A 57,671-nucleotide genomic window follows, 5' to 3' on the forward strand; every position below is an offset into this window, starting at 1 on the left:
GGGTTTCCGAGACTTTCAATCATGCAATATGTATTAGCTTTCCATTGTCGAACTCATACGCCGTGGTTGCTGTGTCCCGATAAAAATGGAGGCAAGCACCAGCATCATCCCCACTCCATGCATCCACGTAAATGCTTCGTTCAAGAATAAGACAGCCACGAGAGCAGCACTGATCGGCATCATTCCTGTGAACAAGCCAGCTTTGGAAGCCTCCACCTTCTCCACTCCCTTGTACCAGAGAAAGAAGGATAAGACGCTGGCGGTAAACGCATAGTACACGAGAAGCCACCATACATTTGCAGGTACGGCACTCCAATCAAACCGCAAGCTTTCCCAAATCGCAAACGGAAGAAACAAGACAAAGCTGATGACGTTAATCGCAGCTGTCATTTGGAAAGGTGTAATTTTTCCAGACAGTCTTTTGGCGAAAATCGTGAAGAGCGCTTCGCTGACGACTGCAAAAAATACGAGCAGATTCCCAATCATGCTGATCCAGTTTTGCTCTATACCGCTTCCTGTGAACGTAATGAAGCCAATGCCACCGACTGAGAGACCGATCACCACTAAACTGTTGGGGTGTAATTTTTCCTTGAGAATCCAGAACGAAAACAAAGCGATGCAGGCAGGTACCGTACTCGTAATGATTCCGGCTGAAGTAGCTGTCGTCCACTGAACACCGTACAGCATGCAAATACTAAACAGAAACACGCCGAAAAACGACTGCCAGAATAACACCTTGCCTTCCTCACGGCTCCATGACGTTTTCCATTCCCCACGCACAGCAAGCAGCTGCAACAGGATGACAATCGCGAGCAAAAAGCGAAGCTCCGAGAACAAAAACACAGGAACATGGGAAACAATTTCTTTACCGATGGAGATGTTGCTTCCTACCAAAGCCATAGCCACGGCTAACTGAATGTAAGCTAACAGCATGACGACTCGCTTCTCCCTTCATCCTCCTACTCTTCTCTACATCTGGCCAAACTGCTTTCGATTAACCTGCGTTTTGCCATTCCTTTTGAGAGGACGGGATCTTTTTTGTCTTTTTCTCTGCTGCCCCCACCAGCCATGTACCAAACGGCAGTTTTCCCAGCCCATATGATATGGCAAAAGAAAGAATGGCGCACAAGACGAATGCTACCACACTTCCCCACACGCCCGTGTGAAAAAGCTGAAGCTCTCGCAAACCCTTCATCAAGTATGTCAAGATCAGCGCATGAATCAAATAAGCGCCATACGAATATTTCCCAAGGAGCCCCAGCCAATGTGTCCATTTTGATTGCTTTTTGCTCATCCATAGGCAGAGACCGTACACAGCCAGCAAACAAGCCATCGTATAGAGGAACATGGACGGTTTCAATGACGTCGCGACATTTAAATCAATCTTACCTTCCCCTGAATAACGGAAAAGTTCATAACCAATGACTGCGTACAGGACACCAACCGAAACGATGATCCATTGCCAGTATTTTTTCAGGATGGCACGAAATGCAGGCAGCGTGAAGGCGACCAAGCCACCAAACAAAAAGTAATAGAAATAATAGAACGCATTTCGATCGCGGTACTTGATGAAATATGTATCCAACCAATTCATATCGAACCGAAAAGGGTGCGCCGGGATGTACCGCGCTGAAAACCACATGAGGCCCCCATAAATCAATCCGGTGAAACCAAGAGCGACAACGAGACGGAAGCGACTTGTCACGAATCTGCGGAAAAGTTCAAATACTCTTTGCCAAAAAGGATACAAAAGGTAGAACTGAAAAATCATCACGACGAACCACAGATGATACGAGGAAGTCCCTGTCAGGAAATTTTTGCTTACATTCCAGACGAACGCTGCTCCCTCACCCAAGGGCTTCTCCATCAAGTACAGATAAACCACCGACCATATTCCATACGGAACCAAAATCTCCGTGATCCGTTTACGCGTGAAGGAAATATAGTTCACTTTTTCGGAGTAGTTGTAAAACAAAACAAGACCCGTGATGAAAATGAATGCTGGTACCGCGAATTTTAGCAAATGAAACAACATTCCGTAGACAATCGACACCTGCTCTGTCAGTCCCGGCTCACGGATATACACACCAATGACATGCTGATAAACCACAGCCAAGAATGCAAAGGCCCGGATCAGATCCAACTCACCAATTCGTTCTTTTCGAGCCATAAACAAATACCAGATCCTTCCTGTTTTTCGAAAAAAAGTGCTACCTCCCATCTTACCGACCAAAAGTCAGTCTGGCAAGCTCAAATCATAAAAGACTGATACCCTTTTGTACTGGTATCAGTCACGAATATCCTCCTGGATCCGAAGATAGATCCGCTAGACTTCGAATCGGCCAAATAAGACTTTGTACCCCACGTGAATACAGTACTAGATGCGGAGATTCCACTAGTGGAATCGACAAATTCTCGGTCATCGAATTTTCATGAATATGAAAGGCTGTCTCCTGTAACTGCCATGGCTCGTGCACCACATCCGCATACATCATTTGCTGCGTTCTGTTACACCGGCAAAAAAGCGTGTATCGCTCCGTCAGCCAATGCGTCAGCGTTCCCTCTTTGGCGAAAAATTTATCAGCGAGGGGCTCGTAGCTGCCTACGAACGAGGGGGATTGAGGAAGACCGACTATACGGCGAGAGGTAAAATCAATCCGATCCCCTTGCCGATGAAAAGCCATCTGGGCCCGAAAATAAGGCAGCCGGTACCAATACTTTGCAATCTTGATCACTAGAGGATTTGACGCATCCAGCGAAAGAAAGTACACGCCTGTCTTCCCTTTCGCCTTCACATACGTCCGGACATTGATTTCAGGGAAGGTCGTCGTAAATGGTACGGATGGCATCCGACGCAAACGCACGCCGCTCAGCAAAAACGGGATAATACTGATCCATGCCTTGCCATCGTAAGTATCGAGCTCAAGTCCTGCTGGAATCAGCGCTTTGATAGACGTTGGGGAAATCGCCCAATGTAAAAAAAGAAGATGCTCCCACGTCTGTGTCATGGTCCATCCGTTATACTGTGCAGCCGAATTGATTTGGATGATCCTCTGTTCGATACGAATCCCTCCATTCGTACGTCAATCAAGCTGTTTAACTGGAAGAGGATGAATGATAGGCAAGGGGTACTTTCGTCACTTTGCTCGTCATCTCATCGAGTGAGACGAGATCCGCAGATGTTACTTCACGAATAGACGTTTTCCCCAGAGCGAGGATTGCAATTTCCATCTCATCCACAAACGAAAGAAAAAAGTTGGCCAAGTATTTCGTGGCTGAATCTGGATCGAATTTGTTTTTCAAGCTCCCCGGATAATTGGTCAGCTCAGTCGGCGGTTCCCACGGGATTGCTTTTGTCACCTGATCATGAGTCATCGCCCACAGAACAGCCGTCCCCATAAAAATGCCGTCTGCTCCTAAAGCCATAGCTTTCAAACACTCACCCGGGGTCGTATAACCGCCTCCCGACAATAAGGTGATCCGGTCTTTCACACCTTTTTTCTTCAAATATCGCACGGCCCGGGTCAACGCATAGATCGTCGGCAAACCGAAATCATCCTCCAGGATTGGAGGTCCTCCTTTTGTTCCCGCCTGTCCGCCATCAATACTGATAAAATCTACGCCGGCTTGGATCGCAATCTCCAGGTCTTTTTCAAGAACGGCACTCGCACAGATTTTGACACCAATCGGAACACCATCTGTTATCGTACGCAACTTGTCTACGAGCTTCTTGAGATCCTCCGGATTCGATACTTCCGGTTGCCGCGAAGGAATGACAATCATTTCTTCATTCTGAACTCCCATGATTTCAGCAGCTCTTCCCTGGATATATTCAGCGGGGATAAAGCTCGCGGCAGCTGCAGTTGCCCCCTGCCCAAAATGGATTTCGATGGCATCCGCCTGTCGCAAAATTTCCGGCTCCTTTCCCCACTTTCCCGAGTTGTATTGGATCACCAGATGTTTGGCGAATTTCCTTTCTTCCGGCAATAACGGGCCTTCACCCGTATTCGTCAAAGTCCCCACTGCGGCCGTTCCTTTTGCAATCGCGATTTTCACATCGGCACTCACACCGATACCGTACCCCATGCCCCCTACCATGAGCGGAATGTCCAAAGTTAACGGCTTTTTTGCCATGGGTCCAATCGTGATTTGCATATCCACTTCTGTATCCTCGCTCGAAGGCAGCACAGCCAGCTGAGCGGGAGAAAATATCAAGCTATCGAAGTTCAAGAACTTGCGTGGACTCCCGAAAGGACGTTCGATGGCTTGGCCAGTAGCTGCTCGCAAGCTGTTCTCCAAGACGTATCGTGGACTGACTTTGGTCATTGCGGAGACCATCTCAAAAATATTTTCCGGATAGCGGTCTGACATGAGGCGCTTCATAAACCTGGCGAGCACCCACTGGGTAAGAGGTCGAAAAAGACAGATCAAGAGCAGTCCCAACACGATGAGTGCAGCCATCGATCCTACAAAGGAGCCGATCAAAAACGGAATCCAGTTGCCAGTCATCCTCTTTCTCCTTCCTACTGTCAGAGCGCTGCTGTATGTTACGAGGCTTGTGAGATAGGAAAATTTTGCCCCAATCATGTCACTTTTATCCTGTTTTCCCTCCTGTTACTGAAGGTACAAAAAAACGCCCAGATTACCTGGACGTTTTCGAACAAAGCCATTTCCACAAATAAAAATAACAGGATGTCAGCATAAGCACGACAGCAATAGTCATGATAGTGTCAAATTGCATGAGATCCTCCTTTTCGTTTCAAGGGTACAAATTTGCCGTATGTCAAACAGCGCCAAAGCCATTCTGCCGGACCAAACTGATAGTTGGCGAGCCACCAGCGACTCACGAAGATTTGCGCAATGAAGATCACCAAGCTAAATACCAATCCGATAGCCACCCCAGGCGTCCCGTACAAATGTCCAACACGCACAACCACTACTGCAATGATGGTTTGGCTCAAATAGTTGCTTAATGCCATTCTGCCTACCGGTTCCAAATGCTCCAGCACGCGCTTGCTGCTCTCTTTCCGATAAAGAAGCAGGAGTGACGTAATGTAAAAAGCGCTCAGGGAAAGGCCGCTCCAGGTAACGAATGTCTGAACGGCAATCGAGATCGAGGCTGGAAATGAAACGATACCGAATTGAATAAGCGGAATCATCGGTACTAGCACAGCACTTAAGCCTAGTGCAATCCACCATACACGGCGAATGACCGGAATAAATTCTTCCGTTCTCTCAAATACTCCCCGCTTGGCTGCCAGAAATCCGAATAAAAAGAGAGGCAGAACGGATAGGATGACAAAAAACTCAAGGGAGAGAACTACCGGAATTTCGTAAGCAACCCGGAATAGCAACCACTCGATGAGCGACCCATTGGTATAAGCATCGATTGCTTTTTGAACAAGCGGTGATTCATCTGGTACAGGAACGAAGCTCTCAGGAACGGTTAGCATAAGAGCGTACAGGGCCTGCACACCGATCAAAAGCGTCCACGCCCATCTTTTGATCGTCTTTTCTTGCCTGTGGTAAAACAGCAACAGAAGAAAACCAGCTAGGGCGTACGTATGAAGAATGTCTCCATACCAGAGGAAAACAAGATGTGCCATCCCCACAATCAGCAGCACCAATAATCTGCGAGTAAACAGACTTTGATAAGGCAGCTGTTTGCTCTCGGCACGATGCATAAACAGAAAAAAGCCTACCCCAAACAAAAACGAGAAGATGGTGTAAAACTTCGTCTGTACAAACATGTTAAACAAAAGCCGTATCCAACCATCCATTTCCGAATGGGTATTGACCATCCCTGCATCTGGTAAAAACAAGAGCGGATACATAAATGACGGCATGTTCACCAGCAAGATCCCAAAGAGGGCAAAGCCTCTAATCCCATCTAGCTGTCGAATGCGCTCACCTTCCGCAACAGGTGCTACTTTCACGTACTGAACCTCCTCAACGACCCTTTCGGCTTTAACACTTTTAATACGAATGAACCTCGATAAAAGTAACAAAATGCTTCCTCCACGACAAGAGAGCTTCGCGAAAACGAAGCCCTCTCGTGCGTACTGCCTTATTTTGATGGGGAAGTCGTTGGTCCTGTTCTTGTACGGTTTGTCCTTTTACGAAAATCGAGCAGAACACCGACAAAACCAGCGAATAACGCTGGCATGATCCACCCGGCCCCTTCCTTGTAAAACGGAAGAACACCCAAGATATCGTTCCAGCTCTTATTAAAAAACGTAAGGTTCATCAAGTCCACGACACCAAAAACCGTTACAACTGCGACAGTCGTCATATACACAGACGAATGCTCAGGTATCCAGCGCTCAAGCAGTGCCAACAAAATGAGCACGATAGCAATTGGGTAAATAGCGCCCAGGATTGGAACAGATACACTTAAAATCTCCGATAGTCCCAAGTTTGCGACCCCCATGCTCAGGACACAGAGAATCACTGCCCATTTTCTGTACGACAAACGGCTGAATCGTCCATGAAAGTATTGGCTGCAAGAAGTTACGAGTCCAATCGATACACAGAGGCAAGCGACGGTAAAGATGACACCAAGAATCAGCGTACCGCTTGTCCCAAAAAGCTGCCTCATAATAGCAGTCAGAAGCAACCCGCCATTCTCCGGCCTTCCTAAAGAGGCACCGGATGAACCCAGCAATCCCAAAATGACATAAATAAATGTCAGTAGTATACCTGCTCCGAGACCTGCTTTGATCATATTCGCCGACAGTTGCTTTTTGTCTTCGATTCCCTTACTCCGCAGCGTGTTGGCGATCACAATACCAAATACGAGTGCTGCCAAAGCATCCATCGTTAAATACCCGTCCAGAAAACCTTGCACAACCGGACTAGTAGCATAATTTCCTGCTGGTATCCCCGTTGGACCCAGTGGTGTGAATAAGCTTTTGATGTAGATCAATGCAATCATGGTCAACAGTGCAGGAGTCAGTATTTTCCCAAAGCGATCAATCAATTTGGAAGGAGTAAGACTAAACCAAAAGACAATGCCAAAAAATACGATCGTATAGAGGAAAAGACTCCAGGTAGAATCAGCGGCTTGTGCCGGCAAAAATGGCGCCATCCCCATCTCGTACGCGAGACTGCCTGCACGCGGGATCGCAAGTGCGGGTCCAATCGACACATAAATCAAAATAGGAAAAATAAGAGCAAAGCTAGGATGAACACGACTTGCCAATTGGTAAAAGCTCCCTGCTTTTGCGATGGCGATCACCCCAAGGATGGGAAGACCGACAGCAGATAACACAAAGCCTACAATCGACAGCCAAACATGGGTTCCAGCCTCTTGACCAAGATAGGGTGGAAAAATAAGGTTGCCCGCACCAAAAAACATCGAAAACAGCATAAAACTGACCAGCAGCATTTCTTTCTTAGACAAAGTTATCATCGACGTGTATATTACCTCCCACCTTATTGAGAGGCATTCTATCAACTTTTGCGTTCCTTCGCTAGTAGCAGCGTCATAGTTGTAATTGCAAGATCATTATCATTATTCCCACGATAATTAGAAATAGCAAAACAAAGGAAACCACCTGTCCATATCTTACCATTTGAACATCGACAAGTGGTTTTCCTCTTATCGTTTTCTCATGGAGACAATTCGTTTGTAAAAGGACTGATCCTCCAGTTTTTGAAAGAGAGAAAGGGATGGTCGGAAGTTGGCTTCAATAATCCACGCTTTGCCATCCACATCAATCCCTAAGTCCAAACCGATCTCACGAAGTGTCGGATAGGCTCTTCCCAATCGACGAGCGGCCGCTGCAGCTACCATGCGGATTTCACTCAAGAGATGCGGGCCAGCTTCTATATCCGACAGCTTGATTGCCGTACGAACAGGCAACACTTTTCCGCGACTGCGAGCTACATTTGTTACAACAAAGCCCGGACCTGCAAGCTTTGCACACCACCCTGTTATGACCCAAGACTCTTTCCGGTTTCTTCGCTGGATCATGACACGTACATCAAAAGGCTTGCCGTTGATTCTACCGAGTGGGATACGTGGCTGGAGTAGGTATGTTTTTGGTCGAAACAACGATTCCACGTATCTGATCGTGGCTTCCTTCCCAGTCACGAGACGCCGATGACTCCCACTATGCACCGAATACTTCTCTTCTCCTCGCGCCGTTACTTGAATAATTCCTGCCCCACCCCCGCCTCCCGAAGGCTTCAGCATCACGTGTGTAAATGCTTCTGCATACTGCCATAGCTCTTCAGGAGAATACACGCGGGTTTTGGGCAAATGCTCCTGCAAAAATTCGTCTTTGACCAAGTGCTGATGCTTACCCCATTTTCCTACGTTTGGCGGTTTTATGGCAGTGTCTCTCCATTCTTTATCAGATAATGCTCCTCTATTTTCGTGATACCATTCCGTTCGTCCACAAACACGACCTTCGGAACGAGCTGTTCGATCTCGGATTCATCGTACATGCCCATACTCAAAATAATGACCAGATCTCCTGACGAGAATAGATGGGCAGGTGGACCGTTCAGACAGATGACATTAGTCTATGTGCTACGTATTGTCCATGAAACCACCGGCGAAAGGAAATCTGGTTAGGGGATATGATACGCTGCCTGCAAGTCGACTCCATAGGTGCGGCATAATTGACTGAGTTCTTCAGTCAGATTCGGATGGAATGGAATACCATTTTCCATGCGTTGTTGCTTTTTTCGGCTCTCGATCTCCCCTGGTATGAAAATTTCGGATACGCCTTCTTTCGTCGGCACGCTTTTCACCTCACGGATGTACGCATCCATATTGGCGCAAAAATCGGCTAATGGCATAAATCGCTCAATATCCACCGTCAAGAATAGATGTCCGACGTTTTGAGGATCGTTCCCGTTGTCATACAAGCTCTTTACATGTGGTCCCGTTGCTGCACCCGTTAGCAGCCCACACATAATATCGATGAACATCGCCAATCCGTACCCCTTTGCTCCCCCGATCGGCAAAAGTGAACCTAGCAAAGCTTGTTTGGGATCAGTCGTTTCTCCTCCATTACGATCGATGGCCCAATCAGCAGGAATGGATTCCCCCTTTTTATCGGCCAAGGCGATTTTTCCCCTGGCAGCGACACTCGTGGCCATATCTAACAAAAAGGAGGGCTCTTCCCCTGCAGGTATTCCCACAGCAATTGGATTCGTTCCGAAAAAAGGGCGAATCCCTCCAGTTGGTGCCATCGCTTCAGGAGCATTGGAGAGGACAAGAAGAATCATTCCTTCTGCTATCGCCCGTTCGGCATAGTATGAACAGGATCCAAAGTGGTTGGAATGACGTACACCAACTACCCCGATTCCCATTTGCCTCGACAGCTTGATCGCTTCTTCCAATACCGCAACCCCAACTACCGCACCCAGCTGGTTTTTGCCATCTACCAGAGCTGTTGCTCCCTCCTGTTTCCATACCACTGGTTCCTCGTTCAATTCGATCAAGCCTGCTTCAATTCGTTGGATATAAATCGGCAACCTCTCCAAACCATGAGACTCAATGCCTCGCAAATCAGCATGGACGAGAGATTCGGCGACAAGCCTTGCATACTCGCATCTGGCACCTGCCTGTACAAGCACTTCTGATACGACTTGCTCCAGACGCTTCCATAACAACATAAAAAGGAGCTCCCAGAATTGGGGCTCCTTTTTTGCGATATTCCTATTCGTAACTAGCCAGTATCGTAATGATCTGATCCTGCATCTTGGTAAACAGCTCTTCATCCTCGACATACCCATTAAACAGTATCGAAACGATGAGCTTCTCTCCGCCTTTGGTCGTGATATAGCCCGACAGCGTGTTCACACCTGTCATCGAGCCTGTTTTCGCATGAAGATTATTCGCGGCGGGTGTTTCTTTCAAGCGGTTTTTCAGTGTACCATCAATGGCCGCTATGGGTAAAGATGCTTCATAAGTGGCAAATGTCGATTCCTTGGTCATCCCCTCAAGTACGGATGCGATCTGACGGGCAGAAATAAGGTTGTAGCGCGTCAATCCTGATCCATCCATCATGTCAAAGGTGGTATTCCCGCCGAGCGAAGATACAGCTTCCAGAACGACCTCTGCACCAGTGGCAGCGCTGCCTTTCCCTTTCTTTGCGGCTCCGAGCGTCTTGAGGAGCATTTCAGCGTAGTAATTGTCACTGCGCTTGTTGAGGTACGCAACGATGTCCTTCAGCGGCAGTGACTCAAATTGTGTCCATTTCACTGCTGCTTGAGGAACTTCCTCGAGCATCACCTCACTTTTTGGAGCAAACGCAATTCCTTGCTGTTCCAATGTTTCCTTCAAGACGGTCCCCACGTACTTGGCTGGGTCTTCCACTGGTACGCGCTCGTAATCCCCTTCGTGATCAAGCGGGAGGTTCCCTGACAGCCTGATTGTATTTGTTCCACGGTCTCGCAGGATCGCAAACGTATTTTCTTCCCCTTTTTGTACGGTCTTGGCTTCATTGATCACTTGCACATACGCTGTCTTGGGAAGCAGGTTGATTTCCACCGGTTCACCAGCATCGTTAGCGGGCTTGAATTCGATCATGACCGTCCCACGATTTATAGCAAGAGCCCCAATCGTCGGGTTGTAATAGTAGCTCTCATCATCCCATGCCCAGCCGAGGCCAAGCCGTTGTTGGTCAAAGTAACTTTCATCCATCACGAGATTCCCGTTGATACTCGTGATTCCTTGTTGCTTGAGCCATCCTGCTATTTTTTCAATCGACACACCTTCCTGCACCTGAAGCGCATTCTCCGTATGCAGGGTAGGGTCACCGTATCCTTTCATATACAGATTGCCTTGTTGTACGCCCGTAGAGTTGATCGGTGCATCTCCATACAATTCCGTTTTGAATACGTAATCCGAACCAAGCTGGTTCAACGCTGTAGCAGTCGTCAGCAGCTTCAGATTCGAAGCTGGGGTAAGCAATGTGTCTGCATCCCGCTCGTATAATACGGGATCTCCTGTTGAATCCAACGATTTGATCAGGATTCCAGCCGTTACACCTGCTGCTTCTGGTGTATCGAGGATGGGATCGATCAAAGCAGAGAGTGGGTACGTCTTTTTCTCTGGTGGGCTGAATCCTTCTGGTGCTGCGATATCAGGGTAGGTGGTTAACAAAATTCCGATTCGATCCTGTAGCTCCCTCGCATACTTCGACTTATAGATGCCGTTGATCAAAATCGAAAAGGCCAGCTTATGACCATTTTTTGCCGTTACATAACCCGAAATAGTGTTAACTCCGCTTAACGAACCTGTCTTTGCTACCAAATTCTTTTCCGCACTTGTTCCTTTCATCCGGTTTTTCAATGTACCGTCCACTCCTGCGATTGGGAGTGATTTTTCCAGTTCCGTTCGATATTCTTGCTCCTGCAAAAAGATGAGGGTTTCGATCATCTGTTCTGGAGTGATCATATTAAATCTCGATAACCCCGAGCCATCGACCTGCCGGAAGCCTGACTCAATGCCAGCGCGCTTCATCATGTCTGCTACCGCTTCACTCCCCGCCTCAAAGCTGCCCTCGCTTTTCTGGGTGACGCCCAGCGTCTTTACAAGCATCTCCGCATAGAAGTTGTCACTATCTTTGTTGAGCTCCACCGTGATCTCACTCAACGGTTTGGACAAATGGGTATAGAGTGGCACTCCGCTTTTCAGCACTGTTTTTTTCACGTCTGTCTTTGGATGTAAGGCAATCCCTTGTTTTATCAACTGATCCTTCCATAGATCGCCCACATAAAAAGCCGGGTCTTCCATCGTGACATCTTCATCATAAGGAGCTGCTTGAATCCCGATTGTACCGGATACGATAATTTCATTTTTTCCACGCGGTCGCTCGACAAGCACGTTGCTCTCCTTGCCCTCTGTTGTTTTCAACTGGTTTGTGACTGTTATGTAAGTGGTAGCCGGATTCATGGTCAGGACGGGGGCATCGTTCACCGTTTTTCCGGGGGTTGCCGTTAGGGTCGTAAAGTTTTTATTTACGGCTAATCCGCTTACCTGAGCGCTGTACCCATATGGTTCGTCATCCCACATCCAGCTCGTGCCCAATCTGGTCTCATCGAAATAGCTGTCATCGAGAAGCAGGTTTCCATTGATTCGTTTGATCCCCATATCTTTGATGGCTTTTGCGATTTGTTGCAAATCGTCTGGCGTCAGGCTAGGGTCTCCATAACCTTTTAAAATCAGATCTCCTTGCAAAATGCCACCGTTATTTACCTTTCCTGAGATAAACACCTCGGTCTTCCACTGATAATCCGGCCCCAGTTTATCCAGGCCCGCGACTGTTGTAAACAGCTTCATGTTGGAAGCAGGGATAAAATTCCGCTCGGCATTGTGCTTATATAAGTACTTTTTGTCGGTTAGATCGTAGACTGCGATTCCAGCGTACATCCCCTTGCTATTCTCATCATTTTTCAAATCGGCAAGGAATTTTTCGATGCTGAGGGCTAGAGGACTGGAAGAAACGGACTCTTCCTTGGCTAGCGCAGGCGAAGCTGCTACTTGCAAAAAGAGTGCCAACACGAAAAACCACATACCGACACGTCGAAAAGCAAATAAATAGTTCATGATAACCTCCTTGTCATAGTCTGGGCGATTTCAACCAACAAATCACAGTACGCCATCATGATAGCACGTATTCTATTTATTCGGAATATTACCATTATACTAAAAGTCTACAGGCATGAATGATTCCGATTCCGTTCATACTACCTTCAAGACTTGTTTCGTTTGGAGGAAATGGTTTCATGTTCTATCGATTGCTGCTCTGTCTGTCACTTCTCTGCGCCTTTTCATTCCCCGTTCATGCCCAAACCGACATGGGGCGTGTACAAGTAGATCCCTCACCCTATCCTTCTCTTGCGGAGCTCGTAAAAAAATCTGACTTGATCGTCATCGCCTGGGTAGACAGTGCCCATCGGGCGTATCCAACGGGACGCACCATTCCCCAAGGCAAGATCATGAACTACACACAAAGCCTCCAGGTAAAAACAGCCATAAAAGGCTCGTCATCCAGACTATTAACGGTGATTAGCACTGGCGTAGAGCCGCTTCCCGATGCCTCCAGTCCACTCAACCTACAATATCCTGGGCCGCTGTCGGAAGGGAATTACTTATTGTTTTTACGAAAAGTGCGCGGATCACAGCTGTACAGTACAGCAGGTCTCTGGCAAGGCGTTTACCCCATCTATCAAGGAAAGACGATTGCCCTGACCAACGCTGGCTTTACTGAGCTGAACCAGCTGTCACAAGAAGAAGCTGTCCGAAAAATAACAGCCATATCCCGCTAAAGCCACAACAAAAAACCGCTCTAGTAAATGAGCGGTTTTTTGACGCTTCCATTATGTGCTGTTAGTTGCGCATCACGTAGATGAAAATCACCATAGACACAGCACAAGCGAGTACGCTGAGAATAAAACCCCAGATCACCCATTTGCTATTCGTCTTGTTTATGTGTTTGTCGTCCATGGAAACTTCTCCTTACTCTCACATTCACCTTCTATTATAAGGTGGTTTGACAGGAAAGGGAAACGGTTAATGTAGCGAAAACTGTTAGAGACCTGCTCTCGTAAGATGGCGAATCCCCAGCGTACAGCCACTCGTCACAAATAGTACACACATGACTGCAAACGTCCCCAGCTCTCCTAGCGATAAACTCTCTTGACTGAGCACGCCCATGCCAATCGTTAAAATCGACAGAGGAAAAAACATCCCGAGCCCAGACACATACAAGCCCAACCCTACAAAAACAGAGCACACACTAATGCCGACAGGTACAGCAAAGCTCTGTATCCGCGTGGAAAGCCATAGTTGGAAGGCGATGATGGTGAACGAAGCCAGCCAGCCTCGCATAATCCATCCGAACACTTCCGGAGGAAACGAAAAATGCGCGTGTAGTCCAGCGATGAAACCCGCGCAAATATACAGCACGAGGAAGAAAAGCTGCACAGCAAACAGGAGAACGCCAACCACCAGCAGCTTCGCGAAAAAAATCGTTGGAGTAGCTACCGGCGCTGTCAGTATCACGTTCCAGTTACGGTTTACATGCTCCAGTCTGCACACGAACGAACAGCAGATCGCGATGAGAATGGGCAAGAAAAATTCTCCGTAGAACAAGCTCACCTGCGTCCACAGGCTATACCAGCCATTTTGCAGGATCGCTTGGTTCATCCAGTAATTGCCGAAGCCGATCAGCGTACTGAAAACAGGAAGCACAAGCAAAACGAGCCAAATACGAGAACGCCGCAGTTTTACCCATTCTGCTCCCAAACATCTGAGTAGCATAAAAAGTCCTCCCTATACGTCTTGCCGGGATACGTGAATGCTCCCAGCAAGGTAGAATGCGATGCCCATGACTACGACGATGATCGGCAAATGAACGCCGATTTCACGTGTAGTAAACAGCATGGTTTCGTTCACGTACTGATACGTAACGGGCGAAAAGTCTACATAGTACGACCAGATGAAAGGGCGTCCGACTTGTGGCGGAAACAAGCTCGCTGTCATGCCAATGAAGCCCCCGATCATCCCGAGGCATAGGCTAAATGCCTGATTTTTGATGGCGAGAGAGATCCATTGTTGCAGAGCAATCACCACGAGATTCGTAAGCGTAGTCCCTGCTACAAAGCGGAGTAATATACCAATCGGGACTGGCTCTGCTAAACCAAAGCCAATGCCAAATGCCACGATCGCCAATGCCTCTAGAATGACGGCACCCCCCATCAAAACAGCCGCAGAGACGAATTTTGCCGCATAAACCGCTTTTCGACTGACAGAAGTAGCCATCAGCAGCTTCCATGTACGTCCTTTGTGTTCCATATCACAAATCCGTGAAACAATGACAGCTGAACCGATCGGCAAAAACAATCCGTTCATCGCTGTAATCGTGACCAGTATAGCGCTCCACGTCGCGGCATCTGGATTTTTTGTCATGGAGATACTGACAGCCATAAACCCCCATGCCATTTCGATACTCAAAAGAATGGCGAGCATGAGAAACAAACGCTTATGTCGAATTTTATAAAACTCCATCCAAAGCGTTCTCATTACAAGCTCCCCTCCTTGCCTGTAAGGGAGAGGAAAATGCTCTCCAAGCTTCTTTTGTGCTCTTCAATGCGATAAACATCAATGCCCGCCATAATCAGCGCCCGGTTTGTCTGCGCTACCTCTCTATCCCCCATGCCTTCCATGACCAGGAAGCCATCTTGGAGACTTGGAGAAAGCTCCATACCTTGAAGAACTCTTCTCGCTTTTTCATTGTCCTGCGTTTTCATCCACACATGAGGCTGACTATTCCGTTGCAACTGCTCCATACTCCCTTGAAACAGCAGTTTCCCCCCGTGAATAATGCCGATAGACGTAGCCACTTGCTCGATTTCCGAGAGCAAATGGCTGGAGAGCAAGACGGTCATTCCATACTGGTGTGGCAACGATTGAATCAATTCCCGAATTTCACCGATTCCCGCAGGATCCAGACCATTTGTCGGTTCATCGAGGATGACGAGCTTTGGAAAATGCAGCAAAGCCATGGCAATTCCCAATCGCTGCTTCATCCCGAGAGAATACTGATCTACCTTTTTGTTCTTTTGTTTTTCCAAACGGACGATTTGCAAGGCTTTCTCTACATGTTGGTCCGGGACATCTCGCAGCCGCTGCATGACGCGCATATTTTCCAGGCCGGTAAGATGACCGTAATAGGAAGGAGCCTCGATCAAGGAACCCGTCTGACTCAAAATCTCAATTCTGTTCCTGCTAAAATCCTTCCCGAATACGGACACACTCCCTTCAGTCGGCTTGACTAATCCTAGCAGCATTTTAAGTGTCGTAGATTTTCCTGCACCATTTGGACCGAGGAAGCCATAGACCTCCCCTTCTCCTACCGCAAGATTCACCCGTTGAACGGAATAGACCCCTCCATAGCGTTTTGAAAGGTTTTCCGTTTGAATCACAGTATTCATCTTTTCTCGCTCCTATCTGTTGGTCTCTCCTACGAAATCATAGAGTTCCAACCCGTCGATAAGCTGACAGGAACCTTACGACAACCTTAAATTGACTCCGAATGGGGTAGAACACACAAATCGAGCGAGTATAATGAATACGGGTGATTCAATATGGAAGAGTGGAAACAGAAAAAAGTGCTCATCGTGGAAGATGAGCTTGAAATCAGAAATATGATCGATGGATTTTTGCGTAAGGAAGGATTCTCTCGTATTTTTCATGCGGGTAGTTGTAAAGAGGCGTTAGTGATTTGCGCTTCGGACAAGCCTGATGTCGCGATCCTGGATGTCATGCTGCCTGATGGAGATGGATTTGGACTTTTGACTTCGATCCGTCGCTTCTCGCAAATCCCGGTCATTTTTCTTTCAGCTAGAGGGGAAGATGAAGATCGGTTGCTCGGACTTGGCCTGGGGGCTGACGACTATATTGTGAAGCCATTTTTACCGCGCGAGCTCGTTCTTCGTCTCTTGGTCATTTTACGACGCGTTTACGCTCCTCCCCAAATCGATCGTCTGCCCGTTTTCCAGCTTGGTGACAGTACGATCGATCTGGAGGCGGCAATCGTGACGAGAGATCACCACGAATACACTTTGACAGCCAAGGAACACGCACTCTTGCGAAAACTCTATGAAAATCGGGGACGAATCGTCACGAGCGATGCCCTTTGCCAATCTGTATGGGGTGATGATTACTACGGGTATGAAAACACGCTGATGGTTCATATGCGGCGCATTCGCGAAAAGATCGAGCCTTGTCCGTCCACTCCTGAATATTTACTGACAGTAAGAGGACTCGGATACAAATTACTCGTAAAGGAAGAGTTGTAGATGGATGGAGCCGCACGAATTTTACGTCGTTATACAGGTGCTTCTATCCTGATCTCCGTCTTTTTGCTCATCGTCAATTACGTCATTCTTGGTACATTTGTTTTCAAAGGCATGAACGAAGGATCTCCTCCCGTTCATATCACTCAAACTGTCGCAGAAGGTCTTCATCAGAACGGTTCCCACTATACGTTGGGGCTAAATGCACAGGAATGGTTGCAAAAGAGCCAGGCTTGGGCCATGCTTGTTGCGAGCGATGGAAAGGTCATCTGGGACTACGCCATACCGGACCAATTGCCCCGCGCCTATTCTCTGGCAGAAGTGGCGCAGTTCTCGCGAAATTACTTACAGGACTATCCTGTTTTTGTTTGGGAGCATGAGATGGGGCTGGTCGTCGTGGGCTACCCGAAGGACAGTCTCGCCAAGTATCAGTTTCATTTCCCGATCAGTTGGATAAGCGATTTGCCGTATCGATTACTGGCTTTGCTTTTCGGAAATATTCTACTCGCCGCTCTTCTCTCGCTATTCATCGGCTCTCGACTCATTCGAGCAATCCGCCCACTGATTAGCGGGATTCACGCTCTTTCAGAAGATCAGCATACACATGTCGTGGCAAAAGGAATGTTCAGCGGGATTGCCAGAAGCATCAATCATGCATCGTCGCTACTACAAGAAAAGAACGCTTTGCTAAAAGCAAGAGACGAAGCACGCTCGAACTGGATCGCTGGAATCTCCCACGATATACGCACGCCATTATCGATGGTGCTCGGGTATGCCAGTGAATTGGAAGAGAGCGACGTGGTTCCTTACGAACAGCAGCAAAAAGCAAGCATTATTCGAAAGCAAGGGGAAAAGCTCCGGTCTCTGGTCAGCGACTTGAATCTCGTTTCCATGCTGGAATACGAAATGCAGCCCATTCATACCAAACCGATTCGGCTATCGACACTTGCGCGGCAAATTGTCACTGACTTTTTGAACAACGATTTGGCAGAGACCTTTACCATCGAGCTGGATGTCACGACTGAGCAATGCTTTGTGATGGGCGATGAAAAACTTCTTGTCCGCGCCATCACGAATCTGGTCCAAAACAGTATCGTGCATAACCCATCAGGCTGTCACATCCACGTGCAAACGACCCTGTCACCTAACCAGCGCCATGCTCTCCTGATAATCACTGACAATGGAAAAGGCATCGAGCAAAGCATGCTGCCTGACTTGGTGGAATTGCCTTATTCATCAAAAAGAAAATCTCCCTCCCACAATGGTCATGGTCTCGGTTTGCCCATGGTTGCGCGTATTGCTGCCGCTCATCATGGACGCCTTCTGTTAACAAGCGATACAGGAAAAGGGATGACAGCAGAACTTTGTTTCCCCCTCTCCTCCTAATCGGAAAAGCACCTCCTCTGTCTCGCTAATGGAGAGTAAACTCTCAAAAGCGTGCAAAGGAGGTGCTTTTTGACTACTTCTGCGTCAATTACTTCACGAGAGCGCGCATGATCTCTTCTGCTTTGACGTCAGCCGTAATCAACTTCTCTTTTTTCATCCAATCAATCAGTGTTTGCCAAGATTCGGTCGTCTGGTATCCAAAAGGCTTTTCTCCCGCATCCATCAACGGAATCAGGATATCCAAGCTCTTGGTCTCAATGTCTTCTTCCAGCGGGAATTCGCTCGCTTGTTTGCTCAATAACAGATCAAGTGCTTTTTCTTTGTTGTTCTTCACATAGTCTTGGCCCTTGCCAATCGCACGCAGGAAGCCTTCCATCGCTTGCTGCTTTTTGCCCAACGTATCGTCGCTGGTCGCCAATACGAGCTCATAGTAGTCCGGTACACCAAACTCAGAAGGCTTGAAAACATTCACAGAAACACCGTGCTTCTCCAAAATCGGCAGTTCGTGATTGATATAGCCACCTACTACGGCATCTACCTTTTTAGCAGTCAACGCTGGCACAATATCGAAACCGATATCGGTGAATGTTAAACCAGAGTCGTCTGCCCCCACGTGCTTGATGACTTGGCGGACAATCGACTCATTAATCGGAATCGAAGGATAGCCGATATTTTTGCCAGCCAGCTTTTGCGGAGTATCGAGTCCGCTATCTTGTCGTGTCATGATCACGTTCAGCGGATGACGGACGAGAGCGCCTACAGATATAACCGGAACACCTTCGGAGCGAGCCTGGATAAGCTGATGCTGATAGCTGATTGCCAAATCTACTTTACCTGCAGCCGCCATCTTCAATGGATCATTGCTGTCTGAAGGCATTTGCATAGTCACCTTGAGGTTCTCATCTTTGAAATAGCCTTGCTCCTCTGCGACATACAAGAAGGAGTGTACGGCATTCGGATACCAATCGAGTGCAATCGTCAGCTCGGTTAGCTCCGCTCCTTTATTTGCAGGGGCTTGCGTCTGACCAGCATCCGGGCTCGCCTGATTGCCGCAAGCAGCAAGACCTGTTGCCAATGTGAGTGCCATGAATGCGTTCGTCCATTTGCTGAGTGGTTTCATTGTTGTTCTCCTTTGATTTTCATATGCGGGGAAAAATGACGTTCGACTCGTCCCGCCAGCCAAAACAGCAGCATGCCGATAATCGAGAGCAACAGGACCGAGGCAAACAACGCAGGTGCCTGAAAATTGCCTGATGCTCGTCTGCCAAAGTACCCGAGACCCTCGCTCGCTCCCAGCCATTCCCCAATCGTCGCCCCAGCCACACTGTAGGTAGCTGCCACTTTGAGGCCGCTGAAGAAATGGGGCAAACTCGACGGCAGTTGCAGCTTGGTGAAAATTTGTCCGTCCGTAGCACCCATTGTTTTTAAGAGCTGAAGCATTTCCTTGTCCGTCGAGCGAAGTCCATCATACGTGTTGACGACGATCGGAAAGAAAGTAAATAGAATCGTTACGGCGATTTTTCCTGATAAATCATACCCGAACCACAAAATAAATACGGGTGATAACGCTATAATTGGGATCGTTTGGGAGATGACGATATACGGATAGACCAAGCGCTCCACAATCCGACTGCGAATCATCGCAAATGCAAGGCAGATTCCAAACACAATCGAGATCGATAGTCCTAGTAATACTTCCTTTAACGTCGCCCAAAGATGTACACCTACTAAAGAGGCACGTAAATCCCACAAAGACACGACCACAGCGCTAGGTGGTGGTAAAATGAATGGCGGCACTCCGAGGAAGCGACATCCAGCTTCCCACACCAGGAGAAAAAGGGCGATGGAGATGCCAAACCAGATGCCTCTCCCCATCATGCTTCTCTCCTCAACGGCTTCATCGTTTCTTGGCGCTGCTGTCGAAGAAGTTCCCAGATTTGTTCACGTAATGCCAAAAATCCGCTTTGGTTGCGGCTGCTCGCCGTTCGCGGTCTGCTCACCGGAACGGTTAGTTCAATCGGCTTGGTGATCGGACTACCTGTCAACACAACGATACGATCTGCAAGCAAAATGGCTTCGTCGATGTCATGTGTAATCATCAGCATCGTACTGCCTGTTTCCTGCCACTTTTCCATCAGCCACTCTTGCATGTCCATTCTCGTAATCCCATCCAATGCACTGAACGGCTCATCCAACAGCATCATCTCCGCCCCGGAAAACAATGCGCGCAAAAAGGAAACACGCTGACGCATTCCACCGGATAGCTGGGCTGGATAGCTATCAGCCCAATCCTGAAGCCCGTACCTTGGCAATTGCTGTCTGACTCGCTCATGCGCTTCTTTTTTCGTCATACCTTTGATTTCTAGTGGCAAAGCTGCGTTCTCGACAATCGTGCGCCATGGCATGAGCAGATCGCGTTGGGGCATATAGCCGACCTGCCCCAAACGATTTGCTACTGGTACACTGCCGAGTCTGATTTCGCCTTGTTCCGGCGTAAGAAGACCTGCGATGAGTTGAAACAAGGTGCTTTTCCCAATCCCGCTTGGACCGATTAAACTGACAAATTCTCCTTTTTCCACACGCAGATCAAAATGATCGAGAATCTGCTTGTCACCATACGAAAAGCTGACGTCGGCGAAAGCTAGTTGTTCTCCCAAGGCCACATTTCCTCTCTGTAGGACATGTCCCAGAACATGTACTCCATTTTGGAGGTATTGACAAAATACTCTTCCATTCTAGCCAGCTCTTGCTCGCTCTTTCCTTCCGCCAATTGATTCATGATATCAATTAGCCAGATCGCAAGTTGCCCAAATTCATCGGAGCTGTACATGCGTACCCATTCCCCGTACAGTTCGTGATCCAAGGCCCCTTCTACTTGAGCCAAGCGCTTTCCGATTTCCCAATAGCTCCATGTGCATGGGAGAAGTGCACTCACCAATTCTGCCAGCGATCCTTGATGAGCGACACGCAGCATGTAGCTGGTGTACCCCAGCATGACAAACGAAGGCTCTGTCGCTTCCAGCTCCGCGCGGGAGATGCCAAAGCGCTCGGCATACTGACGATGCAGCTCCATCTCCGTATTCAGCGTCGATTCTTGCAAAGCAGCGAACCTGGAGCTTGTTTCCAGATCGTACGCCTTCACACTCGCAATCGCGAACATTTTCGCGTAATCAATCAAATAGATGTAGTCTTGTTTCATGTAATATTTGAATGCACCAACGGGCAGGCTGCCATCTCCAAGTCCAGTGACAAAAGGATGTTGATGAACACGCTCCCAGATCGGGGCTACACTTTTTCTCAAACGATCAGTAAAGGTTTTCATGCGATACTCACTCCTTCGCTTCCTTTGGGGTATTACACCAAGTGGCAATGAAGCGGGCCATGATCTGGGCAAAATGAACAAGCTGGTCAGGATCAATCGACTCATCAACGGCATGTGCATGCGTAAGCTCACCGGGTCCAAATAGCACCGCCGGAATGCCTGCATGCGCAAACCAGCCTGCATCCGTTACCGTAGGCGACATATTCACGATAGGCGCTTGCTGTAATTGACTCCCATATGCGGATTGCAGCGCTGCCAGACCCGAATGCTCCGTATCCAACTCCAGTGAAGGAAAGATTTCACCACGCTCTTCAATCATCGAACGTCCACCCCAGCGGAATGTTGGGGGATTGTCTCTCAGCCAAAGATCAGCTGCTGCTGTACGTCCGACGTGATCCTCGATCTCTCGAATGATCTCTTCGTAGGATTCATTCGGATAAAAATGAACGGTAATCCATAGAGCACAACGGTCTGCGATGAACGCAGCGTGACGACCTCCCTCGATGACTGCGGGATTGATCGTATTGCTGCCTGCCGAGAAGCCGGGATAAGATTTCATGACAGCCCAGTCCCGCTCCAGCTCCTGTAGGGCGGTGATCACCTTCGTCATTTTTTCAATGGCTGAGGCTCCCCGGACACGTCCGCCTGCATGAATCGTCTGCGCGCGCATTCCGTCATGCAGCGTCGTCGGACTCTCAATCGTGATCCAGCCTGTAATGACCCCACCCTGTCCTTGCATTTGGAGATTGCTCGTATCCACGACAACGGCGTAGTCAGCCTGATACCCACGCTCGATAGCGACCAATGTCCCCGCTTCACCTGCTTCTTCTCCGATGACGGATTGAAAGAGCAGATCACCTTGGAGCTCCATTCCTTGTTCACGCAGCATTTGGATCGCAAACAAGCTCGCTGCGAGTCCGCCTTTCATATCGGCAACACCACGGCCGTAAAGGCGCCCATCCTTGCCATGTGTCAGAGCAAAAGGTGGATAAGTCCACCCCGTGTCATCTCCGACTTCAGCCACATCGATATGCCCGTTGATGATCAAGCTGTTTGCCTGAGTAGAGGCACTCCCTGATAACCGACCGACGATATTGTCATCTCCTGGATATACCGTCCAACGATCCACCTCGAATCCCATCGCTTGCAGTCTGTTGGCGATGACTCCTTGTGCGACATCGCTGTTTCGCGCGGGAGGACTCACAGTCGGATGAGAGACGAGCTCTGCCACTAATGCGAACAACTCTTCTTTACGGCTGGCAATCGATTCTACCGCTTCCGTCAGCCGATCCATGCTACTCAATCATCCCTTCGGTCGGGCTGCTCGCGGACGCGTAACGCTTTTTCGCGATACGGCCTGCCAAGAACCCTTTGCGACCTGCTTCCACAGCGAGCTTCATCGCTTCTGCCATCAGGACAGGATTGTCAGCGAGTGCTACTGCCGTATTCAACAAGACACCGTCCGCCCCCAGCTCCATCGCTTTTGCGCAGTCTGCTGGCGAGCCAATTCCTGCATCCACGATAATCGGAACTTTCGCATCCTCGATGATAAAGCGGAGGTTGTTTTCGTTGACAATCCCTTGTCCGGAACCGATTGGTGACGCACCGGGCATAACCGCATGTACGCCAACCTCTTGCAGACGTCTAGCTAGAATCGGATCGTCATTGGTGTAGGTCAGTACGATAAAGCCTTCTTCCACCAAGATTTTCGATGCCTCAAGAGTGCCAATTGGATCAGGGAGAAGTGTTTTCGGGTCACCAATGACTTCGACCTTGATCATGTCACACAGTCCAGATGCTTTAGCCAAACGGGCAATGCGCACTGCTTCTTCTGCTGTATAGGCACCTGCTGTATTTGGTAGCAGGGTGAATTTTTTCAAATCGAGTTGTTCCAAAAAGTTCGGTTCTTGCGGATTTTCCAAATTCAAGCGACGAATCGCAAATGTCAAAATTTCTGCTTCCGACACCTCTACCGCTTTCCCTTGTGTATCCAAATCAGCGAATTTACCAGTCCCTAGCAGCAAGCGGGAGCGAAACTCGTAAGGTCCAATTTTCAATGTATCCATCATGATCATCCTCCTCCGACAAAATGAACGATTTCTATGCGATCTCCGTCTGCAATCGGTGTTTGTTCGTACGTTGAGCGATCAATAATTTCACCATTTCGCTCTACGACGACAATCTTCTCTTGCAGGGAATAAGAAGTGAGCAAGGCTCGCACTGTTGTGATCTCTTCCGCCAACTCTACTTTTTTCCCATTCAGCTGAACAATCATGGATAACCTCCTTCTACTGGAAAAAAAAACGGCTTCCCCCGCCTGCCTGAGTCGATTCAGACAAACAGAAGAAGCCGTATACCCATCCCATCTCACCGGACGAATGGCATAAAAAAACCATCCGCCTCGGATGGTTGAGTGTCATCTTATCATACGTGCACGCAAACAAGCTTTTCTTCGCCTCGAATGCGACACCGTGATTCCGATTCCCTATACCTCTTCCTCCGCTGGCATGACCCAGGTCAGGTTCAACGGTCAGTAACACACTCGTTACAATCTCAGCCAACGTTGCTTGGCCCCCGTTTGGTAGTAAAGCTATGCAATTGTCGTACATTCGAGTATTACAGTACCACTCTATTTCGTGTTTGTAAAGGCTTCCTTGTGCATCTTTTCCAGCTCAATGAGACAACGCTCTGCCCAAGTAGCCATTTTTTTCAGCTTATCCATTTCTCTCTCCATTGCCTGGCGCACGGATTCCTTGTAGTCTGGAATGGCACCATTATAGCGAATGACTCCTTGGACAGGCGTCATGAATTTTTCCATGTAAGAGAGTGCTGGACGCTGGTGAAACAGCGGCACATCTACTTCGTAGGAAGAATGCAAATCGCCTTGTGTCGGGTATTTGGTGACTGCCAACACTTTTACCAACAGCTTCGAATCGTGGATTTCCAATACTTCTGCAATATATTCTCCCGTTCGCTGCGCAACGCGAACGATATCTCCCGGATTCCAGTTCATCGCGGTATCCTCCTTTAATTAGATCGAATGCATTTACATAAGGGAGGCTTCGAGCAGTTTGCGAGCATGCAGCAATACTTCTTCTGCATCCACCAGTCGCTGCCCGCCGCCCTGTGCCATAGCAGGATTTCCCCCACCTTTTCCGTCAATAACCGGCAAGGTTTCTTTCAATACTTGATTGATGGCTACGTTGACTTCTTGCCCACGAGCAAACACGACTTGCATCTTGTCTTCGGTAGTAGCAGCCAAGAGACAAATCGCATCTGGCGCCAGAGTAGTAGCCAGCTGTGCGAACTGTTGAAGCTGTTGAATGGTTTTGTCTGTGAAGGTCCGCATGATGAGACGAGAATTACCCAGCTGGCTAGCAGCAGATAGTTGTTGATTGACTTCCACTTCTAAGATCTGCTTATCCACATCAGCCAATTTTGTCTTCAAGGCATCACGTTCTGCGAGGAGGCGTTCCGTCTGTGCGATCAGTTCACCTTCGTTGGTAGCGAGCAGCTTCGCCGTATCACGAACGACAGCTTGCTTTTGGTTGTAGTCCCGCAAAGCTCGCCAGCCACAGATGAATTCCAGACGAATGTTTCCGCGATGTCGCTCCCAGCCCAAGATCTTGATCATCCCGACTTCGCCGGTACGCGCTGGATGTGTTCCTCCACATGGATTGTAATCAAACTCAGGTATCATCACGACGCGAATATTTTCGGTAACGGTCGGCTGTTTTTTCAAGGGCAGCGTTGCCAATTCCTCATCATCAACGAACCGCGCAATGATGGGGTGGTTTTCCAGAACAATCTGGTTGGCTCGCTTCTCTACCTTCTCCCATACATCTGCTGTCAACTCATCCAGTCGTACATCAATGGTGACACGCTCTTTGCCCAAGTGAAAGGCAACGGTCTCAGCCTGCACGACCTCCAGGAAGGACGCAGATAAAATGTGTTGGCCAGCGTGCTGTTGCATGTGATCAAAGCGGCGGTCCCAATCGATGTGAGCCGTCACTTCCGCTATGCTTTCGGACAAAGGAGCTTCCAGCCGGTGACGAATTTCACCTTCTACTTCTTCCACATCTACCACACGAATCTCTTCCAATACTCCCAGGTCGGAAGGCTGTCCACCTCCAGTAGGGTAAAAAGCCGTTTGATTAAGGACCACGTAAGGTGTTCCATCTTGTTCGACACCTGATCTCGTCACCTGGGCCGAAAATGTTCTCGTATAGGCATCCTGATAATAGAGTCTATCGTTCATCGTTACTCCTCGCTGCATGGAACAAAGGTTCCAGCTTGATTCTCCCACTAGGGGGCAAAAACAACAATCATATGTATAGGCTTAACCAAACAAACGATCCATTTGTTTTTCGCGCTCTTGGCGCTCCTCTGGGCTTGCCAGGTCATACTTTTTCAATAAATGAAATAGCTCGTTTAGACGCTCTTGGCTGAGTTCGCCATTCAACTGATTTTTGAATTGACTCACACGCAGCTCCGACAGATGTGGAGCTTGTTCTGCCAGTTTTTTGAGTACGTCCTCATGGCTGTGATCCAATTTGCACTCTCCCATGATTTCCCCCCTTTTTCTTCCTGTCCTCTTCATCATACCATGATTTTTCATTCGAAAAAAAGGCGTACAAACCGAGATGGAATGTACGCCAGTTGACTACGCACGCTTACGGACGCGAAAGTTCTCCTCAATCAACAGCCAATTTTGCGGAAATGGCAAACCGAGTTTCCAGTAGCTGACACCTCTCAAACCAAGTTGTTTAACCAGATTAAACTTAGCATGGATCGACCGCGCATCCTCAAACCACACCTGATGTCGCTTGCCTTGATCATCGGTGTACGTAAAAAACGGAGCCTGCGCGCGATAATCATACCGGATGACTGCATTATGCTGCGCAGCCAGCGCAATTGCCGCCTGTGGACTCAGAGCTTTCGCTGTCGTTCCTCGCTCATACGGTAAGGTCCAGTCGTATCCGTACAGATTTTGACCCATCATAATTTTCTCGGCTGGTATTTCGGTAATGGCGTACTGCAAGACACGCCGCACCGGTCCGATCGGAGAAACCGCCATGGGAGGTCCACCACTATAGCCCCATTCATACGTCATGATCACGACAAAATCGGCAAGCGCTCCTATCGCCTTGTAATCATGGGCGGAATACCATTTTCCTGCTTGCTCGGCACTCGTCTTCGGTGCTAGTGCAACAGACATCATCAACCCCGCTGCATGTATGCGGTCCCTTGCTTTTCGCAAGAAGTTCGCGTATGCTTCTGCACCTGTTGTGGGCAATGCTTCCAGATCAAAATGGATATCCCCCATTCCCAGCTCACGGGCTGTCGCGAGAATATTATCCAACAATTTGTTCTGGAGCTCTTGATCATTTAGAATGAGTGCGCCCAATTCCGTACTGAACTGTCCTTTTTCCAAATTCGTAACGACCATCATGAGCAGGACTTGATTTTCTTTTGCGATCGCCGGAAAATTGTTCAGCGTTGGTCGCTCGAGGGTCCCATCCCGTTTGATGCGAAAGCTGAACGGCGCCAAATACGTAAGATGTGGTGCAGCCGTCCGAACATCCGCTTCCAGCTCTGGTGGAACGGTGCGGCGGGGTTCCACATACGCATTGAAATCCGCCGCTCGTCTAGGTCGTGGCGGGATGTATAGCTTTTGCCCGACTTGTAGCGGTTTATAGGGAGAAATCCCATTGACGCGAGCCAGCTCTGCTGCGCTGATCTGATAACGCTGTCCGATGGTATACAGTGTATCTCCTTGTTTGACCCAATAGTAGCTTCCTACAATCGGGATCACCATCGCTTGCCCAATCGCCAGCTTTTTGGGATCTGGCAATTCATTTGCCTTGGTAATCGCTTCCGGCGTCGTTCCGTACGTCTCGGCGATGCTCGCTAAGGTTTGTCCTTCTTCCACCACGTGGATTTGCATACGCCTCCTCCTTCGCATTTCTTCTCTCTCTGTCATATTCATGGCGAAGGAAATAGGTGTATGTCTAGGCAAGGGGTTTAAGAACTTCGTACAAAAATCCAACGGACTGGATGGCGTAATGGCGTTCCATTAATTCATTTCTGCGAAAAATAAGCAAGGCGGGAACGCTGGTCACTTGCCATTGTTCTGCCAATGCTGGCGCCGTATTAATGTTGATCTGATACAGAGGAACGGTAGGTAATGTTTCTTGCATGATGCCGAGCATACGTGCTGCGAGCTTGCAGGTCCCACACATCGGTGTATAGACAAAAAGAGCGACCGACTCCTTTTCTTGCAGGTATTGGATCAGTTGTGTTGAGGTTAGTTCTTGCAAGTCGTATCTCTCCTTTCTGCACATTGGACATGATGCAGAATCTAAACAACCTTTATCTCTTTGCAAACAAAAAACGACAGCACCCAACCATAAGGTAGCACTGTCCATTTGGTACTCTTATACAATTATGGAACAAAGCCAACCACTACTCTACACCTCATTGCTTGATTGTAGTTGGGGCGGCATTTACACATGCTACATCTTGGCTATATTTTGTATTTTTATAAAAATCATCGATATTTATTAATGGAAGCCAATATAATGGGTTATCTTTCAATATCCCCTCTAAAGCTAGTATAATACCAGAGCTCCCTGTTTGAAAGTCATCAGATAAACGATAACAAAACTGTCCTGGAAATAAAATATGATTTTCCTTAGGAATTAAAAATAGACGTAACAATTCTATTACACAATCTTTTTTGTTTGAATACGCAGAATCACTTTTTCCTAGTAGAGGCGGTATTATCAAAAAGCTTCCAGCGCCATCGTAAAGCCCCCCGCTTATGCTACATCTAACACGATATAAATTAGTAATTAAGCTCAATTCTCTTTGGTAACGTTTTTTATCACTAACATGATTTAGGTATACGATTGCTATTCCTATACCTAACGATCCCCCTGAAAGGTAAGGTAATAAGCGATTGGAGTCATCAATCGTTTGCAATGTGCTTTTGTCTTCTTTGGTTTTTTCTAAATCTTTATCAATGCATTCGATAGATTTCAAGTAATAATTTTCCTTTTTGGTGACTGCATACAAAGCCGAGTAAAACAACGAGACTCCAGACCAACCATCCATTATACCGATTGGAATCCCGGCCCAATCCTGAACTTTTAACTCTTTCTTCTCGCTCATAAAAGTATTAATGATACTCGCTACAAATATTGCTTTGTCCAGAAAACGTTCATCTTTTTCTTCTAAATAAAGACTAACGAACCCAAGACCTATACCTGACAATCCTGACCTTAAAGATATATCAGACGAATTAAGATTCATGTTTGCAAAGATGTTCATTGCTTCTTTTTTATAACCGATTTCATATAATGTTGTCCCTATGCCTGCTTTACCTGTTAATAATCCACCTTGTTCAATAGAATCGATGTTTTTCATTAATTCATTTTCAATCCAATGGTTTATATTCTCACTCACAGTACCAGATCTAAAAAATGCTAGCGCAGCTCCAGTGCCTCCATTTTGTACATTGTATTTCCCAGCTTTGCTTTCATATTGCCTGATATCACCATGAATTAATTTTTCGCTACGAACAAAATTTTTCTCAATACCGTTTCTGAGACCTTCTATAATGGAGGAAATATCCTTTTTCATTGCATTTTTATTTATGGCATGCGACCTATTCTCTTCTCCTATAAATGATAAATGCTGATTACATTTTCCCCTTATCATTTTTACAAATAGTAGAAAATCCTCTCCATAAACTTTTTCAATCCATTGATCTTGATAATAAAACATATCAGAATCAATATCCTCGATTGGTCCAATTGGCAATAAGCAATGTCGTAGGATTTTCTTTATTGCATACCAATCCCTCTCTCCGTTATTTTTATTACGTGGATGAGAGAATCCGTATGTTTGCAGTGTAGGCTTTCCTTCAGAATCCTTAGGTTGTGCTGTTTCAAAGTCAATCAGAGTCACGTTTAAATCTTCGGATATGATGATATTTACTGGTTGTAAATCTCCCATTCCTACACCATTTTTATGCATTTCTTCAACAATAGACACCAATTTAGTAAGAATATTATGTATTTTGTTCTGATAGACTTTGATATCACCATTATTAATAAAAGGGTAGTTCGCTACAATCCAGGAATCTAAGTCAATTCCATCCACATACTCTTCCACAAGAAAACTATGTTTCCAATGTGTAAAGTAATCTAGTATATTTACAATTCCATCTACTTTCGATAGCTTTGATAAAGCATCAAGTTCGATTTTTTGTCTTTCTAATGCATCAACTTTTTGACCATCCAAGCCTGATTTTGGCCTTGCTTCTTTAATAATGACTTTCTTTTTATCTTTCTTCCTTTCTGTCACATAGATTCCTCCACCATTCGTAAAGCGAAGTGCACGTTGAAATTCGTATTCATCAAATTTATTATTTTCTACTTCATCCTCCATAGATGTGGTATTTAAAGAATCTAAATATTGATCAAATTCTTTAACAAAAGAAGGTACTTGATAGTAAGGAACTCTTTCGTCTACAAGCAATTCACCATTCTCATCTTTCATGCACAATTCGCCTTGTTCGTTCAATATCATTGCAAATCCACCATACCTATAGTAAACATTGCTGTTTTTCCAACACTTGTCACTCAGAATGTATGGACCACTCTCAAAAGAATGAAGGGTGGTATATAGTAGATCTAATAAATGTAAAAAATCATCGTCACTAGGAGGATAGATCGTAATAAACTTTCCCGAACTTGCTCTATTTGCGATCTTTGAGTTTGTAGTAAAATAATCCCATTCGCTTGCAAGATGTTTGAAATGGACTTTACGTTCAACCAATATATGACTGACCTTCTGTAAAATCTGTTCTGCATTATCAAGTGTTGCACTAATATGGATTTTCCAACCTTGAGCTTGCAAGGATCGTTCTTTAAACTTGTACATTTTCCATACAGAATTTTCTTCCCTGCTAACTACACAATCATCTGATAAATTTGTCACATTAAATTCTCTCTCAGTAACGATTGATTTGTTAGGAGTGAAATATTTCGAGTTTTCATTTAAATAATCATAATAAACCATGTCTGCTTTCATGATATACTCTCCTCTCATAAATGATTGATGTACCTCTCCCAATAATTTGCAAGCTACATTTTATGTATTCGTCTCAATCAAAAGGACCTAGTTGAAGTTACCCTTCAACTAGGCCTTCTCTGAAGAAGCACTTTACAACCATTACCCCCATGGCCAATGGCAAATGTTACTATACAATGACCACCTAGCAGCTACTTCACTTGCCTCGTTTCGAGGAAGTTTTTGTAAATTTAGTACTTGATTCATTTTAATTCACCTCCTTCCAAAATTTAGATGAAATGTCGTGACTATTATTTTTCAAATCTATAAAGCTTGTACTATATTAATGCTCCGGTCTTCATCGTGAACTAAAATTCTAACCACCTTTAAATCGAATCCATATTACATATTTTAACAATAAGTGGATATTATTGTCAAATGAATTCGAAATCTGCGATAAATTCAGTAAATTTCTCAAATAGCTGATGGTACTTATATAAGGGCTTTCCAGCGCCACTTGCCCCACAATAGCTGTCACTCGGTTACTGAAGATTCTTGGAGAGTCACCTCTACTGAGTTTTTCATCTTTTATTTGGGGAAGGGAAGCCTACGAAGAATAAAAGTAGACTACTAGCAATAGTTGCTGTAGTCTACTTTCTCTTTCAGATTCAACGCTTAACGCGCAATCGTTGTATGAGCCAACTCCTCCGTCACGGTACAGACGGCACTCGAATCCCAGCTTCCCTTGCCTTGTGCTTTTGCTGCCTCATACATTTGCGCAACCGTACCACCAACGAGAACAGGCACTTGTTGTTCACGTGCGGTTTGCGCATAGAGCTGCAAATCTTTGTGCATATGATCCAATGAAAAGACCGTATTTTCATACGTACCGTACAAGATGTTAGGCCCAAAAACGGAGATCACACGATTGTGGGCAGAACCTTTGTCCATGACGGCTGCCAGCTTGTGTGGATCGACACCTGCTTTTGCACCGACACTGAACGCCTCTCCCAATGCTGCTGTGATGACGGCAACGACAGAGTTGTGGCAAAGCTTCGCCACTTGTGCAGAGCCAGATTCCCCCAGATAAAAAATTTCCTTTCCAATTGCCCTGAGATAGTCCATGATTTCTGGAAGCTTTGTCTCATCTCCGCTGACCATAATGGTCAACGTTCCGGCCACAGAACCCGCAGGTCCTCCACTCACCGGACAATCGTAGTAGTAGATCCCTTTTTCTACGCCGTGCTGATTCATACGTTTTGCTGTAGCAGGATCGATCGTACTTGTATCAAATACGAAACTGCCCGCCCCTAATGATAAGAAAAGTCCGTCCGCACCCAGCATGACTTCCTCAACAATCGCAGGACCTGGAAGCGAAGTGAAAACGACACGTGCTGCGCTACCCACTGCCTGTGGAGACTCGACGACTGTCGCTCCTTTTTCCTTTGCCCAGGCTTTTGCTGCCGGACTTGGATCATAGGCATACACGTGGTAGCCTTTTTGCAACAGATTACAGACCATCCCTTTACCCATTGCACCAATGCCGATAACACCAATCGCTTCCATCTTCGCTCCTCCTGCTTTCCTTATACTTATGGCCGAATATAAACCGTTTTTGTCTCTACATAAAAATCGAGCGCTGACTCCCCTTGCTCTCTCGGACCCAATCCCGATATCTTTTTGCCACCAAACGGAAACTGTGATTCAAAATGAGTCGACGGCATATTTACATGTGTGACTCCTGACTGAATGCCTTTGACAAATTGGAAGGCTTTTTGCAAATCGTTCGTAAAAATCGTAGAGGACAAGCCGAATTCCACCTGGTTAGCCACTTCCAAAGCATGCTCGAAAGAATCCACATCGATCACCGCGATCACAGGGCCAAAAATTTCTTCGTTGGCAATCGTCATCTCCTGCGTAATGCCGGTAAACACGGTCGGCGCGACGAAGTAGCCCTGGGCGAGATCACCTTCTACAAGGCGCTTACCGCCGCATTCCAATACGCCGCCTTCTTCGATTCCCTTCTTCACATAGTGCAAATACAGATTGAGCTGATGCTCGTCCACTACTGGACCATTATGATTGTCTGGATCGAATCCATTCCCGATTTTCAAGCTCTTCGCTCGCTCGATCAGTTTTGCTTTTACTTGTTCGGCTGCTTCGGGGACGACCAGTACTCGACTGGTACCTGTACAACGTTGGCCATTATCGAAGAATCCACTCAGGACGATGGAATCGATGGCGAGGTCAATATCGGCGTCCGCGAGAATGATCGCCGGATTTTTTCCGCCCATCTCCGCCTGAATTTTGCCTCCTCTGGCTCCCACTGCACTCCCCAAGGCAAGTCCCACTTCAGAAGAGCCCGTAAATGAAATGCCCTTAACCAGTGAATGATTCGCCAATTCATCACCGATTACTGCACCGGGTCCTGTTACCAAGTTCACTACGCCACTCGGAACGCCGCTTTCAATCAGGAGCTCTACCAGCTTTACGCTAATCAAGGAGGTGTTGCTCGCCGGCTTGAACACAACCGTATTGCCTGCGAGGATGGCAGGGACGATCTTCCACAAGCCAATCCCCAGCGGGAAATTCCATGGGGCAATAATCGCGAAAACCCCGATTGGTTCTCGCACCGTATAACCGATTACCCGTTCATCAAAGGAAGGTACCGTTTGACCTGTCAAGCGAGTGGCTTCCCCGGTCAACTGCTTCATAGAAGTGATTGTCTTGGTGACCTCGCCTCTCGCTTCCCGCAATGTTTTTCCTACTTCACGGGTGATCGTTTCTGCGAGCTCTTCTTTGTGTTTTTCCAATAAGTGAATAAGGGAGAACAAAAATTCTCCACGTGTGGGAGCCGATTTTTGTGACCATTCACCAAAAGCATTGGCAGCAGCTCCAATGGCAGAACGCGCATCTTTCCCGTCCGATTTTTGAAAATAACCGAGAACCTCATTCGTATTGGCAGGGTTCGTACTAAGAAAAACTTGTCCCGTATGGCTCGGCACCCAAGCTCCATCGATGTAGTTATTGTAGGTTGCTGTCAAATCGTCTCCCACCTTCCGCGTCTTATAGGAGTATTGTATATAGTGAAAATTATGAATACAATGTATATACAGACACTTATTTCCAACTAACAATGTGTATTTCTCTACATGGAGGACACGTGGATGAATTCATTTTCGCTCCTGCTTGAAAAGCTGCATGAATGGTTTGGCGATCAGCCTTTTTCGGTATGGTTCCAATTTTCGCGTGATCGACATTTTCGGCTTATTTTCTCATCTTTTCATGAAAACGCTACCACGATTACTCCCCCGATGACAGTCCCTTTCAGTGACAACGATGCTAGCCACATGCGCTATCGATATGAGTCCCTTCGCTCACAACAGAAGTTCCGTTTTTTCTACGAAAAGGAAGGACAAGCCGTTATTTGCCTTGAGCATAGAGCCAAACAACAGGTCATCCTTACCTCTGACCAATGGGACTTATTATGGTACGGGATTCGTTTGTTGCTGGCAGAAGAAAAAATGACAGCCAAAGTGGAGGAAAGCAAGAAGCTTTTTGAAGGGATTCGCTCGATCTCTGCTACCCTCGATGTTCACCAAATCATTCGTGGCATCATTGGTAATGCACTGGCAGTTATCCCTGCTGCTGACGCAGGTCTTTTGCACTTGTATGATCCCACAATCGATCTTTTGATTCCGAAAGCGACCGTCGGATTTCATGATACGGTATTCAAGGATCTCAAAATGCGGGTTGGAGAATCCATTGCTGGTAAAGTGTTTGAGGACGGTATTCCTCGCATGTACAAAACCAGCCAAGAGACAAACCTCGCAATGAAGGATATCTCCGCTGACAACTTCCACTCCCTGAACCACGCAAAAACATTGCGAGACTTGAATGGGTTGTTATGCGTTCCGATATCACGTGAAGAAAAGCGTATCGGCGTGCTTGTCCTGCATCAGTTTCATCAAGAAAATGTGTTTACTGAGTACGACCTCGACCTCCTCCAAGGCTTCGCAGACCAAACTTCCATCGCCCTGCAAAATGCCGAGCTGTATGCAGAAGTCAAGCAAGCGTATGAACATATGGCTACCATTAGCGCCCAACTGCAAGCCAAGCACGATGATTTGATACAACGCAACTTTATTCATGAATCCATCAAGCAGTTGTCCTTGCAAAATAAAGGGACGGAAACAATCGTTAAAACTCTCGGGAAAATGACAGGCCATCCCATCTATTTCGCAGATTGGCTTGAGCAGAAAATGTATCCGGAAGAAAGTGTTATCTATTTTAGCTGGGATGAGCTGTATGCCTTGCTGAACAAAAGAAGACAGCCTGTTTCTGTCAACCTGTTCTCTCCCACTGCTGGTGATAATCAACTGTTTTGCTTGTATCCGCTGATCAATGGGAGCATCTTTCTCGGATGTCTCATTATTCCCTTAGACGAACGAGGGCTAACTGATCTCGCACGGATGACCGTCGAGCAAGGAAGTGCAGTGCTCATACTTGATTTAGTGAAAAAGCAATCAATCAGCTCCGTGCTGTACAAGCGGGCACACGATCTTTTTCAAGAACTGATCGCAAGTAAAGGAAATGAACTGTTTGATCGCGCCCGTTCGATGGGGTTACAGCCGCAATCAAAATACTACGTGATTTATGCCCATCTGACGCAATGCCATGATCTGGCTTTGCTCGAAGCGAACATTCACCGTCTCATTACCCGTTGGAAATGGGAGTTCAATAAAACACAGATGTTTGTCTACGGATTCCACAACCATGTCACCCTCCTCATCCGATCTTACGGCTCTCGAGATGGCAGGGACATTCGGGAGAGGCTACAACAAGCATCCTATGAGTGGCAACTCGGCAAAGAAGCATCTTTATCGATCGGCGTGGGAAGTATGGCAACCGGGATTGAGCAAATCAGCAAAAGCTACGAAGAAGCCAAGAAAGCCGCTCACTATTTGACCAACCGCAGCCGTTATGGTGTGGTGCACTATAAAGACCTGGGTGTAAATCGTCTCATGCTGAACCAGAGTCAGGCCGATATTGATGCATTCATTCACGATGTCTTCGCCCCTTTCTGGCAAGACCCGGAAAAATATCAGGAATGGGAACAGACGATCATAACTTATATGGAATGCAGTCAATCCCCTCAACTGACCGCCAAAGAGCTGCACATTCACGTCAATACGTTGTATCAACGATTGCGTAAAGTCGAGGAGCTTCTTCAAATCGATTTGCGAAATCCGGAAGACTTGTTGAAATTACAGCTCGCTTGTCATTTGCGCCAGGAAGGATGAATTGTAAAAGGCAGGAGTAGCTTCGGACTGGAAAAAGTCCTGGACTACCACTGCCTTTTTTGTTAACAAATTCTTTATTCGTGTGCTTGATATTAAGTTTACCATAATTTTATTATGTAAATTTTTTTGTCCCGTTCAATGTTCTACACTTATTCTTACTTTAATACATCCATCACGAGCTTGGTAGCCTCGGCAATGAGGGCATTATCATAAGTAGCATCCTTTGTATCTCGGCTGGACAGAACAGCCAAGACAATCGGCTTTTTGTCAGGTGGCCAAATAACAGCAATGTCGTTTCGCGTTCCATAGCTTGCGGCTCCCGTCTTATCTCCAACCTTCCATTCTTTCGGTAGGCCTGCACGGATCAATTTATCGCCTGTAGTATTCCCCTGTAGCCAATCGTTGAGAATCTTCCGCTTGTCTTCTGTCAACACGTCACCGACGGTATAAGCCATGAGACTTGTTGCAAGTGCTTTTGGTGTGCTTGTGTCTCGAATATCTCCAGGGATAGCCTCGTTCAAATCCGGCTCGTTACGCTCGGATGTGGTTACTTGATCACCGATCTTTCTTAGTGCTGCTTCGAACCCTTTAGGACCGCCCAGTTCTTTGAACAAGAGATTTCCCGCCGTGTTGTCGCTGTAGCGAATGGCAGCATCGGAGATTTCCCGAAGCGTCATTCCAGTAGAAACATGTTTTTCGGTGATCGGCGAATAGGTGACAAGATCACTGCTTTTGTACTTGATTACTTTGTCGAGCTCTTCCAGCGATTTTTGATGGAGTAGTGCGCCTACCACGAGAGCCTTGAACGTAGATGCAAAGGCGAAGCGCTCATCAGATCGAAAAGCAACCACTTGATTCGTGTTCGTGTCGATCGCATAGACTCCCAATCGAGCTTCAAACTTTTTTTCTAGATCAGCGAATTTCTGATCAATCTCAGCTACTTGTTCTGTTTGTTTCGAGATTTCCGTTTGTGTAACAGGGGCTTCTACAGCCGCAGAACAACCGGCAAGCGTGAGTGTGAGCAAGCAAGCTTTCGCTGTGATTCCGATGAGTCTAGATGGATAGATTTCCTTCAAGTTCCTAACCTCTTTCTGTAATATCGTTCTGTAGAAGCGTAATACGATTAGGACTGGGATTCTATGACAGTACAATCATATTTCCATGTAAAGAGTGCAAAAACAGATGGAAAAGCATATGAGAGGTTCCAAACGATAATTTCATCCCTTCTCTCATATGCTATGGGAGGAAATGATCAGCCTTGTTGACAAGCCCCCAAGGTATTTTTCTAGGAGGCAGTGTTGATAATCCCCTCTTCTTTGAAGAAGTGAATACATTGCTCAAAGAAGAGATATTACCGCAGCTTGCTGCTGATGAACAGCTTGACTACGTCCTGTTTTATCCTACTGATGAGAAGTGGGATGACATTCTCGAAATCGTGGTGAAAGATGTTTTTCCCATGAGAAGCGGACGAATGACCTTTACTCACCATTTACAGAATCTTTCCTCTTATATTGACGACCATATTGTCCCAATCGACAGGGACTTGTTGAATCGTAAACACTTGGTAGGTCTTGAGGATATCATCGATGAAATAGCAGAAAACTGGCCATCCATGAAAGCCTATGAAAACAAAGGCTTCGGTTGTGCCGCGATTCAAGATACCGATGAGGAGCCGACCATTATTAGTTGGTGCATGACGGATTGGGTAGTTGGAGACGAATGTGAATTGGGCATAGAAACCCATGAAGAGTATCGGGGTAACGGATGGGCACGAAAGACAGCCTTGGGTGCTCTCTCACTCGCCAAACAACACGGAATCAATAGAGTGGGATGGCAATGCTGGTCGAACAATTATGGATCGCAGCGAACAGCCCTATCTGTCGGTTTCGAGCTACTCGCGGATTTCCCGGTTCTGTTCGGATGGAACCTTCCTTTAAACAATTTCCTTGTCAATGGCAACCACTATATGCGTGGCGATCTGAAATATGGCGTGGAAAAAGACTACGCCCGCGCAGCATGGAGTTACGCCCAAGCACTTGATAAAGGCTGGGATTGGGATGGCGATGCGGCCTTGTATTGGAATGCTGCTTGCCTGTTCAACCTGATTGGTGAAGAGGACCGCGCAAAGCATTTCTACAAAAAGGCTATCGAGCATGGCTGGGTAAGCATTCACCACCCCCATTATCATGATTATGTGTACCGAGAAACGGACAACGAACAGATCGCTCACATTCTTGCTGCATCACTTAAATAAATGAAAGGGCCGCCGTTATATTGGCGGCTTTTTGCTACTTCTGTTCCTTTGAATGAAAAAGAAATGGCGTGCCTTTCAAGTAGTTTTTGATTATAGCCAGCGCATAAGGCTGTTCTTCTTTTAACCCCTCGGTTTCCCTGGGATCAGGAGCATGATGAGCATAATTTTCAATCATGACCATCACCGTGAAACTCTCTAGCGCGGGAAGCCATTCCCCTTCAAGTTTCCGCAAACTCTCGTAACCTTTTATGACAAGATCTCTTTGTACAGGATATAAACCCAAAATGGTATGGGCGATATCATAAAGATAGTAGCCAAACCCACATCTGCCAAAATCAATGGGTCGAGGATCTCCGTTGTGAAAAACAATGTTACCTTGGTGCAGATCGCCGTGAATGATACCATAGCCGTTGCAATTCTTATCCAAGCTGTCAAAACTAGTGAGTATTTTATCCGAAGCCATTTGATATAGCTCGAATTCTTCGTCTGTCAGAAACCGATCGTAATACTCGGTCAAACGAGTCATGGAGTGCTGAAAGCTATCCTCTCCCCAGACAGGACGGGCAAATTCAAGGGGCAATTGGAAATCCTGAGATACGGAATGGAGCTTTGCCAAAAGGACGCCCTCTTTGTAAACTTGGTCTTGCGAAAGCTCTTCCTCTGCATGCTCCCCTTCTACCCATTGCATGACGGAAACGAAGACACAGTCACCTTTTGCAAGTTCGATGCTCACTGTCTTGGAACCATTTCGGCAATCTACTCCCGTTGGAATCGCTACATCTATTTTTTCATGCAAATAATTGAGAAAAGCAAGCTCGGAATCAATTTCATGTCTGTTCCTGGTTCCGTGAATGCGGAGTAAATACTTCCCATCCTGCTTTGTTTCAATGACAAACGTACAAGTGTCGGACAGTTGGTTGAAACGAATGTGTTCCCAATCCAAGTCGTATTCGTGCATCGCTTGTTGTGCGATTTGCTGTGACTGGGCCACTACCTTCTCGATGTCATCTTCAGAATCCAACTGAAATAACCTCGTCATGCGAATCCCCCTATCCAATATATGGATCATATACTTACATTCGTTTGATTTCTTCCATACTCCTCTTTTCATTTTTTTCGCTTGACTCCAACCTAAGGTCAGACTGCAAACTCAACTTCAGGAGGTGAATCGCTATGTTGTATACCGTTAACGATGTAGCCAAATTGTCTGGTACCACAATCAAGACACTGTACCATTATCAAAAGATTGGTTTGCTAATGCCCGAGATCATTACAGAAAATGGATACAGATATTATGGTGAGAATGAACTCAAGCGGTTACAACAAATCTTGTTTTATCGTGAGCTTGATTTTTCATTGGACAGCATTAAAGCTGCACTTGATCACGAACCAGACAGACTTCGTTGCTTATGTGAGCAGCAAGCGATGTTACAGGCACGCCAGCTTCGATTGGAGCGCATTTTGCTTACTTTAGAAGAAACGATTCGACACGAAAGGAAGAGAGGAAATATGTCCACTACGAACATGTTTGATGGATTGAACGAAGAAGAATGGAAGCAGGCATTGGCTCAACAAAATAAGCATTTGCAGGCAGAGTATGAATATCAATTGGATACAGAAAATCTGAACGCGGCTACCATGAATGAAAAAGCTGCCGAAGCGACAGCATTCATGACATTTATGGCAGAGGCGTTGAAAAACAACAGAAGTATTGACGATGAGGCTGTTGCTTCCGCGCTCGAAAACCATCTTGCTTTTTTACAAAAAGACCATCCGATTGACGCGAAGGCTTTTGCAGAGCAGTCAAGGTTTTTCCTATCCGATGAGTTCCATCGCTCTATGTTGGAAGAACAGCAAACGGGATTAAGCTACTACATTTGCATTGCTGCCGAAAATTACGCTACCAAGTAAAGTGTGGTTAAACGATCGTTTAACAGTTAAACCGGGTGAGCTGCACCTCCCCGGTTTATTATTCCAATTCCTACCTGTTTCCTGAAACACTTCTGAGGGATCAAATTACCGCAGGGATCAAATGCTCCTTGATCAACGTCCACCGATCACGAGGATTCAGCATGAATTCCGATGCAATAGCTACGACGAGGTTTTTTTCTGGTATGCAGCAGATTACATTCCCGCCATCGCCCAGTGCAGCGTATGAAAAAACACCGTCCTCTTCACGTAACCACCACAGATACCCGTATTGATTGGCGTTCATCGCGGTTGATTCATCTATCCAAGTCTCAGGAATGATCTGATGATTGTCCCAACTGCCTCGATTCAGATAGAGCAATCCAATACGCGCCATGTCACGAGGAGTTAACGTGAGCCCCCAGCCTCCTGTGGAGTTGTTGTTTGGATCTTTTACCCATCCTCTCACATCTTTACCGAATACATTTTCAAACGCAAACGCCTTCATTTCATAATCGGGGATTTCTTCCATGCCGATCGGTGTAAACAAGCGTTCGTTGGCAAACTCTCTCGCACTTTTTCCTGTGCTGCGTGTGAGGATGGCTGAAAGCAGATGCGCTCCAGCAGTTGAATACTTAAACGTTCCTATCTTTCCCTTTTGCCCGAGCATATCCAGCGTATACTTTACCCAATCGGACTGCATGCACATCTTGTCCAGTGGTTCTTGCCAGTCCTCAAAAGGATAGGGGGCTGTCATCGTGAGAAGATGGCGTATCGTGATTTCTCGTTTTTGCGTATCAGTAGAATCGGGAGCATAGTCTGGAAAAAAATCCAGTACCTTTTGGTCGACATTTTTGATAAGCCGTGCATCTATGGCAATACCAATGAGGGCAGACAGAATACTTTTCGTTACAGAAGCTACATGGTGCCTATCTTCCGGTCCATAGCCATGATAGTAAGTTTCATGGGCGATATAACCATTTCTCACAACAACGATTCCGTTTATGTTGCTGTACGCAGATTTTATGATTGGGTCTAGCTCTGCTAGTTTTTCAGCGTCTATGTTCAAGATGGCCGGGTTTACTGCTTGCCATTCTGTAGTGGGCCAGTAGTGTCTTTGCATGATAATTCCCTCCTCCACAAGCGAATGTCATTTTTTTCTGACTGGAAAATACACTTCCGTAACGAGATTCTCAGGAACATTGGCTTGATCGGGTGCGGTTACGTAGACTTCGTAGGGTGATCTCACCCATTCATAGCCTTCATTTTCTATCCATTCCCTCAACCTGGCATATACTGCAGTCAATTCTGGATATGGGCCCTTACATATAGACTTCGCGCAAAGGCCCCCAGGCAGATCTCTTGTTCCCTTTACAGACTCCGCGATCGGGAGGGCAAACTCAGTATCGTTCCCGGCAGGATTATATTCAGGGCTGTGATAAATCGTCATCGGCGTACCGAGCAAGGTAAGTTTTTCAGTCGCAATCCTTTCATAAAGCCGGCTGAAATACATCCCATATCCTGTAGCATAATCATCACTACTCATCATCTGACGAATCGATAGAATATGGATTGGCTGCGTCTCCACCAACTGTACTTCTATACTGTCAAGGTATGACATCATCGAGATACCCTGCTCCATCTTGGACAGATCATGGGTCAGTTGTTGTAAGGTATAATCCAAAGCGTTTCGTTTTTCATACATCTCCCTTTGCTTGCGAAGAAGGGCAGAAACAAGCTTCTCTTCCGATTGTTCTTCTTCCCATTCCAGCATGGTTTTTATTTCCTCCAGCGAAAAATGATACGATTTCAAACGGTTGATGAAGAGCATCTTCTTTAGTTGCTTGATGGAATAATACCGATAACCATTTTCAGGATTAATCTCATCGGGCTTCATTACTCCTATTTCTGCATAATAGCGAAGCGTTTTGGTAGAGACTCCGCATATCTTCGAGAATTCTCCAATTGATAGCACAGGCTCACCTCCATTGGTCATTTTTGTATCCATATTCTACTTATACCCCTTCCCCTAAGGGCAAAGTCAACTGGAAGTCTAATAGCTAAACGTGCTTCATCAAAAGAGTGTCGAATCATTAAGGTTCACAGGTTTCTTCCTCTGCATCACTTTCAAAAAATGGCATATTGATGTATGGTAATGTATATGCATTTATCTACTATACTTCACAAAGGAGAGTGTGCTTTGTGCGTGAAACCTGTGTTCCAACTGGCGTAGAGCTGAAAGACACTGGCTTTGGATACACATTGTCTTTAATAGGCGGTAAATATAAAATGATCATTTTGTATTGGCTAGCTGAAAATAAGGTGATGCGGCATAATGAACTAAAGCGAAGTATCGGTACCATTTCCTTTAAAACGCTTAGCCTGATGTTAAAAGAGCTGGAGGCAGATGACTTGATCATCCGCAAAGAATATCCCCAAGTCCCTCCCAAAGTGGAATATTCCTTATCTGAGCGTGGTATTTCTCTCATTCCCTTGTTAAACATAATGTGCGACTGGGGAGAGAAAAACAGCTTACCCCCTCAGGAGGCTGTAAAACAGCAGGCATAACGACTGAATCTAACAGCAAAAGAAGTATCTCCTACACGAGGAAATACTTCTTTTTTCATGCGCTCTCTTACAGATTATCAACGAATTTCAAATAATCTTGCGCGCTCTTATCCAATAGCTCAAGTACTTTACCAGGTTCATTCTCGCCAGGCTCAGTCTCTGCACCATAATACGCAAAGAATGAGCGATAATCCGCATGGCAGTAGCGGAAGGTTGTTTCAAACGGGGTCAATATTTGCTCAAGTGTATACCGATATCTTCCTTCTTCATGATAATCCTCTTCCCTAATCCCGGCAGATACCGCTAATGCAGCTTTGCGATTCTTTAATTTATCGCCTCCCTTTGAACCGTACGCCCACCCATATGCGAAAACATCGTCAAGCCATTTTTTCAGGAGAGGCGGACAATTAAACCAGTAAACCGGGAACTGTAAAACAAGCTTCTCATGCGATTCAATCAATTGCTGTTCTTTTTGCACATCAATGTTTCCATCTGGGTAAACCTCATGCAATTCGTGTACGGTATACTTTTCTGGATATTTTTTGAGTTCTTCTACCCATCGTTTATTGATGACGGATGTTTCTAAGCTTGGATGAGTGACGATGACAAGTGTTTTCAAAGTATATTCCTCCTTGAAGATGTGTTGTTTTATGAGTATAAAATGCTTGCTGCAAATTTGTAAGTATGCACATTTTGTTCAGTTACTTACATAAAGGTGAGTGTAAAGAACAGAAAGAAGCCTCCCCTCGACCTAATGATTCTAGGTTGCATCGGTGGGAGGCCCCTTTGAAAATGTTTGTTTTATAGCAGCTTATTCTCCATATACAGCGTGCCTTCAATCGGATTAAAACGATAGGGCTCAATTGGATAGAATCCTAACGAGCGGTATAGCTGAATCGCTTGTTCCATCGTCGGAAGCGTATCTAATCGGATGAATGAATAGCCTCGTATTTTCGCTTCTTCCATAATCGCTAAGGCTAATTTTTTCCCTACTCCTCTTCCCTTCCATTCTGGCTTCACGTACAGTCTCTTCATTTCGCAAACCTGTTCATCTATTTTCCGTAAGGCGACACATCCTGCTGGCTGCTCGTTATCTAACGCCAACAAAATGCATCCATCTGGAGGTGCGTATTCGCCCGGTATATGTCGCAATTCGGTCACAATGTTTTGAAAACTCAAATCAACTCCTAATGAATCTACATATTCCAAGAAAAGTTCACGTGCTTGTTCGTATTGATATTCCTCCGTTGCATGCATCAAACGCAGCAATCCAAACACCCCTCATTCCGTTGTTCTAGAGGTGCGTAATGAACGACGCAAAATTTTCCCCGTACTGTTTTTGGGAAGCTCCGCTACGAATTCGACCTGTCGAGGAACTTTGTATTTCGCCAGCTTGTCACGACAAAATGCCATGATATCCTCTTGGGAAATGGCTATTTCCTTCAATGCCACAAATGCCTTGACTGCTTCGCCATGCACCTCATCAGGAATCCCGATCACAGCCGCCTCGATGATTGCAGGATGCTGGTAAAGAACTTCTTCTACCTCACGCGGGTACACATTATAGCCGTCAACGAGAATCATGTCTTTTTTGCGATCAACGATGTACACATACCCTTCTTCATCCATATGAGCCATGTCTCCTGTATACAGCCAACCGTCCCGGAGCGCCGCAGCCGTATCATCTGGCAATCCGAGGTACCCTATCATGACGTTGGGCCCTTGTACCACCAGCTCGCCCACTTCTCCACGTTCTAGTTCGTTTCCTTCGGGATCGACGACCTTGTTCTTCACAAGCGGAATATCGACCCCAACCGATCCTGGCTTTCTAGTCCCGTGCAGTGGATTAAATGTCGTAGCTGGAGCTGCCTCTGACAACCCGTAGCCCTCCAGTACCTTCGCATCGTATTTCGCTTCGAACTTGTGCAATAGCTCGACGGGCATGGATGCACCTCCCGAGCAGTATATCCGGATGGAGGAAAGATCTTCTTTTGTCGCAGTCGGCGATTGTAGCAAATAGTTGTACATGGTCGGTACACCTGCAAAACATGTGGCTTTTTGCTCACGAATCGTTTGGACGACGTCTGCCGGATGAAATTTCGGCATGATAATAATGGTCGCTCCCGTGCGAATCGGGCCATTCATGCATACTGTCATGCAGAAGACGTGGAACATCGGCAGTACCGCTACCATGCGATCTTCTGGCACCAGCTCGAACAATTTTCCCATCGCTTCTGCATTCGAAGCCATGTTGCGGTGAGAGAGCATCGCTCCTTTTGGCTGTCCAGTCGTACCTGATGTGTAAAGGATTACGGCGAGGTCATCTTCGTTACGTTCCGGTTCCGCGTACTCTGCGTCTGACTCTTGCCCTGCCTGTACAAGCTGATCGATCGTTAATTCATTTTCAATGGGTTCTGTGTATATGAGAAGCTGCAAATCTTCTATTTGATCCTTCATCGGGGTCAGTACCGGCTGCAACGCGGATAAAGCAATAGCTGCTTTTGCCTTACTGTTCGATAGGATAAAGCTAATTTCACGCGCCGTATAGATGGGGTTCATGGGAACAACGACAGCTCCTACGCGGAGAATCGCAAAGTAAGCGCTAACAAAATGCGGCCGATTATCCATGAGCAGGGCGACAGCGTCCCCTTTTCCAATCCCGAGCTGGGCAAGTCCTGCTGCGAGATGTTCAACTTGCTGATAAAAGTCCACATACGTAGTCGTTTCTCCCATGAAGACGTAGGCTGGGCGATCCGGAAACTGTTTCGCGCTCTGCATGAGGCTCTCATTCAAATGATACATCACACATCTACCCCCTTTTCAGAAAATTTTAACACTTAGAGTCAAGCCTATAAAGTATTACTTTTAAGAAACATGGGAGATTGACGGGGCTGTTTGACTCGCTTGTTCATTTCGCATCACAAAGAGCAGAAAAAGCACGCCGCATATGATAAAGAGCAACCCGTTGACGATCATGGCGTTGCCAAAACCTGTGCCAATATCTCCGGCTGACTGAACGATAGAGCCCGTTACCAGTGGCGAGATGATCCCTGCCAATGTAACCAGGCTAGACAACACACCGACCAAAAGTCCCGTGCGTTCCGGCAACAAGCTGCTGACAATGACAGAGGCAGCTGTACCAACAGAAAAAGCAAATCCTTTTCCTAGGCACAGGAAGATCAAGACAAGTGCCGTTGATTGAGCAAGGGTAACACCGTAAAAGCACAGTCCCCCTAAAATAATCGAAACACCGCCAACCAAAACGTATGATTTGCGATAGCTGCGGTGTTTTTTAAAGAAACGATCACCAATTGATGAAATTAGTATGGTCATAAGTCCAGCCAAAAGCCCCGTGCCTGCAATCGCATAAGCCATTTCCTGATTCGTAAACTGGAAGACCTTGACGAGATAGACAGGCTCCCATACCGATGCGAAGGTCGTCCCCCATATTTGTGCGAAATAGATCAAAAAGCAGAAAAGAAACGTGGATGAGAGCAAGACACCGGATATATCTGACCATTTCGCTTTTGGCAAGGTGGGAGCTTCGACTTTTGCAGGAGCTACGCTGACAAGTGGTTTTTCTTTTCCAATCCACAGCCAGACCAAGAACCACAGCAGACTGAGTGCGCCCATAAACGCCCAGGAAAATCGCCATCCATAGCTATCGATTAGCGCGACGATCAGCGGTGCCGAAGCAACCGCACCGACGAAAGCACCGAAGTTCACGGTGGAATAAACCAGTCCACGCTTTTCTTCGGGAAACCATTTGTTCAAATGGCTGACAACCGTTGCCCAAAAAGGCCCTTCGCCGATTCCAAGCAATACCCGCGCAACGACGAGCATCGGCAGACCTGCGATCGCATAAGCGCCGAATTGGATGACTGTCCAGGACAGCGCCATGATCGCCAGCATTTTTTTCGTCCCGATGCGGTCCGACAATGCCGCGCCTACAATCCCAGCAATGGAAAAAAACCAGAAAAAACTGCTTCCGACAAGCCCCCATTCCTTCTCATTCAACGAAAATTCAGCCATAATCGGCACTGCAGAATATCCCGCAATTGTTTTGTCCGCATAATTGATCATGTATAGCACAAACAACATAACCATTGTGATTCTCGCCATCATCTGAATCACTCCATTTGTCTAGGAAGTAGAAGCAAATACGGGTAAACATGATTTCGAACGGTGCTGACAAGCTGACGATGACTCCTTCCGCATTCATCTGAAACGTAATCGGCAAGCAGAGAATGTATGGGCATCGACATGTTCCCCGCTATTTTGCCAGTCTTACGCGCCCAATTCCATCCGTAATCTCAATCACTGTGCCATATGGTTCACTCAACGTCTTGAGCCCCTCCAAGATCGAGGTATCGCCGCTTACTTTCGGCCATCCCATTCGATGTACAGACTGATCAAAGCCTAATTCAATCGGATGCAGCTCCAGTTCGAGCAGTTCACCATCTTGCATTTTCCATAAGGGAATAACCGACTCCCACACCTCTTTGTGCACACACAGTCCGCGTGTGTAGTTGGCACTCATCGCTTCCAAGGCATCTGCCACATTATGGGTGTGATTTAAGCCATAGTGCTCATAGAAATCAGCGGGCTGACTCGTAACGGTTTCTGTCTGAAAAATAAAATCTCCCAAGCTGTAAAAGATCGGTCGATTGTTGTAGATTTCAATGCCACGCAACAAATGGGGGCCGTGTCCCACCACAGCGTGTGCGCCTGCATCGATGCAAGCTTTTGCAAATACAGGCAAGAAATCAGCCGCAACCTCTTTCGCATCACCCTTCATCTCATGAGCGTGAATACTCACGATAACGTAATCAGCCCTCCTTTTTGCCTCCTCAATCGTTTTGACGATTCGGTTCAGATCGCGCGGATGCGGCTGGGTAGTCGTTCCCTCTTCGTCACTTACCATGAAACGTGCATTTCCGAAGAGAAAAATATCTTTGCCCGGATCGTTCATGAAGCCTTCCTCGATCAGTAGTTTGTTGAAGGCGTTAATGTCGGTCGATTCCGTAATGGCTTGCAAATCAGCGAGCTTTTGTTCCGTAATGTGGTGTGTCATCACATAGCGCATCGGATTGATCCCTGGTCTGCCGATGCTATCCGAACGCTGATCTCCGGCCGCCCACCATGGATGAAAGGTCGACGTCGCGGCGATCAAGGCTACCCTGGCCCCTTCGCATTCGAGATAACGCGGTGCTCCCGCTTCTGCGAGATTTTTGCCTGCGCCAGCATGGACAAAACCGTACTCATTGAGATACCGTTCGGTTGCTTCCAGTCCACCATACAAATAATCGAGCGTATGGTTGTTCGCCCAGCCAATCATGTTAAAGCCGTAATCTTTCATGACTTGCAAAACGGAAGGTGGTGACATCGCCCACGTTCCTCCGCTCTGCGCACTGGGGTAGCCCTCGTTATCATGTACGGTTGTCTCCAGATTCGCAATACGTACGTCTGCACGGTGCAGCAAGCTGGATATTTCTTGAAAAGCTTGGTCCTTGTATGGCAGATTGCGTGTAATGAAGCTGTCGCCAGTCGCTGTGAACCAAATCGGCTTGGTCATTGGCAGGATTCCCCTTTCCCTTTTCTCATTTTTTCTGCTTTCAAAAGATCGAGAAGTCTTCCTCATCCTCTCCGACAAACGAGTATAGCTTCGAGCTGATTACATCATAGTGCTGCAATCGTTTCTGGACATTTTCCGCATCGTGGAGCATGACGCCTTTGATCAAGACATTTAGCATGGAGAATAATGTGGGCATACCGCTAGTGGCAACGGGTTGGGGGGTGGTGATTTTCAGAAGATGATCTGCGACTTGGCTGATGGGGGAGAACTCGCCTTCCGTAATCGCCAAAATCTTCGCTCCCAGCTCTTTTGCTGAATGAACCATGGCGACCGTCTCGCTAGGATGACGAGGAAATGAAATCGCAATGACCAGCCATTCTTGATCTCGTTCGGTGAGAAAATAATCCGCGTTATCCACTGCTCCCGTATACAGATGTGTGTTTCCTTTGATGGCATTCAACGCTGAGAACAACCATTTTGCAGGAATATGGCACCAGCGAAATCCTACCACTACAATTCGATTTGCCTGCACGATGCTTTTGACCACCTCTTGGAGCAACGTGTAGTCAATTTGCTGCAAGCCTTGCTGGAGATACGCAATATCACTCTCCATCACTTGATGTGCGTAATTGCTCTGATCGAGTGTAACCTCAGTGTCTCGATATTTCTGGATCGGCCCCTTCCTTTGGTCTCCTATCAAAAGAGACTTTTTGATTTCTTCCTGAAGCTCTGTGTATCCGGAGTAACCCAATGCATAACAAAAACGAATGACAGTCGCTTCACTGGTATTCGTAAATGCCGCGATTTTTTTAGCGGTATGGATCGCTAGTAGGCTTGGCTTTTCAATAGCGATCTTACAGATGATTTTTTGGCTTGCTGTCAGCTTCCCATACTGCTTCCGAATCCGTTCTTTTACGAGTTGTGCCATGCTGAAGCTCCTTTATCACTCTAATTTGTTTTAATTTTGAGAATAGTATATCTCTTGCAAGAAATCACTTCAATACTTCTTGGAAAATGTAGTTTTTGCTTCATTTTGGTGTATGACAGTTTGTAAAAAGGGACCTCCACAATTGGAAGGCCCCTTCTCTTCTCTTCTTTTTAATGTTCCGTGCTGAGACATTCATTTGGTATCCAGCCGCACTCCCCTGTGCTCTCTAATTCGCACCAACTCCAGCCGTTCAACTCATGCAGAAAGATTACGCGATCACCAACGTCCACATTTAGCTCTTTTGCCGTGTAAGCAGCGGTCAAAATCCCAATCTCCCCAGCTTTTTCAATGATTTGCTCACGTACCCATCCCTCCAGTTGCTTATCCAAAGTTTAGCAATACAGCATTTTTTCCAATTCGGCATTTTTTTGAGCTATCTTTTTGGAGACCAAACACATTGAAGGAATCTGATATGTAAGAAGATTGGTTCAAGGAACTAGAATCAACCATTCAATAGGATGAAAAAAGGAATTTATACTTTGAAAGTATAAGTATCCAGTGTATTAAGTAGAATACAATGTCTGTTTTGGATCAGTTGGCCAAGACGAATATAAAAGCAAAACTGGGTTTCTGACTGTAACTATTCAGATAAAGTAAAAGCATTTAGTAAAGAGGTGGCAGACCCTAAATCTTATTGATATACCTATTTATCACTTAGTTTATAATTCAAATCCCGACCATCAAGATGTGGAATTCCAACCGTATCTTGGCGTGGTTTCTTACAAGTATGATCATCATGGGACAAGATTTAGAATTGATATGAACTTAACTGATTACTTTATTAAAGAAGTTGATAATAAAAACATCAAACCAACAAATTTTAAACGAGATCACACCCCTATGTAGGAAAACCGTATTTCCTACATGGGGGTGTGATCTCTCGATATGGGTATAGTTCAACCGTAATCATATTTCGCGTATATGAAAAAGCCGCTTAACTAAACAAGCGGCTTTGTGTGACTATCTAATTCTGTTTCTTGAATCCTATCCGTTCTTACGTTGTTGTCTATGCTCATTTTGAGTATCCATCTAAATCGTAACGAGACGAGCACTGCAAAATACTTTGTTTCATTGATCCACTCCAAGCAATTTTTATACCCTTTTTTAGTTGTTCCTCAATGTATGAGTGGGTTTGTGTACCTTCGCTTCCTTCAGATTCCACCTCACGCTGGACACCCTTTCTCTTGGCTAACGGTAGGCGCTCGCCAGCCCCCGTTCGGGACTTTCACCCTTGAGACGACGCCCCTGCTAAGCGCACCAAAAAAAGCCGATATTGCTGCGAGAGCAAATCGGCTGTCGTCATTTATTGGCGGGACACCTTGACGAGCTCCCCTGTCGAAGCATCGATAAAGCTATAGCCATTCTTCCATTTGCGCTGATAGACCAACTGCGGTTCGGGAGCTCTTTGACCATCATACTGCTCCCACACGTAGACCAGTTCCAGCTCAATTTCTTGTTGGATCGTTTCTTTTGCTTCTTCTGCACTTACAATCTTCTTGGAATCTGGAAGGGTAATGCCCGGGTTGAGAGGGTGGAGGTTTAACTCTGTAATCGTACCCGTTGCCTTGTCTACCCCCACCATATAAGACTCGTCAGATACTTCGATCCCGTTGCGTTTTACGAGGAAATTGAATGAATACGTTTTATCCTCTTCCTTATCCAGCTTGTTCTTGTCTACCCACTCCGGAATATCTGCTTCAGGAGTCTCTACGATAAGCGATAGCTCCGTTAACGCCGGGTCAAGATAAGGTACGAGTGCTGCGATCGCTTTTTTCTTCGCTTCCTCTACACTGATTTTCTGCTCTGTTTTTCGTTGGTCTGGCAAAATCAGATCGAAGTCGATGAGCCGATCACTCTGTTCATCTGTCGTGAGGCTAACCAGCTCAAATGCAGGCGTACCTTTATTTGAATCGTTCATCCAACGATAGGATTCGATTGTCTGAAGTCCTTCTAGAAGATTGTCCTTGTGATCATCGTATTCAAAGTTCGCACCTGAAACATCAATACCAAACTGTGTTTTCAGCCATTTCTCTCCTTGTTCGCGGGAAGCTATTTTGATGCTCTTCCCTTCTCCTTTTACACGAAAACCCTCCCCTGCCAGTTCGGCTTCTTCCCCTATGACTTTGCCGGTTAGAGCATCGATCCAACCAATGGTATTCAGTTGATAAATAAGCATCGGTTTCTTTTCTGCCGGTTTTCCATTTTGAGCATAGGAAATCGGCGGCTCCGATACGTATACCAGGTCCATCTTAAGCTTGTCCTTATAGATTTTGCTAGCTTCCTCAAGTGTTATCGCTTTTTTCGGATCAGGCCAGTTCACTTTGCTAGGTTCGATGAAATCATACGCTTCATAGCGAATAATATGGCCAGCATGATCAACGGATACGGAGATAGAATTGTTGGACAGAGGGAGGTCATTGATGAGAGAGTGGTATTTCACGGTGGAGCGAGCCCATTCCAGCTTGTTGCCTTTCCCGTCACCTGATCCTGATTTTCCTCTGCCGAGTTTTTTTTCGGCTTTCAGCTGTTTTGCTTCCGTACCGAATAAGTCCTCGATAAAAGTTGAAGCCTTGTCTCTGGCAAGCTTTTCTTCCGGATAATCGGTTGATGCCCATGCTGGATTTTGGATATCCATGAAAAGCAGTCGGCCCGTATGCGCATCCAGCTCAAGGCTAACGGATGAGTATGCGTCATACTCTTCTTTTTCATCTGTTTTTGGCATGTTGGTGAAGTTCAAGCTCCAGATCGGTGACGGATAACCGCGAAAGCTGTCTTCCTCATAATGTTTATCTATTAGTCGATAACCTTTCAACTCTGGAATCGCCTCAAATAGCTTGTCCAGAGAATTCTGAACATCTTGGGAATAATCATTTTTTTGAGTCTCTTCCTTTTTCACATCGCTTGCTCCTTGTACCGTTGGTTGATGGGTAGTCCATGCTGGTGCAGAGGCAAGTAAGCACGCCGCTATAACCGACATCATCGATGGATTGAGTTTCATTTGGCACCTCCAAAAAGTGTTCAGATTTGTGGATAAGTTCGGTATGACCTTACCAAGGGTAAGACGGAGGGGCAATTGTTTGTGTCACATATTATTCCAATATTTCAAGATAATCCTATCAAAAAGCACACCCTCGTGTTAATCGACGAGGACGTGTTGGTACCACATAAGTTAAATGTTACTTGAACAATAGCACAAAAAAATGCAGTCTATTTTAGCAATTCAAAAGCTAGAATAGGCTGCTTTTTTTCGCTTAAATTTACTTCTAACACTCCAAAAAAACCGCCTTTACGTCAAGGGTGATCTGTGACCCGTATGGTGGAAAAGTGACCCCCTTGTGGGTCATTTGTGTTTTAATCAAAGTAATTAAGAATACACTGAGGGATGTATATATGCGTAAAACAGGGCAAGTATTTCAAAGATTTTTAGCGAACATGCAAAATAAAGATGCCCCCGGTGACCTGTTGCAAGCAAGCTGACCGGAGGCATCTATTGTATTTTTACTTACATCTCTACCTTCCGCTTCCCTCTCAATACATGGCGTTCTTTTGCTTTTTCATACTGCATGCGTTCTTCCTCTGTATCAGGTATGACACCTGGTACAACTGTTGGCTTTCCTTCATCATTGAGGGCAATCATCGTCAAATAGGCGCGTGCTGTTATCCGTTTTTCCCCCGTCAACAAATTCTCCGACTCCACCTTCACGAATACTTCCATGGACGTCTTATGGGTCCAGGTTACATATGCTTCCAGGTTGATCGCTTCCCCTGTCTTGATTGGTGCGAGAAAATCGAAGGAATCGCTGGACGCTGTTACAACGGGCTTACGGCAGTGCCGCATCGCAGCAATGCAAGCGATCTTGTCCACATATGCCATGACTTTCCCGCCGAAAATGGTATGGTGGTGATTCGTATCCGGAGGAAAGACGAGATCCGTCAAAAAGGTCCTCGATTGTTGGATCGGTCGTGATTCCGTCATCATTTGTATGGCTCCTCCCATGATGTTCACCTTTGCGACCGGGCTATCAAACGACTCCGAATCGCCTTCGTTGCCGCTACCATGTTTCGCAATGACTGAACCGTTTCATCCCTTCCTCTCGTCTTCAGCCCGCAATCCGGGTTGATCCAAAATTGACCGGGTGGAAGCACTTGTACCCCCCGTGTGACCATATCTTCCATTTCTGATACAGCAGGAATTCTGGGGCTATGGATATCGTAAACGCCGAGCCCGATACCTTTGTCATACGTACTTGTTTCGAAAACAGACACGAGCTCTCCGTGGCTGCGCGAAGTTTCAATCGAAATCACATCGGCATCGAGTTCGCTGATAACATCCATAAAATCATGGAACTCGCAATAGCACATATGTGTATGAATTTGGGTACTCGGCGCAACGGTAGAGGTCGCCAGACGAAATGCTCTGACAGCCCATTCGAGATAAGCTTCCTGCTCTTCGTTTTTGAGCGGTAATCCTTCGCGCAGTGCTGGTTCATCGACTTGAATCATGTGAATCCCCGCTTCTTCCAAGGCTTCTACTTCTTTTCGTAATGCCAACGCGATTTGTTCGCACACTTCTTGTCTGGAGACATCGACTCGAGCAAACGACCAATTCAGAATCGTTGCTGGGCCAGTTAACATACCCTTCATTGGTTTGGCGGTCAATGATTTTGCATACACACTTTCCTTGACCGTCATCGGTGCCACAAACTCCACATCTCCGTAAATAATAGGTGGCTTCACGCAACGCGAGCCATACGACTGCACCCAGCCGTTTTTCGTGAACAAAAAGCCATCGAGCTTTTCGCCAAAATATTCCACCATATCGGTTCGTTCGAACTCCCCATGGACGAGCACATCCAGACCAAGCTCTTCTTGTATATCAATCCATTCCTTGATTTGCGCCTGAATGAAAGCATCGTATTGCTCCACTGTCCAGTTACCTTTTTTAAACTGTTGTCGGGCGTGGCGAACCTCCGCCGTCTGTGGGAAGCTTCCGATTGTAGTCGTTGGCAATAGTGGTAGCTTCCACATCTTTTGTTGAATCTCTCGACGTTCGAGATAAGGAACACTTCTTTCAGGTTTTTCAGCAGCCAGTTGACGTAAAGTCTTCTTCACTTCCTGCCGATTCCTTGCTGGGGAGAGTGCCACCTTGAGCAAGTTCGCTTCATTTTGGGCGATCTCTTTTGAAATCACATATTTTCCATATCGGAATCCTTGGACTAAGAACTGTACTTCCCCCAGCTTTTCGTCGGCAAACGCCAATGCAGGCATGACTTCCTCTGGCAAGTCGCTCTCTGCTTCAACCGATACAGGTACATGCAACAAACTACTGGACGGTTGCAGCCACAGCTTTTCGAGTGGTACGATCTCAGTTAATTCTTTGACCAGCTCCCATTTCTCCTCGATAGACGCACGCCATATGTTTCGACCGTCGATGATTCCCGCCGCGAGAATCTTGTCTGCTGGAAACCCTTGTGTTTTCAGATTGGCCAGATTGCGCTTCGCTCCGTGTACAAAATCTAGACCGATTCCTTTTACCGGTAAGGAAACCAGCTCCTCGTACCAATCCACCGCTTCAAAATAGGTTTGCAGCATGCACTGTAGATGCGGTAGTGCTTGACCGATTTGCGCATAGATACGTTTGATGATGGCGCGATCATGGTCCGAGACATCCCGTACAAATGCAGGCTCATCGATTTGCACCCATTCCACGCCATGCAGCTCCAACTCCCGGAGAACATCTATGTAGAGTGGAACAAGTTGATCCATGACGCACTCAAATTCGTTTTTCTCATATCCTTTGGACAATTTGACAAACGTATACGGGCCTACCATGACAGGCTTTCCGATGATGCCGAGCTTTTCTTTGGCCTCCAAATATGCCTGGAGAGGCTTGTTTTCCGTTATGGCTGGTTGTCGTTCACCGAACTCCGGAACGATATAATGATAGTTCGTGTTAAACCATTTCGTCATTTCGCTGGCTACCGCTTCCTTCGAACCGCGAGCCATAGCAAAGTAAGTGCGTAAGGAAACCGGGCCTCCCTCGTATTCATAACGCTGGGGGACCATTCCAAACATCACAGCCATATCCAGCATGTGATCGTAGTACGTAAAGTCACCCACAGGGATCAGTTCACCCCCTTTTTCCTGCTGACGCAACAGGTTTTGGAGACGAATTTGCTCCATTTGCTGAACGAGGCTCTCCTCATCGGTGGCGCCTGCCCAAAATGCTTCCAATGCCTTTTTCCACTCACGGTTCTCCCCGATCCGTGGATATCCCAAATTGCTGCTTTTCATGAGCTTCCTCTCCATTCTTTATTCGATCTTGTCTTGAATCCGCCCAATAAAAAAGGCATCTCCAACGATCAAAAAGAACGTTAGAAATGCCAAATAAGCACTGAGATCACAGCATCCTAACACCTCCCTATCTCCCGTAGGTTAAGCAGTGTCGTCGAAACAGGCAGGTCTCCTGACTTTGGGATCATCATCTGCACATGCCTTCCCAATCCGTTTGGATCAGTGGCGATAAATGTGCTGACTCCCCTCATACAGTGGCGGGACCGTGTCGGATTCTCACCGACTTCCCTTTTCATCCTTGGCCATTCTTCCTGACCAAAGAACCTGTTCCCACTCCTATGAAGTTGTAAGGTTATGTGAAATGCCCCTAAAAACTAGCAAGGCAACATTCTTTTCATACAGTAACACAGAATCCAATTTTTGTCATACTAAAAACGAAAATCGTCATCCGTCAATGGCTCTACGTTCAAAGTGCGGACATAGCCATTTCCTTTTTTCGAGAAGAAGTCGTGCTGCTTCGTCTGTGTGCGAATGCCGTTCAGTACGATCGGATTCACATCTTCCTCCGGGAAAAGCGGATCGAGACCCAGATTCATCAACGCCTTGTTCGCGTTGTAGCGCACGTAGGCATGTACCTCGTCAGCTAATCCGACTTGCGTATATAACGAAGTCGTATAGGCCTCTTCATTTTCTTGCAGCTCATGCAAAAGGGCATACAGCTCCTCTTTTGCTGCGGTCTGCTCTACCACAGTCAGACTCTGATATACTTCTTGGGCGAGAACGCCGACATAGAGTCCATGAATGCTCTCGTCGCGAACAATCAGGTCGATGATTTCCCCGCTACTTGTCATCTTGCCTTGACCAGCCAAATAGAGCGGATAGAAGAAGCCGCTGTAAAACAGATAGCTTTCCAGGAAGACGGACGCTACCATCGCCATATACAAGTCTTTCGGTTTCTCGATTTCCTGATAGCGTTTAGAGATGAGGGCCGCTTTCTTTTGCAGATGGGGATTGTTTTCTACCCACGAAAAAATACCATCAATCTCTTCAGTCGATGCCAGCGTGGTAAAAATACTGCTGTACGATTTGGCATGGATTTGCTCCATCATGCCCATGAAGGCGAGAACCGCTTTTCTTTGTAGTCCATCGACATGCTCCATGATCTTCGGCATCCCTACCCCACCCTGAATCGTGTCCAGCAAGGTGAGGCCGCCCAATACTTTTTTATACGTATCCCGTTCAGTTGCACTGAGCTCCATCCAGGACATCTTGTCATCTGACAGGGGAATCTCATCATCCGTCCAGAACTGCATGATGTTTTGATTCCAAAACGTCATCGTAAAATCGTCGTCCGGCCTGTTCCAATTGACTGCTTTCATATGGCGTTCCTCTTCTCTTTTTGCTTGATGCTGTTCCTTTGAAGAATCGATTTCCCTAAACTGCGCAGCTAATGCACTCTTCTACAGTCAAATGCTTCGTACGCGTATAGTAGAGCGACTTCAGACCTTTTTTCGCTGCGTAAATGTAATAGCGAGCCAGTTCTCTAGTTGAGATATTGCTATTCACGTGCAACACGGTCGAGATTCCTTGATCGATGTGCTCTTGAATTTCGGCAATCAGATCAATCACTTTGAATTGATCAATGACATACGCCGATTTGTAGTAAAAATAGTTTTCCTGCGACAAGTACGGCATCGGGTAATACGTCGTTGAATTGGCATACGTTCTCGTCTCGATATGCTCGACGATTGGCATCACGCTAGAAGTCGCATTCTGAATGTAGGAAATGCTCTGTGTCGGTGCAATCGCCAAACGATACGCATGGTAAACGCCATGCTTTTGCACTTTTTGCTGTAGTTCCGCCCAATCCGCTGGCGTCGGAATGTGCATTCCTTCAAAGAGAAGCTTTGCTTTCTCCGTCCGCGGGCTGTAATCGTTGGTTACGTATTTCGTAAAATAAGTGCCTTTGGCATATTCCGATTGTTCAAAGCCCAAGAAGGTCTGCTCTGTTTCCTTGGCAATTTCCATGCTTTTTTCCAAGGAGTAGAAGTTCATCATCATGAAAAACGTACGAGCGAAATCTTTCGCTTCTTCACTCTCATAGGCGATTCTGTTCTTTGCCAGATAACCGTTTAGGTTCATCGCCCCGAGACCGACTGAGTGCAGCTCACGGT

General features: G+C 46.5%; 50 protein-coding genes, 2 pseudogenes and 2 riboswitches (1 of these 54 cut by a window edge). Of the genes and pseudogenes, 7 read left to right on the plus strand and 45 right to left on the minus strand.

The window, feature by feature from the left end:
- Positions 1-33 precede the first annotated feature (33 nt).
- From ACFYU8_RS04370 to dacB, 10 genes and pseudogenes are all read right to left on the minus strand, one after another.
- Positions 34-933 carry a DMT family transporter gene (locus tag ACFYU8_RS04370; protein WP_390295473.1) on the minus strand — a complete coding sequence of 300 codons (900 nt, stop codon included), beginning with the start codon at positions 931-933 and terminating at the stop codon, positions 34-36.
- Positions 934-994: 61 nt separating this feature from the next.
- Positions 995-2,170 carry an acyltransferase gene (locus ACFYU8_RS04375; RefSeq protein WP_390297277.1) on the minus strand — a complete coding sequence of 392 codons (1,176 nt, stop codon included), beginning with the start codon at positions 2,168-2,170 and terminating at the stop codon, positions 995-997.
- 121 nt (positions 2,171-2,291) lie between these two features.
- Entirely contained in the window at positions 2,292-3,008 is a 717-nt protein-coding gene (locus ACFYU8_RS04380) for a YqjF family protein (RefSeq protein ID WP_390295471.1), read from the minus strand.
- 88 nt (positions 3,009-3,096) lie between these two features.
- A complete protein-coding gene (locus tag ACFYU8_RS04385) occupies positions 3,097-4,509 on the minus strand; it encodes an FMN-binding glutamate synthase family protein (RefSeq protein WP_390295469.1) in 1,413 nt (470 codons plus the stop codon).
- 221 nt (positions 4,510-4,730) lie between these two features.
- A complete protein-coding gene (locus ACFYU8_RS04390) occupies positions 4,731-5,936 on the minus strand; it encodes a DUF418 domain-containing protein (RefSeq protein WP_390295467.1) in 1,206 nt (401 codons plus the stop codon).
- 131 nt (positions 5,937-6,067) lie between these two features.
- Positions 6,068-7,411, minus strand: a complete 1,344-nt coding sequence (brnQ, locus tag ACFYU8_RS04395; RefSeq protein ID WP_390295464.1) for a branched-chain amino acid transport system II carrier protein — start codon at positions 7,409-7,411, stop codon at positions 6,068-6,070.
- A gap of 189 nt (positions 7,412-7,600) precedes the next feature.
- A complete protein-coding gene (locus ACFYU8_RS04400; protein WP_390295462.1) occupies positions 7,601-8,293 on the minus strand; it encodes a YheC/YheD family protein in 693 nt (230 codons plus the stop codon).
- A 38-nt stretch (positions 8,294-8,331) separates the two neighbouring features.
- Positions 8,332-8,529 (minus strand): annotated as a pseudogene (locus ACFYU8_RS04405) (aspartate 1-decarboxylase); the annotation flags it as partial.
- A gap of 48 nt (positions 8,530-8,577) precedes the next feature.
- On the minus strand, positions 8,578-9,630 hold the full coding sequence (locus ACFYU8_RS04410; RefSeq protein WP_390295460.1) for an Ldh family oxidoreductase: 1,053 nt from the start codon (positions 9,628-9,630) through the stop codon (positions 8,578-8,580).
- A gap of 43 nt (positions 9,631-9,673) precedes the next feature.
- Positions 9,674-12,568: a D-alanyl-D-alanine carboxypeptidase/D-alanyl-D-alanine endopeptidase gene (gene dacB, locus ACFYU8_RS04415; protein WP_390295458.1), complete on the minus strand. Its 2,895-nt coding sequence runs from the start codon at positions 12,566-12,568 to the stop codon at positions 9,674-9,676.
- Between the two features lie 179 nt (positions 12,569-12,747).
- Here dacB and ACFYU8_RS04420 point away from each other — a divergent pair, with 179 nt between their 5' ends.
- Complete coding sequence (locus ACFYU8_RS04420) at positions 12,748-13,290, plus strand: hypothetical protein (protein ID WP_390295456.1); 543 nt, start codon at positions 12,748-12,750, stop codon at positions 13,288-13,290.
- Between the two features lie 262 nt (positions 13,291-13,552).
- Here the strand turns inward: ACFYU8_RS04420 and ACFYU8_RS04425 are convergent, their stop codons facing one another.
- Genes ACFYU8_RS04425 through ACFYU8_RS04435 form a run of 3 tightly spaced genes read right to left on the minus strand, consistent with a single transcriptional unit; the run spans position 13,553 to position 15,957 of the window.
- On the minus strand, positions 13,553-14,284 hold the full coding sequence (locus ACFYU8_RS04425; protein WP_390295454.1) for an ABC transporter permease: 732 nt from the start codon (positions 14,282-14,284) through the stop codon (positions 13,553-13,555).
- Positions 14,285-14,296: 12 nt separating this feature from the next.
- The gene (locus ACFYU8_RS04430; protein WP_390295452.1) at positions 14,297-15,046 is read right to left on the minus strand and encodes an ABC transporter permease; all 750 of its coding nucleotides are present in this window, start codon (positions 15,044-15,046) and stop codon (positions 14,297-14,299) included.
- Positions 15,046-15,957, minus strand: a complete 912-nt coding sequence (locus ACFYU8_RS04435) for an ABC transporter ATP-binding protein (RefSeq protein ID WP_390295450.1) — start codon at positions 15,955-15,957, stop codon at positions 15,046-15,048. The genes ACFYU8_RS04430 and ACFYU8_RS04435 overlap by 1 nt, the downstream gene beginning before the upstream one ends.
- A 153-nt stretch (positions 15,958-16,110) precedes the next feature.
- On the opposite strand from ACFYU8_RS04435, the gene ACFYU8_RS04440 reads away from it, so the two are divergent.
- Both ACFYU8_RS04440 and ACFYU8_RS04445 read left to right on the plus strand, forming a co-directional pair.
- Positions 16,111-16,824: a response regulator transcription factor gene (locus ACFYU8_RS04440; RefSeq protein WP_390295448.1), complete on the plus strand. Its 714-nt coding sequence runs from the start codon at positions 16,111-16,113 to the stop codon at positions 16,822-16,824.
- Complete coding sequence (locus ACFYU8_RS04445; protein ID WP_390295445.1) at positions 16,825-18,207, plus strand: sensor histidine kinase; 1,383 nt, start codon at positions 16,825-16,827, stop codon at positions 18,205-18,207.
- Between the two features lie 88 nt (positions 18,208-18,295).
- Here the strand turns inward: ACFYU8_RS04445 and ACFYU8_RS04450 are convergent, their stop codons facing one another.
- The 16 genes and pseudogenes from ACFYU8_RS04450 to ACFYU8_RS04525 all read right to left on the minus strand — a co-directional run bounded on the left by ACFYU8_RS04450 (position 18,296) and on the right by ACFYU8_RS04525 (position 33,651).
- Positions 18,296-19,327 carry an ABC transporter substrate-binding protein gene (locus tag ACFYU8_RS04450; RefSeq protein WP_390295443.1) on the minus strand — a complete coding sequence of 344 codons (1,032 nt, stop codon included), beginning with the start codon at positions 19,325-19,327 and terminating at the stop codon, positions 18,296-18,298.
- Positions 19,324-20,082, minus strand: coding sequence for an ABC transporter permease (locus ACFYU8_RS04455; RefSeq protein ID WP_390297274.1), 759 nt, complete (start codon positions 20,080-20,082; stop codon positions 19,324-19,326). Before ACFYU8_RS04455 ends, ACFYU8_RS04450 begins: the two co-directional genes overlap by 4 nt.
- Positions 20,082-20,762, minus strand: a pseudogene (locus tag ACFYU8_RS04460) (ABC transporter ATP-binding protein); the annotation flags it as partial. The pseudogene ACFYU8_RS04460 and the gene ACFYU8_RS04455, both read right to left, overlap by 1 nt.
- A gap of 86 nt (positions 20,763-20,848) precedes the next feature.
- The gene (gene tenA, locus ACFYU8_RS04465) at positions 20,849-21,529 is read right to left on the minus strand and encodes a thiaminase II (protein WP_390295439.1); all 681 of its coding nucleotides are present in this window, start codon (positions 21,527-21,529) and stop codon (positions 20,849-20,851) included.
- 7 nt (positions 21,530-21,536) lie between these two features.
- Entirely contained in the window at positions 21,537-22,823 is a 1,287-nt protein-coding gene (locus ACFYU8_RS04470) for an acetylornithine deacetylase (protein WP_390295437.1), read from the minus strand.
- A 1-nt stretch (position 22,824) separates the two neighbouring features.
- Positions 22,825-23,598 carry a thiazole synthase gene (locus ACFYU8_RS04475; protein ID WP_390295435.1) on the minus strand — a complete coding sequence of 258 codons (774 nt, stop codon included), beginning with the start codon at positions 23,596-23,598 and terminating at the stop codon, positions 22,825-22,827.
- A 2-nt stretch (positions 23,599-23,600) separates the two neighbouring features.
- A complete protein-coding gene (thiS, locus tag ACFYU8_RS04480) occupies positions 23,601-23,804 on the minus strand; it encodes a sulfur carrier protein ThiS (RefSeq protein ID WP_390295434.1) in 204 nt (67 codons plus the stop codon).
- 202 nt (positions 23,805-24,006) lie between these two features.
- A riboswitch (TPP riboswitch) is annotated at positions 24,007-24,117 on the minus strand.
- Positions 24,118-24,158: 41 nt separating this feature from the next.
- A complete protein-coding gene (gene kapB, locus ACFYU8_RS04485; RefSeq protein ID WP_390295432.1) occupies positions 24,159-24,542 on the minus strand; it encodes a kinase-associated lipoprotein KapB in 384 nt (127 codons plus the stop codon).
- 33 nt (positions 24,543-24,575) lie between these two features.
- Positions 24,576-25,787, minus strand: coding sequence for an alanyl-tRNA editing protein (locus tag ACFYU8_RS04490; protein ID WP_390295430.1), 1,212 nt, complete (start codon positions 25,785-25,787; stop codon positions 24,576-24,578).
- A gap of 81 nt (positions 25,788-25,868) precedes the next feature.
- Positions 25,869-26,096 (minus strand): hypothetical protein, encoded by a 228-nt coding sequence (locus ACFYU8_RS04495; protein WP_244191614.1) that lies wholly within the window; start codon positions 26,094-26,096, stop codon positions 25,869-25,871.
- 96 nt (positions 26,097-26,192) lie between these two features.
- A complete protein-coding gene (locus ACFYU8_RS04500; protein ID WP_390295428.1) occupies positions 26,193-27,476 on the minus strand; it encodes a glycoside hydrolase family 18 protein in 1,284 nt (427 codons plus the stop codon).
- Between the two features lie 64 nt (positions 27,477-27,540).
- A complete protein-coding gene (locus ACFYU8_RS04505) occupies positions 27,541-27,849 on the minus strand; it encodes a thioredoxin family protein (RefSeq protein ID WP_390295426.1) in 309 nt (102 codons plus the stop codon).
- A gap of 157 nt (positions 27,850-28,006) precedes the next feature.
- Positions 28,007-30,628, minus strand: a complete 2,622-nt coding sequence (lanKC, locus tag ACFYU8_RS04510; RefSeq protein ID WP_390295425.1) for a class III lanthionine synthetase LanKC — start codon at positions 30,626-30,628, stop codon at positions 28,007-28,009.
- A 141-nt stretch (positions 30,629-30,769) separates the two neighbouring features.
- Entirely contained in the window at positions 30,770-30,874 is a 105-nt protein-coding gene (locus tag ACFYU8_RS04515) for a class III lanthipeptide (protein ID WP_390295422.1), read from the minus strand.
- 408 nt (positions 30,875-31,282) lie between these two features.
- Positions 31,283-32,173: an NAD(P)-dependent oxidoreductase gene (locus tag ACFYU8_RS04520; RefSeq protein WP_390295420.1), complete on the minus strand. Its 891-nt coding sequence runs from the start codon at positions 32,171-32,173 to the stop codon at positions 31,283-31,285.
- A gap of 26 nt (positions 32,174-32,199) precedes the next feature.
- Positions 32,200-33,651: an aldehyde dehydrogenase family protein gene (locus ACFYU8_RS04525; RefSeq protein ID WP_390295418.1), complete on the minus strand. Its 1,452-nt coding sequence runs from the start codon at positions 33,649-33,651 to the stop codon at positions 32,200-32,202.
- A gap of 123 nt (positions 33,652-33,774) precedes the next feature.
- Between ACFYU8_RS04525 and ACFYU8_RS04530 the strand changes: the two genes are divergently transcribed.
- Positions 33,775-35,910 carry a helix-turn-helix domain-containing protein gene (locus ACFYU8_RS04530; protein WP_390295416.1) on the plus strand — a complete coding sequence of 712 codons (2,136 nt, stop codon included), beginning with the start codon at positions 33,775-33,777 and terminating at the stop codon, positions 35,908-35,910.
- Positions 35,911-36,065: 155 nt separating this feature from the next.
- Here ACFYU8_RS04530 and bla read toward each other — a convergent pair whose 3' ends face one another.
- Positions 36,066-36,986, minus strand: a complete 921-nt coding sequence (bla, locus tag ACFYU8_RS04535) for a class A beta-lactamase (protein ID WP_390295414.1) — start codon at positions 36,984-36,986, stop codon at positions 36,066-36,068.
- Positions 36,987-37,168: 182 nt separating this feature from the next.
- On the opposite strand from bla, the gene ACFYU8_RS04540 reads away from it, so the two are divergent.
- Entirely contained in the window at positions 37,169-38,164 is a 996-nt protein-coding gene (locus ACFYU8_RS04540; RefSeq protein ID WP_390295412.1) for a GNAT family N-acetyltransferase, read from the plus strand.
- Positions 38,165-38,198: 34 nt separating this feature from the next.
- Here ACFYU8_RS04540 and ACFYU8_RS04545 read toward each other — a convergent pair whose 3' ends face one another.
- Positions 38,199-39,203, minus strand: a complete 1,005-nt coding sequence (locus ACFYU8_RS04545; RefSeq protein ID WP_390295410.1) for a phosphotransferase enzyme family protein — start codon at positions 39,201-39,203, stop codon at positions 38,199-38,201.
- 134 nt (positions 39,204-39,337) lie between these two features.
- On the opposite strand from ACFYU8_RS04545, the gene ACFYU8_RS04550 reads away from it, so the two are divergent.
- Positions 39,338-40,075, plus strand: coding sequence for a MerR family transcriptional regulator (locus tag ACFYU8_RS04550; RefSeq protein WP_390295408.1), 738 nt, complete (start codon positions 39,338-39,340; stop codon positions 40,073-40,075).
- Between the two features lie 100 nt (positions 40,076-40,175).
- Here ACFYU8_RS04550 and ACFYU8_RS04555 read toward each other — a convergent pair whose 3' ends face one another.
- Positions 40,176-41,195 carry a serine hydrolase domain-containing protein gene (locus ACFYU8_RS04555; RefSeq protein WP_390295406.1) on the minus strand — a complete coding sequence of 340 codons (1,020 nt, stop codon included), beginning with the start codon at positions 41,193-41,195 and terminating at the stop codon, positions 40,176-40,178.
- Between the two features lie 27 nt (positions 41,196-41,222).
- On the minus strand, positions 41,223-42,047 hold the full coding sequence (locus tag ACFYU8_RS04560; RefSeq protein ID WP_390295404.1) for a MerR family transcriptional regulator: 825 nt from the start codon (positions 42,045-42,047) through the stop codon (positions 41,223-41,225).
- 227 nt (positions 42,048-42,274) lie between these two features.
- On the opposite strand from ACFYU8_RS04560, the gene ACFYU8_RS04565 reads away from it, so the two are divergent.
- The gene (locus ACFYU8_RS04565) at positions 42,275-42,640 is read left to right on the plus strand and encodes a winged helix-turn-helix transcriptional regulator (RefSeq protein WP_390295402.1); all 366 of its coding nucleotides are present in this window, start codon (positions 42,275-42,277) and stop codon (positions 42,638-42,640) included.
- Between the two features lie 67 nt (positions 42,641-42,707).
- Here the strand turns inward: ACFYU8_RS04565 and ACFYU8_RS04570 are convergent, their stop codons facing one another.
- From ACFYU8_RS04570 to nrdE, 12 genes are all read right to left on the minus strand, one after another.
- Positions 42,708-43,259, minus strand: coding sequence for an NAD(P)H-dependent oxidoreductase (locus ACFYU8_RS04570; protein ID WP_390295400.1), 552 nt, complete (start codon positions 43,257-43,259; stop codon positions 42,708-42,710).
- A 182-nt stretch (positions 43,260-43,441) separates the two neighbouring features.
- Complete coding sequence (locus ACFYU8_RS04575; protein ID WP_390295398.1) at positions 43,442-43,918, minus strand: GNAT family N-acetyltransferase; 477 nt, start codon at positions 43,916-43,918, stop codon at positions 43,442-43,444.
- Between the two features lie 3 nt (positions 43,919-43,921).
- Positions 43,922-45,442, minus strand: coding sequence for a fatty acid--CoA ligase family protein (locus ACFYU8_RS04580; RefSeq protein WP_390297271.1), 1,521 nt, complete (start codon positions 45,440-45,442; stop codon positions 43,922-43,924).
- A gap of 63 nt (positions 45,443-45,505) precedes the next feature.
- Positions 45,506-46,765, minus strand: a complete 1,260-nt coding sequence (locus ACFYU8_RS04585; RefSeq protein ID WP_390295396.1) for an MFS transporter — start codon at positions 46,763-46,765, stop codon at positions 45,506-45,508.
- Between the two features lie 148 nt (positions 46,766-46,913).
- On the minus strand, positions 46,914-48,215 hold the full coding sequence (locus tag ACFYU8_RS04590) for a CapA family protein (RefSeq protein ID WP_390295394.1): 1,302 nt from the start codon (positions 48,213-48,215) through the stop codon (positions 46,914-46,916).
- Between the two features lie 40 nt (positions 48,216-48,255).
- On the minus strand, positions 48,256-49,143 hold the full coding sequence (locus ACFYU8_RS04595; RefSeq protein WP_390295392.1) for a MurR/RpiR family transcriptional regulator: 888 nt from the start codon (positions 49,141-49,143) through the stop codon (positions 48,256-48,258).
- Between the two features lie 170 nt (positions 49,144-49,313).
- Positions 49,314-49,532, minus strand: coding sequence for an SH3 domain-containing protein (locus ACFYU8_RS04600; protein ID WP_390295390.1), 219 nt, complete (start codon positions 49,530-49,532; stop codon positions 49,314-49,316).
- Positions 49,533-50,506: 974 nt separating this feature from the next.
- Positions 50,507-52,201, minus strand: a complete 1,695-nt coding sequence (locus ACFYU8_RS04605; protein ID WP_390295388.1) for a YcdB/YcdC domain-containing protein — start codon at positions 52,199-52,201, stop codon at positions 50,507-50,509.
- Between the two features lie 504 nt (positions 52,202-52,705).
- Positions 52,706-53,182, minus strand: coding sequence for an acyl-CoA thioesterase (locus ACFYU8_RS04610; RefSeq protein WP_390295387.1), 477 nt, complete (start codon positions 53,180-53,182; stop codon positions 52,706-52,708).
- A 23-nt stretch (positions 53,183-53,205) separates the two neighbouring features.
- On the minus strand, positions 53,206-55,497 hold the full coding sequence (gene metE / locus ACFYU8_RS04615; protein WP_390295385.1) for a 5-methyltetrahydropteroyltriglutamate--homocysteine S-methyltransferase: 2,292 nt from the start codon (positions 55,495-55,497) through the stop codon (positions 53,206-53,208).
- 145 nt (positions 55,498-55,642) lie between these two features.
- A riboswitch (cobalamin riboswitch) is annotated at positions 55,643-55,840 on the minus strand.
- Positions 55,841-55,925: 85 nt separating this feature from the next.
- A complete protein-coding gene (gene nrdF / locus ACFYU8_RS04620; protein WP_390295383.1) occupies positions 55,926-56,876 on the minus strand; it encodes a class 1b ribonucleoside-diphosphate reductase subunit beta in 951 nt (316 codons plus the stop codon).
- Between the two features lie 55 nt (positions 56,877-56,931).
- Positions 56,932-57,671, minus strand: the end of a protein-coding gene (nrdE, locus tag ACFYU8_RS04625) for a class 1b ribonucleoside-diphosphate reductase subunit alpha (protein ID WP_390295381.1). Its footprint extends 1,345 nt past the window's final position; 740 of the gene's 2,085 nt are visible here — the last part of the coding sequence; the start codon falls outside the window, past its right edge; its stop codon occupies positions 56,932-56,934.

Origin of the sequence: Brevibacillus sp. NPDC003359 (genome assembly GCF_042878995.1) — a bacterium.
GTDB lineage: Bacteria > Bacillota > Bacilli > Brevibacillales > Brevibacillaceae > Brevibacillus.

Bases quoted from the DNA above. Each gene is read 5' to 3' on its own strand.
- ACFYU8_RS04385 (WP_390295469.1), bottom strand. From the start codon at position 4,509: ATGACTGGCAACTGGATTCCGTTTTTGATCGGCTCCTTTGTAGGATCG.
- ACFYU8_RS04595 (WP_390295392.1), bottom strand. From the start codon at position 49,143: ATGGCACAACTCGTAAAAGAACGGATTCGGAAGCAGTATGGGAAGCTG.
- nrdF (WP_390295383.1), bottom strand. From the start codon at position 56,876: ATGAAAGCAGTCAATTGGAACAGGCCGGACGACGATTTTACGATGACG.
- thiS (WP_390295434.1), bottom strand. From the start codon at position 23,804: ATGATTGTTCAGCTGAATGGGAAAAAAGTAGAGTTGGCGGAAGAGATC.
- ACFYU8_RS04500 (WP_390295428.1), bottom strand. From the start codon at position 27,476: ATGCAAATCCACGTGGTGGAAGAAGGACAAACCTTAGCGAGCATCGCC.
- ACFYU8_RS04580 (WP_390297271.1), bottom strand. From the start codon at position 45,442: ATGTATCATTTGAATGAGAGCCTCATGCAGAGCGCGAAACAGTTTCCG.
- ACFYU8_RS04380 (WP_390295471.1), bottom strand. From the start codon at position 3,008: ATGACACAGACGTGGGAGCATCTTCTTTTTTTACATTGGGCGATTTCC.
- kapB (WP_390295432.1), bottom strand. From the start codon at position 24,542: ATGAACTGGAATCCGGGAGATATCGTTCGCGTTGCGCAGCGAACGGGA.
- ACFYU8_RS04470 (WP_390295437.1), bottom strand. From the start codon at position 22,823: ATGGATCGGCTGACGGAAGCGGTAGAATCGATTGCCAGCCGTAAAGAA.
- ACFYU8_RS04455 (WP_390297274.1), bottom strand. From the start codon at position 20,082: ATGGGGAGAGGCATCTGGTTTGGCATCTCCATCGCCCTTTTTCTCCTG.
- ACFYU8_RS04585 (WP_390295396.1), bottom strand. From the start codon at position 46,765: ATGATGGCGAGAATCACAATGGTTATGTTGTTTGTGCTATACATGATC.
- ACFYU8_RS04445 (WP_390295445.1), top strand. From the start codon at position 16,825: ATGGATGGAGCCGCACGAATTTTACGTCGTTATACAGGTGCTTCTATC.
- tenA (WP_390295439.1), bottom strand. From the start codon at position 21,529: ATGAAAACCTTTACTGATCGTTTGAGAAAAAGTGTAGCCCCGATCTGG.
- ACFYU8_RS04425 (WP_390295454.1), bottom strand. From the start codon at position 14,284: ATGCTACTCAGATGTTTGGGAGCAGAATGGGTAAAACTGCGGCGTTCT.
- ACFYU8_RS04495 (WP_244191614.1), bottom strand. From the start codon at position 26,096: ATGGGAGAGTGCAAATTGGATCACAGCCATGAGGACGTACTCAAAAAA.
- ACFYU8_RS04435 (WP_390295450.1), bottom strand. From the start codon at position 15,957: ATGAATACTGTGATTCAAACGGAAAACCTTTCAAAACGCTATGGAGGG.
- ACFYU8_RS04545 (WP_390295410.1), bottom strand. From the start codon at position 39,203: ATGACGAGGTTATTTCAGTTGGATTCTGAAGATGACATCGAGAAGGTA.
- ACFYU8_RS04430 (WP_390295452.1), bottom strand. From the start codon at position 15,046: ATGAGAACGCTTTGGATGGAGTTTTATAAAATTCGACATAAGCGTTTG.
- ACFYU8_RS04475 (WP_390295435.1), bottom strand. From the start codon at position 23,598: ATGATGGATACATTGAAAATTGGACCTTACGAGTTTCGCTCCCGCTTG.
- ACFYU8_RS04520 (WP_390295420.1), bottom strand. From the start codon at position 32,173: ATGGAAGCGATTGGTGTTATCGGCATTGGTGCAATGGGTAAAGGGATG.
- lanKC (WP_390295425.1), bottom strand. From the start codon at position 30,628: ATGAAAGCAGACATGGTTTATTATGATTATTTAAATGAAAACTCGAAA.
- ACFYU8_RS04420 (WP_390295456.1), top strand. From the start codon at position 12,748: ATGTTCTATCGATTGCTGCTCTGTCTGTCACTTCTCTGCGCCTTTTCA.
- ACFYU8_RS04450 (WP_390295443.1), bottom strand. From the start codon at position 19,327: ATGAAACCACTCAGCAAATGGACGAACGCATTCATGGCACTCACATTG.
- ACFYU8_RS04490 (WP_390295430.1), bottom strand. From the start codon at position 25,787: ATGAACGATAGACTCTATTATCAGGATGCCTATACGAGAACATTTTCG.
- ACFYU8_RS04410 (WP_390295460.1), bottom strand. From the start codon at position 9,630: ATGTTGTTATGGAAGCGTCTGGAGCAAGTCGTATCAGAAGTGCTTGTA.
- ACFYU8_RS04370 (WP_390295473.1), bottom strand. From the start codon at position 933: ATGCTGTTAGCTTACATTCAGTTAGCCGTGGCTATGGCTTTGGTAGGA.
- ACFYU8_RS04515 (WP_390295422.1), bottom strand. From the start codon at position 30,874: ATGAATCAAGTACTAAATTTACAAAAACTTCCTCGAAACGAGGCAAGT.
- ACFYU8_RS04440 (WP_390295448.1), top strand. From the start codon at position 16,111: ATGGAAGAGTGGAAACAGAAAAAAGTGCTCATCGTGGAAGATGAGCTT.
- ACFYU8_RS04590 (WP_390295394.1), bottom strand. From the start codon at position 48,215: ATGACCAAGCCGATTTGGTTCACAGCGACTGGCGACAGCTTCATTACA.
- ACFYU8_RS04550 (WP_390295408.1), top strand. From the start codon at position 39,338: ATGTTGTATACCGTTAACGATGTAGCCAAATTGTCTGGTACCACAATC.
- ACFYU8_RS04375 (WP_390297277.1), bottom strand. From the start codon at position 2,170: ATGGCTCGAAAAGAACGAATTGGTGAGTTGGATCTGATCCGGGCCTTT.
- dacB (WP_390295458.1), bottom strand. From the start codon at position 12,568: ATGAACTATTTATTTGCTTTTCGACGTGTCGGTATGTGGTTTTTCGTG.
- ACFYU8_RS04555 (WP_390295406.1), bottom strand. From the start codon at position 41,195: ATGCAAAGACACTACTGGCCCACTACAGAATGGCAAGCAGTAAACCCG.
- ACFYU8_RS04605 (WP_390295388.1), bottom strand. From the start codon at position 52,201: ATGAAACTCAATCCATCGATGATGTCGGTTATAGCGGCGTGCTTACTT.
- ACFYU8_RS04530 (WP_390295416.1), top strand. From the start codon at position 33,775: ATGAATTCATTTTCGCTCCTGCTTGAAAAGCTGCATGAATGGTTTGGC.
- ACFYU8_RS04610 (WP_390295387.1), bottom strand. From the start codon at position 53,182: ATGATGACGGAATCACGACCGATCCAACAATCGAGGACCTTTTTGACG.
- metE (WP_390295385.1), bottom strand. From the start codon at position 55,497: ATGAAAAGCAGCAATTTGGGATATCCACGGATCGGGGAGAACCGTGAG.
- brnQ (WP_390295464.1), bottom strand. From the start codon at position 7,411: ATGATAACTTTGTCTAAGAAAGAAATGCTGCTGGTCAGTTTTATGCTG.